Consider the following 57671-nt stretch of genomic DNA (forward strand, 5'->3'; position numbering starts at 1 on the left):
GGATTGGTTTGATAACGCCCGGTACGGTCTTCGTTTTAGCCTATTTAATTAGTTTTATCGCTGGTATCGGAAGTGGGCTGATGCTTGTATCTAATCAAGTCATTTTACAAATAGAATCCGACCAAGATCAAGTAGGAAGAGTATTTGGTATACAAAGCAGTTTAACAAACGCAGTTCTAATTATTTCTCCTGCTATGAGTGGCCCATTAGTGCATTTGTTTGGAGTAACTCAACTCTATGTTTATGGAGGGATTGGGCTTGTTATTATTGGATTAATTGGAGTTTCACTGCAGAAATATTTATGGGCTAAACATAAACACGAACCTATAAGAGCAAATAATTTTTGAAGGGGAGATTTTTATGACCAATGAGGAATGTTATCGATTAAGCCATCCGCAGCGAAGAATATGGTATACAGAAGTTATTCATTCTGATAAAGGAATATGTAATTTAAGATTTTTATTTAAACTTCATCGGAAAATGAATTATTCAAAATTAAACCAAGTTGTGAATCGCGTTATCAGTGAAAATGACGGTCTGTGCATTAGGTTAAAAGAAAATGGGCATCAGGAACCGAAACAATATTTTATTAAACATGAAGAACAAGAATTTGAGTTTTTTGATTTCAGTAATGTGGAGAATACAAATTTGCTTGAGGAATGGATTGAGCAGAAAACAAAAGACACGTTTACATTATTTAATTCAGATTTATACTATTTCGCTTTAATAAAATTAAACGATAATGAATGTGCAGTCTTTGGAAATGTTCATCATATTATTATGGATGGTTTATCAATTCAAATATTTACTGAGCAAATTGCAAAATATTATTATGAAATGCATAACGAGAATGAGGAAGGCGAAATTAAAAATTCATATGTTCAATTCCTGACCAATGAACAAACATACTTGAATAGTAGTCGCTTTCAAAAAGATCAAAAATTCTGGTTAGAGGAATTTAAAACACTGCCATCTGTGACTGGATTGAAGCCCTATAATACGTACCAAGTTAGCACTAAAGCATTACGTGAGACATTTATATTAACGGAGCATTTGAAGAGAAAGATAGAAAAATTTTCTGAAGATTACAAAATTAGTTTATACACTTTTTTTGTTGCTGCTTTCTCGTTGTCCATGTATCGGTGGACTTCATCGCTTGATATTGGTTTAGGAATGGCTTACGGCAATCGTATGACTAAAATGGAACGAAAATTGATTGGAATGATGGTGAGTACAGTTCCTTTAAGAATGGATATTGATCCAGAAGAAGAAGTACTTTCATTTATTAGCAGGGTGTCCAGAAAACAAAGCAAATTATTGAGGCACCAGAAATATCCATTTGATTTGTTGTTAAAGCAGATTAATAAAGAGAATAATAGTAATGTGAGACTTTTCGGAACTACGATTGATTATAGGGATCGCGATGAAAGTGGTGACTCACTATGGATTCCAAACCATGAAGAGGTACAAGATTTTGCAGTGCATATTGAAAATCTAATTGATATTGACTCTTTACATGTACATATTGATTATCGTGAGGAGCTATTTTCTAAGGAAGAGATAAAACGGTTTTTTAACGTGATGTTAGCGATAATGGAAAACACTTTTGAAAAACCAAAGCAGAAGGTAGCTGAAATAGAAATCATTTCTGAGGAAGATAAAAGAATAAGTTTAGTTGAGTTCAACAATCCTAAACTGAATGTCCCACCTCAAGTAACTATTCATGAAATATTCGAACAGCAAGCGATGATTTATCCAAATACTATTGCAGTTACGTATGAACAAGAAAAAATTACTTATAAGGAGCTTAATGAACGTGCAAACCAGTTAGCTCATTATTTGCAGAAAAAGGGAGTAGGACCTGATACTTTAGTTGGAATATGCGTTGAACGTTCCCTCGAAATGATTGTAGGTATTTTAGGGGTTTTGAAGGCTGGTGGGGCTTATGTTCCACTCGATCCAACATATCCAGAGCAGCGACTTCAATATATTTTAGAAGATGCTAGCATTCAGTTATTCGTGACGCAAGAAAGTTTAAAAGAATTGAAATGGTTACCAGAAAATGTTGAGTCGATTTGCCTGGATCGTGATCAAGATGAGATTGGGAAAGAAAGTAAGACTTTGCCGCTTTCTAATGTCGGTCCCAAAAATCTGGCATATGTAATCTATACTTCGGGATCAACGGGAAATCCAAAGGGCGTTATGATAGAGCATCACAATGTCATTCGGTTATTTAAATCAACGGATTGTTGGTATCAGTTTAATGGAAAAGATACTTGGACGCTTTTTCATTCGTATGCATTTGATTTCTCAGTATGGGAAATTTGGGGAGCATTATTATATGGTGGAAAATTAGTTGTTGTTCCGTACTGGATTAGTCGATCACCTAAGGATTTTTATCAATTATTAGTGGAGGAAGAAGTCACAGTTCTAAATCAGACACCTTCCGCATTTCGACAATTAATACGAGTGTGTGAACAAGAAGATAAGAATAAAAATTTGCAGCTACGTTACGTAATATTTGGCGGAGAAGCATTAGAACCTATTAGCTTGTTACCGTGGTTTCAAAGGTATGGTGAGAAAAACCCACAGTTAATTAATATGTATGGAATTACAGAAACTACAGTTCATGTTACATATTATCCAATTACTCTAGATGATGTGCAGCATGCTTCAAGAAGTAATATTGGAAAGCGGATTCCCGATTTAGAAGTGTATATACTAGACGCTTATCAACAACCTGTTCCTATAGGTGTTGATGGTGAACTTTATATTGGTGGAGCAGGATTGGCACGTGGATATTTAAATAGACCTGAATTAACAGCAGAGCGTTTTATATCTCATCCATTTAGTAGTGATCCGAAAGCAAGATTATACCGGACAGGAGACTTAGCGAGGTATTTGCCAGATGGGAATTTAGATTATCGTGGAAGAATTGATCATCAGGTTAAAATACGTGGTTTCAGAATTGAAATTGGGGAAATTGAGTCTACTTTACATACATATGTATATATAAAAGAGGCAGTTGTAATTGTAAGAGAAGATCAGCCGGGCGATAAAAGATTAGTAGCATATGTTGTAGGAGATGGAAATGTAGATGGGTGGAGAGAGTATCTTAAAGCGAAACTACCAAGTTATATGGTTCCTTCGGGATTTGTGGCGATGGAAGCTATTCCACTTACAGCTAACGGTAAAGTTGATCGTGAGGCCTTACCTATGCCGGAGGAAAAGCAGATTAATAGTGAATGTGTTGGCCCTCGGAATAGTAACGAACAGATACTGACTACCATTTGGAAGCGAGTATTAGGTGTTAAAAAGGTGGGAATCTATGATAATTTCTTTGAAATTGGTGGCGACTCGATTCTCAGTATTCAAATCATATCTCAAGCAAGTCAAGTGGGGTTAAAACTTACTCCAAAGCAAATGTTTGAATGCCCAACTATCGCTGAGCTGGCACAAGTGGCTATAGAAACGCAGGGAGTACAAGCGGAGCAGGGAATTGTGATAGGTGATGTGCCTCTTACTCCAATTCAGTGCTGGTTCTTCGAGCAAGAACATCCACATACAGAGCATTGGAATCAATCAATGCTTTTAAGAGTAAAAGAAAGATTGGATGTGAAATTACTAGAGGGAGCGATATTAAATTTACTCAAACATCATGATGCTTTACGTTTCCGGTACGAACAGTTACCAAACGGAACGTGGAGGCAGAGAAATGAAGAGACTGATGAGCTGTCAGTACTCCATGTTGTAAAACGGAATCAAGTTAATGAAAAAGAGTGGAATACAATAATACAAGAAGAAATGAACATTAATCAAGCTAGTTTCAATTTAGTTACTGGTCCGTTAATGAGAGTAGTGTACTTTGAAGATAACTTGACTGGAAATGATCGAATATTCTGGGTGATTCATCATTTAGTAGTAGATGGAGTGTCATGGAGGATTCTATTGGAAGATTTACAGGTGGTATATAACCAGATGAAACAAGGTCAAGAAGTTCGCTTACCTGCGAAAAGTACATCTTTTAAAGAGTGGTCTGAACGACTCCAGACGTACAGTGATTCGGGTATTTCAAAAGAAGTACAAAATTATTGGAATCAACAAGTAGAAAAAGAAACGATGAAAATTCCAATGGACTATCCAATACAAGAAACGACAGAGGAATCGATTGATCAAGTGACGAGGACTTTAGGAATAGAAGAAACACATGAATTGTTACACGAAGTTCCAGTAACTCATAAGACAAGGATTGATGAGGTACTATTAACGGCATTAGGACAAGCTATCGTCGATTGTACAAATCAGCAAACCGTTTCTATTCATCTAGAAGGACACGGAAGAGAAGAGGTAATTGAAGGTATTGATTTATCAAGGACAGTGGGCTGGTTCACGAGTATTTATCCCGTTCATCTCAATTTTCAAGGAACTCAAACACCTATTGAAGGATTAAAGTCTGTCAAAGAACAATTGCGTCGAATCCCAAATCGCGGAGTTGACTATGGTATTTTACGTTACTTGAATAAAGGATTACTTCCGTTTTATCAGCAAAAGCCTTCAATAAGTTTTAACTATTTGGGCCAATTTGATCAGGTTTTCTCAAGGGAATCTTTGTTTATGCAAGAGACAGGATTTACATTTTTAGATCATGCTCCAGATTCCAAACCATCTCATCTAATTGATGTTATCGGAATGGTGAAAGATGAAAAGTTACATTTTGTTTGGATGTATAGTAGAGAACAGTTTTCTAAATTAAAAATTCAATTGATAGCAGATGGTATGTTGAGGCATCTTCGTCAACTTATAAATAAACCAACAACAGAGTCTGCTTTTACGGTATCAGATTTTGCTGATGCAGAGGATCTTACGGAAGAAAGCTTGAGCAAAGTATTACTTAAATTAAAAAAGAAGAGGGTGTAAAAATGGGAGACGTTATTGATATATGTGGTTTATCACCTTTGCAAAAAGGAATACTGTTTCATACTTTATACGATCAAGATGATGAACATTCATTTTCCTATATTGTACAAGTAGGCTTCTTGCTCGGGGGGCAATTGGATATTGCTACTTTTGAAAAGGCCTGGGAATATGTTATTCATCGACATGAGGTTTTACGTTCAGTATTTGTGTGGGAGGAAGTAGAAAAACCACTACAAGCGGTTTACCAACGTCTTCCTTTTACTATTCATCAAGAGGATTGGAGCACCTATCCACATGATGAAAGGGCGAAGAAATTACAACAGTTTTTGAATGTAGATCGTAGAAAAGGATTTTTATTGGATGAAGCACCATTGATGAGAGTCACTGCGATTAAAGAGGCAAAAGAGGAAACGAGAATTATTTGGACACATCATCATATTTTGCTAGATGGATGGAGTGTGTCATTGGTCTTTAGTGAAGCGATGGAAGTTTATCTCAAGATGATAAAGGGAGAATTGTTGAATCTTCCTAAACCTCTTCCTTATAAAAAATATATTCAATGGATAAATAAACAAGATCAAAGTCAAGCAGAGGAATTTTGGAAAGAAGAATTAAAAGGGTTCTATGCACCTACTCCATTAGCAATGGAAAGAAAGGAACAAGGACAAGAGAAGGGTTATGGAGAATGTGCTTATCAAGTATCTGAGGAACTTACTGAGAGTTTACAAGAGTGGGTACGAAATAGTCGATTAACGTTGAATACGTTAGTACAAGGTGCATGGGCTTATTTGATGAGTAGGTATAGCGGTGACAGTGACGTCGTATTTGGCGTAACTAGCGCTGGGCGTCCTACTGATTTAATGGGAGCAGAGAATATGGTGGGGCTATTTATTAACACATTACCTACCAGAATTCGATTAACGGATAATACATCAGTAGTAGATTGGCTTCGTAAAATACAAATGAAAGAAATGGAACGAAGACAGTATGAGTATAATTCGTTGATAGATATTCAAGGCTGGAGTGAGGTTCCGCGAAATAGCTCCTTATTTCATACCTTGTATGTGTTTGAAAATTATCCAATTCAAGGTGAGAGAAATGATGATTTAAGATTACTAGATGTTACAAGCACGGAACAAACAAATTATCCTTTAACACTCATTGTAATGCCCGGTAAGAAAATTACTTTAAAGTTGATGTATGATCGAAGCTATTTTAATGAAGAAACAATAAATCTGATTCAGAATCACTTATTGCAAATATTAATTCAGATGACGAAGAGCCTAGATTCAAAACTATTTGAAATTACTCATTTAACAGAAGAAGAACAGATACAGTTACTAGAGGAATGGAATCATACTCAAGTTAATTATTCGGCTGAAGGCATGATTCATACGATGTTTGAGGAGCAAGTTAAAAAAACACCGGAAGCAATCGCGGCTAGTTACGAAAATGAACAAATTACCTATAAAGAGTTGGAGAAGCGTGCAAATCAGCTAGCTCATTATTTACAAAAGCATGGTGTAGGCCCAGAGTCTCTAGTTGGAGTATATATGGAACGTTCATTACAAATGATGATAGCGTTATTAGGTATTCTAAAATCAGGAGCAGCGTATGTTCCACTTGACCCTACTTATCCAGAGAGTCGGCTTCGATATATATTAGAGGATGCTGGAATCGAAGTACTAGTGACGGAAGAGAATTCTAAAAATTTGTTTTTATCTGAAAATATAGAAACGATTTGTATGAATAAAGATTACACTGCAATTGAAAAAGAAGAATCAACCCCATGTATAAGTGGTGTAACAGGAGAAAATTTAGCGTATGTTATGTATACTTCAGGATCTACAGGGAATCCAAAGGGAGTAATGATTGAGCATCATTCAGTAATTAATTATCTAGAATGGATGCAACATAAATATCCGCTTTCTGAAAAGGATGTGGTCTTGCAGAAAACGCCATTCTCATTTGATGTCTCTGTTTGGGAATTGTTTTGGGGCATTCACGTTGGTGCCAGTGTATCTTTCTTACCTCCAGGTGGAGAAAAAGATCCTTCTATTATAGCTGAAGTGATTAAACAACATCAGGTTACTATAGTTCAATTTGTACCTTCAATGTTATCTGTTTTCTTAGATCACTTCAATCGTATTGAATTGAACATGAATTGTTCGTCCGTACGCCATGTATTTTCTGGTGGAGAAGAACTAAGTTCAGGGTTAGTTAGACGATTTCAACAGAAATGGAATTATAGTGGACAAGTGAAATTAACCAACTTTTATGGACCAACTGAAGCCACTATTTATGTGAATGCATTTGATATTCAGCCTAATCAAGAATTTGTTTCTATTGGACAGCCAATACAGAACACGCAATTATATGTATTAGACCAAAATCAACGCTTGCAATCAATAGGAATTGAGGGTGAGTTATATATTGGTGGTGCTGGTTTAGCACGTGGATACTTAAATCGTCCGAATCTTACTGCTGAAAAATTCGTTTCGCATCCATTCCAATTGGGGGAACGACTATATCGAACAGGAGATTCAGTAAGATATCTAACTGATGGAAATATAGAATTTATAGGTAGAATGGACCATCAAGTCAAAATGCGTGGTTTTAGGATTGAATTAGGAGAAATTGAAGCCACTTTAGAAAAATATTCGTTTATTAAAGAGGCTGTCGTATTAGTTAGAGAAGATCGTCCAGGTGATCAACGATTGGTTGCATATGTAATAAGCGATGAAAATACCGAGGAGTGGAGAGAGTATTTACAAAAACAATTACCGAATCATATGATTCCAGCGCACTTTGTAGAGTTAGAACACTTCCCGCTTACTCCGAATGGGAAAATTGACCGAAAGGCCTTGCCAATACCTGATGAGCAAGCTATTGGAGATTTAAATGTTCTACCTCGGACGCCATCAGAAGAGCTTATTGCCTCGGTTTGGGGTCAAGTGTTAGGGATAGAAAATATTAGTATTCAGGATTCCTTCTTTGAACGTGGTGGGCACTCACTACTTGCTACTCAAATCGTCTCTCGGTTACAAGAACTGTTCCAAATTAAAATTCCATTACGTGAACTTTTCAAGCACGATACAGTGGAAGCATTGGCGAAACGAGTGGATCAGTTACGAAAAGAAGATAAAGAACGAGAGGTTGCTCCTCTTGTACCTATGAAACGAGAAGAAGTTATCCCACTTTCCTATGCGCAGAAACGTCTATGGTTTATTGATCAATTAATGCCAAATAGTGCGATGTACAATATTCATGCAGCGTGTCGCTTAACAGGTAAATGGTCAATTGAAGCATTGGAGGTCGGATGGAATCAATTGTTGGAGCGTCATGAATCATTAAGGACGACAATTCTAGAACAAGAGGATGAACCTTTTCAACAGGTTCAATCTCATGTGTTCAGACATATTCCTCAAACGAATCTAACAGATCTTTCTTTGGAAGATAGGGAAAGAGAAATGAAACGCCTTATTCAAAACGAGGCGGAGGAACCATTTCATTTGGGACAAGGTCCTCTGATTCGAACACGAATATTGAAAGTGGACAGGGAAGAATGGGTTCTCATTTGTACGATGCATCATATTATTTCAGATGGATGGTCAATGGGAATCTTACTTGAAGAATGGATGGCTTTTTATGAAGGAGCACTAACCGGAAAACCAGTGGAATTGAAGGAGTTATCTATCCAATATGCAGATTTTGTCATGTGGCAGAAGGAATGGCAAAAAGAGGAGAATTTGAATCAGCACCTTCAATATTGGAAGGAAGAATTATCTGGGGAACTACCGGTTTTACAATTACCGATGGATCGTCCTCGACCTGCAGTTCAAACCCATCGTGGTGCAAGTCAGTCCTTAATAGTGGCGAATTCCCTACAGGAAAAGCTCAAAGATTTAAGTCTGCAAGAAGGATGCACTTTATTTATGACATTGATGGCAGCGTATCAAAGCTTCCTTTCTCGTTATACAGGACAGGACGACATTATAGTTGGAAGCCCAATCGCTAATCGAAATGTGAAAGAGATTGAGGGATTAATAGGATTCTTTGCAAACACGTTGGTTTATCGAGCTGATTTCAGTGAAAATCCGACGTTCCAAGAACTTTTGTCGCAGGTAAGAAAAAAAGCGCTAAAAGCATACGAGTATCAGGACATCCCATTTGAGAAAGTGGTAGAATCCGTAAAACCTGAACGGAATACAAGTCATTCACCAATATTCCAAACTATGTTTACTTTACAGAATACGAAACAAGAGTTTCTTCAGCTATCTGAAAGACAAATGGAACTCATGGAAAGCCATGCTTCTGTTGCCAAATTTGATTTGAGTTTATTTGCTTCTGAGACGGAAGAAGGATTATCACTAACCTTTGAATATAATACTGATTTGTTTAATGATACAACCATTGAACGTATGGCAAGTCATTTTAAACATTGGTTAAATCAAATTGTCTCTCATCCAAAATGTGTACTATCAGAACTGAATATGTTATCGAAAGTAGAATATAAGCAACTACTAGAGGAATGGAATAAATCGCGTGTTATAGATATGGAAGAAAGTACGATTCATACAATGTTTGAAGAACAGGTGAAAAAAACACCAGAAGCAATGGCAGTAGTGTGCGAAGATGAAGAACTAACATATCGAGAGTTGGACGAACGCTCGAATCAGTTGGCACATTATTTACAAAAAAATGGTGTAACATGCGAATCATTAGTTGGGGTTTGCGTTACACGTTCATCCGAGATGATTGTCGGTCTTTTAGGAATTATGAAGGCGGGAGGAGCATATGTCCCAATTGATCCAGCGTATCCGGAAAGTCGACTGCAGTACATTTTAGAAGATGCTCAAATAAAGGTACTGGTGACGCAGGAAAAGTTACAACAAAAAATGGTTATACCTAAATTCGTCAACGTGATTTGTATTGATCGTAATCGAGCAGAAATAGAACAAGAAGTAACTACGGTATGTACGAGTGAAGTGACGGGCGATAACTTAGCCTATATTATCTATACTTCAGGTTCCACTGGAAATCCAAAGGGAGTAATGATTGAGCACAGGAATACAGTAACAATGATTCATTGGGCGCACCACACGTATTCCCGAAAGGAATTAGCGGGAGTGTTAGCTTCAACTTCGCTATCTTTTGATTTATCCGTTTTTGAAGTATTTGTTCCCTTAACGATGGGTGGTAAGGTGATTGTCACTGAAAATGCTCTACATCTAGAGAAGTTGTCTTCCAAAGGTGTGACTTTGGTTAATACTGTGCCATCGGCAGCAAAGGAACTGGTTCGAGCAAAAACAATACCTTCTTCGGTAAAGGTGATGAATTTGGCTGGAGAACCATTGCCATATTCGCTTGTTCAAGATTTATACGAGAGAAATACGATTGAAAAGGTGTACAACCTATATGGACCGTCCGAAGATACTACGTATTCCACGTATATGGAATTAGAAAAGGGTGTCATGCATAGGGTCCCACCGATTGGTAAACCAATATTCAATACAGAAGTATATGTACTAAGTGCTGAACAAAAAATGGTTCCAATTGGTGTAGTTGGTGAGTTGTACATTGGTGGATCAGGATTAGCACGTGGATATTTAAAGCGCCCTGACTTAACGAAAAATCGTTTTATACCGCATCCGTTTAAAGAAGGAGAGCGAATATACCGGACTGGAGATTTAGTAAGGTATTTGCCGGATGGAAATTTGGAGTATGTTGGGCGAATCGATCATCAGGTGAAAATTCGTGGGTTCCGGATTGAACTAGGAGAAATTGAAGCGATATTACAAAGGCATACACTAGTTAACGAAGCTATTGTGATGGTGCGGGAAGATTATCCTGGCGACCCACGTTTGATTGCCTATGTTGTAGGAGACGGAGATGCTCAAAAGTGGCGTGATTATCTCAAGGATCAACTACCAAATTATATGATCCCAGCCTATTTTGTTGGATTAAATGCATTTCCACTCACTCCTAATGGGAAAATTGATAGGAAGGCTTTACCAGCACCAGAGAAACAGGAGATAGCAAGTGGTTATATTGCTCCTCGTACGTCTACGGAAAAAACAATCGTTTCGATATGGCATGAAGTTTTAGGTATGGAAAACATCGGAATTCAGGATTCGTTTTTTGAAATTGGTGGCCATTCATTACTTGCTACGCAAGCTGTTTCTAATCTTAAAGAGACTTTTGGAATCGACATACCATTGCATGATTTATTTATGTTTCATACGGTGGAGCAATTGGCAGAACAGATTGATCAATTGCTCGATAACAAAAATCAAGAAATGCAGAAGGGTAGTAAGGAGAATGTAAGTCTTCAAGACTATATTCAAAAAGAAGCAGAAGTGAGTAATGATGAAGAATTACTGGAACTACTTAAGCAATTAGAAGAGCTATCAGAGGAAGAAGCACAAGGGATATTCGAGAGTAATTTGATTGAGGAAGGGGTAAAAAAATGAGAAGTGATTTACTTGCAAAGCTGAGTTCACTTTCTCCTGAGAAGAGAGCATGGCTTCAGAAGCAAATGCAAAAAAAGGAGAATAAAGAAGCACTCCCGTTGTCTTATGCACAACAACGTTTGTGGTTTATGGACAGATTTAATCCAAATAGTTCTTTATATAATATTCCAACGGTATGGCATCTAAAAGGAAATTGGATACCTGAAGCATTAGAAAAGGGATTCAATCGACTCATTGAACGCCATGAATCATTACGAACTGTTTTTAAAGAAGTAGGAGAACAACCTGTGCAACAAATTGTCGAATTCCTTCCTAGAGCATTACCTGTAAGAGATTACTCTCAACTTCCTCTAGAAGTAAAAGAAAAAGAGGTAGATAGTTTAATTGCGAGAGAAGCGCAAGAACCATTTAATTTAATGAATGGTCCTTTAGTTCGTAATCAGCTTGTTCAATTAGAGAAGGATGAATGGTTATTACTGTGTACGATGCATCATATTATTTCTGATGCTTGGTCCATTGATATATTCATGAATGAATTACTTGCTTTCTATGAAGAAGAAACGGGCGGAAATCCTGCTAAATTAAGTTCATTATCCATTCAATATGCAGACTTTGCGAAGTGGCAAAAGGAGTGGTTGCAAGGTGATGTGCTAAATCGTCAGCTTACGTATTGGCAAGAAGAATTATCTGGTGAGCTTCCTATTTTACAACTGCCAGTGGATCGACCTCGACCGGTTAAGCAGACTTACTCTGGGGCTACGCATCACGTAATTTTTCCTTATAAATTGCTTAGTCAATTGAAGGATATAAGTCGACAAGAAGGATCTACTTTATTTATGACTTTAATGGCCGCATACCAGAGCTTTCTTGCTCGTTATACGGGACAAAAAGATATTCTAGTTGGTAGTCCGATTGCAAATCGGAACCATAAGGGAGTAGAAGGATTAATTGGTTTCTTTGTTAATACGTTGGTTTACCGATCAGATTTGAGTGGCATCCCTACTTTTCGAGAGATTTTGAACCAAACAAAGAAAAAGGCGTTAAAAGCTTACGAATATCAAGATATACCATTTGAAAAAGTGGTAGAAGCTGTGCAACCTGAACGAAGCACGAGTCATTCCCCTATATTTCAGACCATGTTTACGCTACAAAATATAAAACAAGAACGACTAGATTTGCCTGATAGAAGTATTGAAATGGTAGAAAGTAATATGTCTATTGCTAAATTTGATTTGAGCTTAACTGCCTATGAAGTGGAAGAAGGTCTATTCGTCTCATTTGAATACAACACGGATTTATTTGATAGTAGTACCATTGCACGTATGGCAGGACATTTTGAGAACTGGCTAAATGAAATCACGTATCATCCAGATGAATCATATACAAAGCTGTCAATGTTATCGGATACTGAGCAAAAACAACTCCTAGAAGAATGGAATGATACGGACGTAGTTTATGGTCATGATTGTATGATTCATGAGCTATTTGAGCAGCAAGTTGCACGGACACCTAATGCAGTGGCGGTAGTTTATGAGGGTGGAAAGCTAACGTATCAAGAACTGAATGAAAAATCGAATCAATTGGCACATTTTCTACAAAAACGAGGTATCGGACCTGAATCATTAGTCGGTATATGTATTGAACGTTCTCCTGATATGATTATTGGTCTCTTTGGGATTTTGAAAGCAGGTGGGGCTTATGTCCCACTGGACCCAAGTTATCCCGAAAACCGCCTGAGATACATTTTGGAGAATTCACAAATTCAAGTGCTGTTAACAAAAGAGGCACTACAGGACTGGTTACCTAAAGATATTCGAGCAATTTGTTTAGACCGGGATCAAGTAATGATTTCTAAAGAGAGTAATTTAGCTCCGGTGAGTGGAGTAACAGCAAATAACTTAGCCTATATTATATACACTTCGGGTTCGACGGGAAATCCAAAGGGGGTAATGATTGAACATCATTCCGTTATCAACCGTCTACAGTGGATGCAGAAAAAATACCCATTGTCCGAGGAGGATACAATCCTACAAAAGACACCGTTTTCATTTGATGTTTCTGTCTGGGAATTATTTTGGTGGTCATTTGTAGGAGCACGTGTTTGTTTACTTCCACCAGGAGGAGAGAAAAATCCTGCGGTGATTGATGAGTATATTGAACGATATCGTGTGTCCACCATGCACTTTGTTCCGTCGATGTTATCTACTTTTTTAGATTATATGGAACTATATAATTCGAAAAGGGATGTATCGTCTTTAATTCAAGTTTTTACTAGTGGAGAAGCGTTAAACACTGAGCAGGTTCGCCGGTTTAAGGGGATCTTTTACAATGTTCAGCAAACAAAGTTAATTAACTTGTATGGTCCTACTGAAGCGACTGTGGATGTGACTTATTACGATTGTGATTTAGAAAAAGAGGCAATGCTTATTCCGATTGGTCGTCCGATTGATAATACAGAGTTGTATGTGTTAGATCAATATCAACAAGTGGTCCCGATTGGTGTGGCAGGGGAACTTTACCTTGGAGGAGTAGGATTGGCACGTGGCTACTTCAATCGACCGGATTTAACTACTGAACGTTTTATTCCGCATCCTTTTAAGGACGGGGAACGATTATATCGAACGGGTGACTTGGTGAGATATATGAATGATCGTAACTTAGAATATATTGGAAGAATAGATAACCAAGTTAAAATTAGAGGATTCCGAATTGAATTGGGAGAAATTGAAGCAGCTTTACATGATCACTCATCTGTAAAAGAGGCAGTCGTGTTGGTGAAGGAAGATCGACCAGGAGATAAGCAGTTAGTAGCTTATGTAGTGGGTGAAGGGGATACTGGAGAGTGGCGTGAATATCTCAAGAAGCAATTACCACATTATATGGTTCCGGCATACTTTTTCCAAATTGAAGGTATGCCACTCACTCCAAATGGTAAAGTGAATCGGAAAGCATTATTGGAATTAGAAGAACAGTTCATAAGTGAAGATATTACTTCATCACGAACACCAGTGGAGGAGCTCATTGTTTCCGTTTGGAGCCAAGTGTTAGGAATAAAAAATATTAGTGTGCAGGATTCCTTTTTTGAAATCGGTGGTCATTCACTACTAGCTACTCAAGTAGTGTCACGTTTACAGGAAATTTTTCAAATCGAATTACCAGTACGTGAACTATTTGAATATACAACGGTGGAGTCACTGGCAAAGCGATTAGAACAGCTACGTAAAGGAGATAAAAAACGAGAGATTCCGCCACTAATACAGATGGAGCGAGGAGAAGCTATTCCACTATCTTATGCCCAACAACGTTTATGGTTTATTGATCAATTTACACCTAATAGTGCCCTTTACAATATGCCAATGGTATGCCGTCTTACAGGGAATTGGCTACTTGAAGCATTGGAAACGGGATGGAATCAACTAATAGAACGTCATGAATCACTGCGGACGGTCTTTCAAGAAGTGAATGGTCAACCCGTACAGCAAATTAAACCGTATGCTTTTCAATCAATTCCGAAAACGGATTTAACTATGCTTTCTTCTGAAGACCGAGAAGAAGAGGTTAAACGTTTCATTCAACAAGAAACAGAAGTGCCATTTGATTTAACAGAGGGTCCATTAATCAGGACGAGTATTTTGCACGTGGGAGAGGAAGAATGGATACTCCTTTGTACTTTACATCATATCATTTCAGATGGATGGTCAATGGGAATCCTACTTGAAGAATGGATGGAATTTTATGAGAAAGCAACGGATGGAAAGGTGGCGGAACTTGAACCATTACCGGTTCAATATGCCGACTTTGCTCAGTGGCAAAAAGGATGGCTGAAGGAGGAAGTGCTTGATCAACAACTTCAATATTGGAGGGAAGAATTGTCTGGGGAGCTTCCTGTACTCCAACTTCCTATGGATCGCCCGCGTCCTGCAATACAAACTCATCACGGGTCGACATACACTCTAGTTTTGCCAAGCACGCTACATGATAAATTGAATGAACTTAGCCGAAAAGAAGGGGCTACACTCTTCATGACGCTGTTGGCTGCATATCAAAGTTTTCTATCTCGTTATACGGGACAAGAAGATATTTTGGTCGGAAGCCCAATTGCGAATCGGAATTATAGAGAAATTGAAGGACTAATTGGTTTCTTCGTTAACACGCTGGTTTATCGAACTAATTTGAGTGGTGGACCGACATTTCAAGATGTACTGTATCAGGTTCGTCAAAAGGCATTGAAGGCGTATGAATATCAAGATATCCCATTTGAAAAAATTGTAGAAGTTGTGCAACCGGAGCGAAGTACAAGTCATTCGCCAATCTTCCAGACTATGTTCATCTTGCAAAATATGAAACAAGAGTTTCCGGTGTTATCTAGTAGAAGTATTGAAATGATAGAAAGCCATAGTCCAATTGCAAAGTTTGATTTAAGTGTGATGGCAGTTGAGACAGAAGAGGGATTACTTTTTACTTTTGAATACAATAAGGATTTATTCAATGCTACTACTATTGAACGGATGGCAGGACACTTTGAGAAATGGCTATATGAAGTTTCTCATCGCCCACAAAATCCGTTGCATGACCTGAGCATGCTATCGGAACCCGAGCGTAATTTGTTATTAGAAACATGGAATGACACTGTAATGGAAATGTCCCATCAGGGTCTTATTTGCGACAGATTTGAGGAGCAAGTAGCAATGCGGCCTGATGCGATTGCGATAGTTGATCAAACAAAACAGTGGACTTATGGTGAACTGGATATACAAGCAAATCAGTTGGCAAATGTTTTACAGCGAAAGGGAGTAGCCCCAGAGTCAGTGGTGGGAGTTTATCTTCCGAGGTCAGCAGAGCTAATGGCAAGTTTACTAGGCATTTTAAAAGCTGGTGGAGCTTATGTTGTTTTAGACCCGTTGTATCCAAAATCAAGGTTAGAATACATGATTGAAGATGCAGGAATTCAATTTGTAGTAACGGCGGAAGGACAAGAAGGACATTTCGCACACGTCGAAATGGTGAGGTTAGAAGAATTAACGGTGGAAAGCGTAATTGCACCTACACGTCAAATAAATCCAGAGAACTTAGCCTATATTGTCTATACCTCTGGTTCTACAGGAAAACCGAAGGGTGTTATGGTTGAATATCGCTCATTAATGAATATGGTTTCTTGGCATCAAGAAGTTTATCGTATTTCAGCAGAGGATCGTGCGACTCAGATTGCAGGGGTTGCTTTTGATTCGGCTGTCCAGGAGATTTGGCCGTATCTAACTGCTGGTGCAGCACTCTACTTGTCAACAGAGGAACTGAGAATTAATCCAGAAGCACTAAGGGACTGGCTCATTGATTCACGAATAACAGCTAGTTTTGCACCTACGCCTATTCTGGAAAGACTCTTGAAATTATCTTGGCCAGATAAAACGGATCTTCGTTTTATCATTACTGGTGGGGATCAATTAACACAGTATCCATCTAACGATATTCCTTTTGCAGTAATTAATCAGTATGGTCCATCGGAAAATACCGTTGTTACCACAGATTGTTATGTACCTGTAGGAGTGACAACAGGTACGCCATCGATTGGTCGACCGATTGCGAATACAGAAGTTTATGTGTTAGATTCTCATCTTCAGCTAGTACCAATTGGTGTAATTGGAGATCTCTATATTGGAGGGAAGAGTCTTGCACGTGGATATGCTAATCGTCCGGATCTTACAAAGGAAAAATTTATTCCACATCCTTTCAAGTCAGGAGAACGTCTCTATTATACAGGAGACAAAGCAAGTTATCTTTCTGATGGTAATCTCCAGTTCCATGGACGTATAGATGACCAAGTGAAAATTCGTGGTTTCCGGATTGAATTGGGAGAAATAGAAGCTGTTTTGCAGGCGCATTCTTCTGTGAAAGAAGCTGTTGTATTGGTGCGAGAGGATAATCAAGGTGATAAGAGATTAGTAGCTTATGTAGTTGGTGAAGGAAGTGTCCATGAATGGCGAGAACATCTACAAACACATTTACCTAATTACATGGTTCCAACAAACTTTATTGAGATGGAATTTTTACCACTTACACCGAATGGAAAACTTGATTTGAAGGTATTGCCTATACTTAGTGAACAATCCGCTGAAAATACTGTATACCCAAGAACTCCGCTGGAAGAACTTATTGCTTCAGTGTGGAGTCAAGTGCTAGGAATAAGAGACATTGATGTTCAGGATTCTTTCTTTGAGCTCGGTGGTCACTCTCTACTTGCTACACAAGTGGTCTCACGCTTACAGGAGGTCTTTCAAATCAAATTGCCAGTACGTGAACTGTTCGAATATTCAACGGTCGAGGCATTATCGAAACGAATAGATCAGTTACGTAAGGGGAGCGAAAAACGAGAAATTCCACCATTGATGCCGATAGAACGAGGGGGAAATATTCCACTGTCTTATGCCCAACAGCGCTTATGGTTTATTGATCAATTTGCACCTAATAGTGCACTTTATAATATGCCAATGGCATGCCGTCTTACAGGGAATTGGTTACCTGAGGCATTGGAGTTGGGATGGAATCAGTTGATAGAGCGTCATGAATCTTTGCGGACTGTATTTTATGAAGAGGATGGCCATCCTATCCAGCAGATTCAACCGTACGTTTTCCGTCCGCTTCTGCAAATGGACTTAACTAAGCTTTCATTAGAGGAGCGAGAAAGAAAGTTGGAGCAATGGATTCAAACTGAAGTCGAATCTCCATTTGATTTAGAACAAGGGCCATTGTTCCGTGGGAAACTCATAAGAATTTCAGAAGAAGAATGGATTCTTCTGTGTAATATGCATCATATTATCTCAGATGGATGGTCGATGGAAATCTTACTTCAAGAATGGATGGCATTTTATGAGAATGCGATTGGTGAAAAACAAGCAGAGCTGGAACCACTACCAGTTCAATATGCCGATTTTGCTCAGTGGCAAAGAGAATGGTTGAGAGATGAATTACTATATCAACAACTTGCGTATTGGAAGGAAGAATTATCCGGTGAGTTACCAGTCTTAATGTTGCCAATGGATCGTCCGCGTCCGCCAGTGCAAACCCACCATGGATTAACTCATAATGTTTTGTTATCGCGCTCATTACTGGATAAATTAAACGAACTAAGTCGTCAAGAAGGGGCCACACTTTTCATGACCTTATTGGCAGCGTATCAAAGTTTCCTTGCTCGTTATACGGGACAAACGGATATTATTGTTGGTAGCCCAATTGCAAATCGAAATTATCGAGAAATTGAAGGACTGATTGGTTTCTTTGTCAATACATTGGTTTATCGAGCTGATTTAAGTAATGCACCGGCATTTCAAGAGTTGTTGTCTCAAGTGCGGATAAAAGCATTGAAGGCGTATGAGTATCAAGATGTTCCGTTTGAGAAAATTGTAGAGGTTATCCAACCTGAACGAAATACAAGCCATTCTCCGATTTTCCAAACCATGTTTACTTTGCAAAATACGGGACAGAAGCTACCAGAACTACATGGAAGAAATATAGAAGTAATGGAAAGTAATGCCCCTATCGCTAAGTTTGATTTAAGTTTAACTGCTGCAGAAGTGGAAGAGGGTTTATTACTTACTTTTGTTTATAGAACTGATTTATTTGACAGCTTAACTATTGAATCCATGGCTGAACATTTTGGGAACTGGTTGAATGTAATCGTGGAGAATCCTGATAAATCATTAGCTAAGTTGCCTATATTATCAGGATTACAGCAAAAACAGTTGGAAGAGTGGAATAATGATGCTGTAGCATATCTACAGGAAAGTACGATTCATCAGCTGTTTGAAGAGCAAGTAAATCGTACACCTGATGCGGTAGCAGTGGTAGATGAAAAACAGCAGTTAACGTATCGAGAGCTGAATGAAAAAGCTAATCAATTGGCCCACTATCTTCAGCAATGCGGAATTGGGAATGAATCATTGGTTGGACTTTGCTTTGAGCGTTCAGTTGAGATGGTTGTTAGTATTATGGGGATTTGGAAGGCTGGAGCAGCCTATGTTCCATTAGACCCATCATATCCAGAAAGTCGCCTACGATATATTTTGGAGGACACTGGAATTCAAGTATTAGTTACGAACGAGTCATTGGAAGACTGGATACCTAAAGAAATGAAGATAGTTTGTCTAGATAGGGATCAAGCAATGATTTCACAAGAAAGCATTCTTTCACCAAAATGTGAAGTAACAGGAGAAACCTTAGCGTATGTTATCTATACTTCAGGATCAACGGGGAATCCAAAGGGTGTCTTGATACAGCATCATTCTGTACTAAACTTGTCACATGGTTTACAAAAAGAGGTTTTCGAACATGAGATACCATCTAACATGCATGTCGGTTTAAATGCGTCAATTGCCTTTGATGCATCTATCCAGCAATTACAAATGCTGCTTTATGGTTCAAGTTTGTATATTATTCCAAATGAAGTACGAAGTGATCCGGAGCAGTTTGTAGCTTATATTAGGGAGAACAAGTTAGAAATCTTTGATATAACACCTTCATTGCTTCAATTACTTATAGATGTCGGATTGTTAGAAACGTGCGATGGCATTCATGTTCCAAGTAAGGTACTGGTTGGTGGTGAAGCAATTATGCCGTCATTATGGGAACAGCTAGTAGAGACTGATAAAATACAGTTTTATAATGTATATGGTCCTACAGAATGTACGGTTGATGCAACATGCTATCATATCAAAAAAGATAGTAAGAGAGTAACAATTGGGCGTCCATTGCCTAACGTCCAAACTTATGTATTAGATAGAAATAGGTTACCAGTTCCAGTTGGTGTGATGGGGGAACTTTATATCGGAGGAGCAGGTCTAGCAAGGGGGTACTTGAATCGTCCAGAGTTAACATCCGACCGATTTATTTCTCATCCATTCAAAGAAGGCGAGAGGTTATATAGAACAGGCGATCTTGTGAGATATCTTCCAGATGGTAATATAGACTACTTAGGAAGAATGGATAATCAAGTGAAGATTAGAGGATTTCGAATCGAACTTGGGGAGATTGAGTCGACTTTACAAGAGCATGACTTGGTAAAAGAGGTAGTTGTAATAGTTAGGGAAAATCAGTCGGGAGATAAGAGATTAGTAGCTTATGTAGTGGGCGAAGGTAGTTTAGAAGAATGGCGAGAGTATCTTAAAACAAAACTGCCAATCCATATGATACCTTCCTACTTTGTCGAAATGAAAGAATTACCGCTAACCATAAATGGAAAGGTTGATCGGAAATCGTTACCTATACCAGATTATCAAGGAACACAAGAAGGCTACGCGGCCCCAAGAAATGAACGTGAACATAAGCTTTCTATCATTTGGGAACGTGTGCTAGGTTCAAAACGTATTGGTATTTATGATAACTTTTTTGAAATTGGTGGAGATTCAATTCTTAGCATTCAGATTGTCTCTCGTGCAAAGCAAGCTGGTTTACAGTTGACACCAAAACAACTATTTGAACACCAAACGATTGCTGAGTTGGCGCAAGTAGTCAAAGAAGAACAAGGTGTACAAGCTGAACAAGGAATTATAACTGGAGAGACGATACTTACACCTATTCAGCAAAGGTTTTTTGCACAAAATCATCCTAATCCACATCATTGGAATCAATCCATGTTCTTTAGAACGAAAGAAAAATTGGACATAGGATCACTGGAAAAGGCAGCGCGTAGCCTTCTACTTCATCATGATGCCCTGCGTTTAAGATATGAACGTTTACCTAATGGGACTTGGGAACAGTGGAATGAAGGAATTAAAGAACAATTGATGCTGACTGTCATTTCATTAGACGAAGTGCCGGAAGCGGATTGGCATGAAGTTATTCAAAAAGAGATTAATGTTGCACAAGAAAGATTGAATTTACATGATGGTCCTTTAATGAGAATGGTGTATTTTGATGAAGATGAGAAGACTGGCCGATTATTTTGGACAATTCATCACTTAGCCGTGGATGGTGTTTCTTGGCGAATTTTATTGGAAGATTTGCAAACAGCGTATACGCAAGCAGTCCAAGGACAAAAAATTCAATTACCTATGAAGAGTACATCTTTTAAAGAATGGTCGGAGAAATTACAACATTATGCTGAAACTGGAATATCAAAAGAAGTGCTACATTACTGGGAGCAGCAGGCTGAACAAGACGTAGTTATACTGCCAGTAGATGGTACTATAAGTAATCCAGTAAGGGCAGTAACTGAGGAAATTACTGTGGTGTTAAACGAGAATGAGACCCGTATGTTATTGCAAGAGACTTTAAGCACTCACCGTGTCCAAATCAATGAAGTATTATTAGCAGCATTGGTACAAGCTACAGCAGCATGTACGGGGCAGCCGATATTAAGCGTAGATTTAGAGGGACATGGTCGAGAAGAGATTATTGAAGATGTTGATTTATCGAGAACCGTGGGATGGTTTACAAGTATTTACCCAGTTCATTTAAATATTACTAATGCTAATACGCCAATTGCAGCATTAAAAGCAGTTAAAGAACAAGTTCGCAAAATTCCTAATAAGGGTGTTGATTATGGGGTGTTGTGTTACATGAACGCAACAATGTGTGAGCAATTAAGCTTCCAATATACACCGTCTATTAGTTTTAACTATCTTGGACAATTTGACCAATTGTTTTCTAGCGATGCAATGTTTATTCCAGAGAACGAATTTAAGCGTTTAGATCATGCTGCCGGTTCCAAGCGATCGCATGTAATTGATGTAATTGGGGTTGTAACGGATGGAAAACTTCAATTCACTTGGGTATACAATGTTGGACAATTTGCCAAATCAACGATTCAAAGTATTGCACAGAATATGCTATATCAACTGAGTACATTGATCCAATTTTCAGATAGAGAATCTGCACTGACCATTTCGGATTTTGCAATGGCTAATCTTAGCCAAGAAGGTTTGACAAATGTACTAAACAAAATGCATCGCGGAAAGAACAATCAGATTACTGATTTATATCCACTATCACCTTTGCAAGAAGGTATGATTTTCCACACATTGCATGACCAAGGGGATGAACATGTTGCACCGTATATAGTGCAATTGAGTTTTATGATTCGAGGGAAAATGAATATTCCTACATTTGAGCAGGCGTGGAAATCTGTAATTCAGCGGCATGAAATTTTTCGTACAGCATTTGTATGGGACGAAATTGAAGAACCTGTACAAGTGGTGTATGAAAATATCCCATTTAAAGTGAACAAAGAAGACTGGCGTACAATGACGAGTGAAGAGATAGAGGAAAAAAGAAAAGTCTTTTTGGAATTAGATCGAAAACAAGCCTTCCAATTTGATGAAGCACCATTGATGCGGGTAACAGTCATTCAAGAAGGTGAGGAAGAATATCGGATTGTTTGGACCCATCACCATATTTTACTGGATGGATGGAGTTTACCATTAGTATTTAATGAATTACTTACAGTCTATCAAAAGAGAATGAATGGAGAAGCTGTGAAGTTACCTAAGTCCTCACCATATAAGAAATATATCCAATGGCTCAGAGAACAAGATAAGGAGCAGGCGGAACAATTCTGGAGAGAGAAGCTAAAAGGTTTTACTGCACCAACTTTACTGGGCTTAGAAAGTAAAGAGGAAGAAAAAGGTTACACAGAGAAGGTTACGTATTTATCAGAAGAGCAGACTCAAGCGTTACAAGGATGGGCGAAACGCAATAAACTTACTTTGAGTACAGTAATTCAAGGTGCATGGGCATATCTCATGAGCCGATATAGTGGAGAAAATGACATTGTTTTTGGTGTAACAAGCTCAGGGCGTTCTACGGAGATTATTGATGTTGAAAACATCGTAGGTCCTTTCATTACAACGTCACCGACGCGAATTCAATTGATGGATGATATAAAATTAATAGATTGGTTGCAGAAGATACAAGAGGAAGAGATAGAAAGAAGACAATATGAGTATGCTTCTTTGACAGAGATTCAGGCGTGGAGTGAAGTTCCTAGAGGAATACCGCTGTTCAATAGTTTATATGTGTTTGAAAATTATCCAGTGAAAGAGGAGTCTTCAGAAAATCTGGAAATTGGTGAATTGGAAGGGGTAGAACAAACCCACTACCCATTAGGGTTAGCTGTAGTTCCAGGAATCCAGTTATCGTTAAAGTTAATGTATGACCGTAGTAAGTTTAATAGAGTAACCATTGAACGAATGCTGGGTCATTTACACAAAGTGTTAATGCAAATGCTCAAAAACATTGATCAAAATCTATCGGAGCTAGTATATATTACGGAAGCTGAACAAAGAAAGCTATTGGAAGAATGGAATAATAATACTATATCCTATCCACGTGAGAATGCAATCCATCAACTATTCGAAGAGCAAGTAAATCGTACGCCTGACGCGTTGGCAGTGGTAGATGAAAAACAGCAACTAACATATCGAGAGCTGAATGAAAGAGCTAATCAATTAGCCCATCATTTACAGAAATGTGGAATTGGGACAGAGTCATTAGTTGGCCTTTGCTTTGATCGATCAGTTGAGATGGTTGTTGGTCTAATGGGAATTTGGAAGGCCGGAGCAGCCTATGTTCCATTGGATCCATCGAATCCGGAAAGCCGCCTACGATATATTTTAGAAGATACAGGAATTAAAGTGTTAGTTACAAATGAAGTATTACTAGGCTGGATACCTAAAGACATCAAGGTAGTTTGCCTAGATAGGGATCAAGCCATGATTTCTCGAGAAAGCAAACTTTCACCAACATGTGAGATGACAGGGGAAAACTTAGCGTATGTTATCTACACTTCTGGTTCGACAGGGAATCCAAAGGGGGCTTTAGTACAGCACCATTCTGTAATAAACCTATCATATGGTTTACAAAAAGAAGTTTTCTCACATGAGATACCTAGTAATATGCGCGTCGGTTTGAATGCATCAATTGCCTTTGATGTATCTATTCAGCAATTACAAATGCTGCTTTATGGTTCAAGTTTATATATTATTCCAAGTGAAGTTCGCACTAATCCAGAACAATTTGTGTCCTATATTAGGGAGAATAAATTGGAAATGTTTGATATGACACCTTCATTACTTCAGTTACTAATAGATGGAGGATTGCTAGAAATAAGTGCTGATGTTTATGTACCAAGCAAGATATTGGTCGGTGGTGAAGCAATCATGCCGTCATTATGGGAACAGCTAGTAGAGACTGAAAAAATTGATTTTTATAACGTATACGGTCCTACAGAATGTACGGTTGATGCAACGTGTTATCATATCAAAAAAGATAGTAAGAGAGTAACAATTGGCCGTCCGTTGCCGAACGTTCAAACTTATGTATTGGATAAAAATTTGTTACCTGTTCCAGTTGGTGTAACAGGTGAGCTATATATTGGTGGTGCAGGTATAGCGAGAGGATACTTGAATCGCCCAGAATTAACAGCAGAGAGATTCATCCGTCATCCATTTAATGAAGAAGAGCGTTTATATCGTACGGGAGATTTGGTTCGTTATTTACCTGATGGTAATTTAGATTACTTGAGAAGAATTGATAATCAAGTAAAAATTAGGGGCTTTCGTATTGAACTTGAAGAGATTGAAGCGAATCTAGAGAGGCATCCATTGGTAAAAGAAGCAGTAGTTTTGGTGACAGAGGATAAGCTAGGAGAGCAGAGATTGGTTGCTTATGTAGTTGGAGATGGTAGTATGCATGATTGGCGTGAATATCTCAAGACACAAGTACCGAATTATATGGTTCCCGCACACTTTATTAAGGTAGACGAGATTCCTCTTACAACGAATGGCAAAGTTGATCGAAAGGCATTGAACAATTTAACTATTCTAAGAGAAAATAACTTTTCTACACCAATCATTCCAAGGGATGAAATTGAATATCAGTTGATTAAAATCTGGCAGGATGTGTTACAGATAGAAGATGTCTATGTAAATGATGATTTCTTTAATAGAGGAGGACACTCTCTCCTTGTAATTAAATTAGTTTCAAAAATTAGGGAGAAGTTTGGAAAAGAGATTAAGGTGTCTACATTGATTAAGAATCCAACAGTGGAAGGAATCGCATGCCTTATTCGTGATAAGCATGATATGACGAAATCAGTAGCAGCGCTAGTTCCACTACAAGAATCAGAGAAAAGACCTTTCTTCTGCGTTCATCCGTTTATGGGGAATGTATTCTGTTACATTCAACTAGCAAGATTGCTTAAGAGCCGTTGTTCATTTTATGGTTTACAGAATCCTCTTATAGAAAAGAAAGAAATTGACGAGTTAACTTTGCCGGAAGTAATTCAACTTTACATGGAAGAAATAAAACGTGTTCAGCCAGAAGGTCCATATCGTATTGGAGGATGGTCTTTAGGCGGTGCGATTGCTTATGAAATCGCAACTGTATTAAAGAATCAAGGTGAGGAAGTTGAGTTGTTGGTACTCATGGATACTAAAGTACCTTCAAAGCAGGATCATAAAACAAGTGAGGATATGCTCTCATATATATATGAGCATTTCATTCCTAGAGATCTTACTGAGCAGGAAGGAGACCTTGTCCATAAACAAGATATGCTTGTGGAGCAATTAATTATGGAAGGAGTACTCACGCCTGATGCAGATCTTATCAATTTGAAGCAAGTTATCAATGCGCATAGGAAATGCCTGAACCTAATGGCAGAGCATGATTTAATACCATACTCTGGAGAAGTTCTCTACTTTAGTGCTGAGGAAGGAAAAGAGTTGTTTACAGATTGGGGACCTTTATTAAAAGGTAGAGTAAATAGGTATTCAGTCCCTGGATCACATGAAGAAATAGTGGATTCACCTGCAGTTGAAAAAATAGCTATGTATCTACTAAATGAATTTGAAGGAATAAAAGAGAAATCCATTTTATTAACGGAAAAGTAGAGAGTATAAAAGATGCAATGCAATGAACGAAAAGGGTAGACCAATACCTGCATATCAAGTGTAGGGAATAATGAATATATTAAGAGCATTACTTTTTAAGGGGATAATGTAAAAAGTAATTGGTAGAGACATAGAAATCTTTATGAGTTACCCATAGTATGATGTAAATACTATGAAATCTTTGTAATAGAAGCGAATGCCTGATGATATTACTGAGGAAAGGTGCATATTTTCATTGATATGTAAATATGCACCTATTCTATTGTATATGCAATAGAATAAAGTTAATTTGAATTTCCGTAACGTTCATATATGAAGTAATTCTTTAAAAAAGGAAGTGATTTATTATACAAATTCAAGCTGTGAAAATACCAAAGAATATTGAAAGTCATTTGCTTAAGCAACTTAGTAACTTAGTTTCAAATGAGAAGAAAGAACGAATGAAGCGTTTATTAAATTCATGCGACATTAATAGAACTCTAATAGGAGATTTACTAATCCGATCTCTAATCTGCCAAAAGTATAAAATTAATAATAAAGAAATTAGATTTATATATAATAAGTATGGAAAACCTTTTGTTGAAAAAATTTCTGACTTTCATTTTAATGTGTCTCATTCAGGAGAATGGGTGGTTTGTACTACTGCTAATTTTAACGTGGGTATTGATATAGAAAAAGTTTCAGAAATAGAGGCTTTTAAATTAGCAAAAGAATTTTTTTCAGCGGAAGAATTTTATGATATATCTAATATGAATTCTAATGAAAAAATTAATTATTTTTATGATTTATGGACATTAAAAGAAAGCTATATAAAAACGATTGGAAAAGGGCTTTATACCCCATTAAATTCATTCTCTATAAAAAAAGAATCACGAACTTCAATTTCATACAAGAATATACCTAAAAACTTTTACTTTAAACAATATAACATTGATCCAAATTATAAGTTATCTGCTTGTGCAACAAGAGATGAATTTCCGCAAGAGATAATAATTAAAGACATTTATACAATTTGCCAAACTATATACAAATTTGAAAGTAAGGAGAAAATCAATGCAGAAGACTAAACTTTTTTGCTTTCCACATGCTGGGGGATCTGCGTTTAACTACGCAAAATGGAAAAATTACTTTAATCCATATATTGAAGTAGTCCCGATAGAATTAGCTGGTAGAGGATATAGAATTGAAGAAAGCTTGTACCAAGGTATGGAAGAGGCCGTAAATGATGCCTACACTAGTATAGTTAAGCAAATAGACGCTTCACCGTACATTCTATTCGGGCATAGCATGGGGAGTTTGATTGCTTATGAAGTAGCTAGAAAAATACAGGGTTCTAATAACGAATTACCCGAATTTCTTGTTTTATCCGGTAGAAACCATCCAAATAGTAAAATAAAAAATATCCGATATAATCTTCCTAATGAACAATTTAAAAGAGAAGTTATTGCAATGGGAGGTACACCATCTGGGGTACTTCAATCAGAAGAATTAATGGAGATTTTTCTCCCTATTTTAAGAGCAGATTTTAAGATTGTCGAGACATATATTCATGAAAATAATATACAACCATGTGATATTGATTTTCTTATATTTAATGGGAAAAATGATGAATTTACTACATATGATCAAGTAATAAAATGGAAGCAATATACAAGTAAAACGTGTACTTTTCATTCTTTTGAAGGTAGTCATTTCTTTCTAAATGAAAATATTGAAGAAATAGCAAAGAGTATTATAGGAAAATTAAATTCTAAAAGATTATCAACTAGTTTTTAGGATTTTTCTAAGTATGCTCATGCCTAAGAAACAAAAATATGAAAGATGAAAAATACAGGCATTGCTGAAATATTGTTGAATATATGCATAGAAGCCTAAACGAACTGTTTAAAGGTAGAAACTCTAAGCAAAATGTACATGAATTAACTTTAGTTTAAGCTGGCTTTACCTATAATACCATCAAGATTCCTTATTATACTTAGTACAAAGTACACAACAGTTAGAGAGGCTGTATGTAAAGCAAATGAATATGTGAAGTGAAAAGGCCGACTCTTATAATTATGAGTGGGCCTTTTGGTTTTATGGATATCAAATTAGTGAGCAACATTTCAAAGGGTATCTTGTGATATAACTAAGTAGAATTTTTTAAACAAGGGGATGATGAGATGAATAAATTGAAGGGGAAAATTGCATTAGTAACAGGGGCTAGTAGAGGAATAGGCCGAAGTATTGCATTACATTTGGCACATGCTGGTGCGTTAGTCGTTGTTCACTATAGTAAAAGAAAAGAAGAAGCAGAAAGTGTAGTGGATAAAATTAAACAAGATGGCGGTTCCGCATTTGCGATTCGTGCAGACTTAAGTACTTTTAATGGCATTAATAACTTGTATTCAATGATGGATCAATCTCTTCAAAAATATATAGGTAATACTACATTTGATATCCTTGTAAACAACGCTGGAATTGAGCAGGTTTTAACATTAGAGGAATCTACAGAGGAGTCTTTTGATGAGGTTATGAATATTAATGTGAAAGCTCCATTTTTCATTATTCAGAAGGCTTTGCCACGTTTAAAAGATGGGGGAAGGATTATAAATATTTCGTCTTTTGTCACAAGGGTAGCCTCCCCAAGTGTTTTTGCCTACAGTATATCTAAGGGGGCAATAAATACACTCACTCATACTTTAGCTCAACAACTTGGTGTTCGTGGTATTACAGTAAATGCAATTCTCCCAGGCATAATTAACACAGAAATGAATGCTGAGACATTGGGCAACCAAGATGGACAAAAATATGCTGCAGGTTTATCGACCTTTAATAGGTGGGGGGAACCTAATGATATAGCTGATATTGTAGGTTTTCTTTCATCATCAGACAGTCGTTGGATAACTGGTGAGTTAATTGATGCAAGTGGTGGATCTTGCTTATAATATTAGAGGAAAAGCCAACTTAAATTAAGTTGACTTTGCAATTCTATTATTTGTTTGTTAAACCAGTGAACTATGTACCATTTTTTAGTTCTTAGAATAGTAACCTTGAGATGGGGCCAAATGTAGTAAGTCAATCAGGGGAGAGAACTAATTATGCTTTAGTATGATTTATGATAAGTATAAATGGTAAAAAGCAATGAATATGCACAATTTCATATGTAAATAGGTACTTTTTGTTAACTCTTTTAAAGGGAAGGAAATGTATGAAATTATTATGATAGAATCAATTTGTATTAAATCGAAAGGGGATGAGAGTATGCTAAAAAGAATGATTATAGGAGTTTCATCATTATTAGTGGGAGCAACAGTTGGCTTAGCGACTGATGTATCCGCAGCACCTGCACCACCATTAACATCATTAAATGTGGTAAAAGTTGAATCTCAATTAGGCGGGGTTGAATTTATTGGTCCTAATAATTTAAGTACAGCTAAAGATCACGGAGGGAGCTATTTATACATTTATACAAATGAAATGGGATATGGTAGAAATCCAATTGCTCAAATGAGTGGTCAAAAACTAAAAAAAGTAGATTCTAAGATGATTGATATAAATGGGGATAGAACAGTGGATGGATGGGAATATAAATGGGATGCTTCAGGACAGCAAAATGGGCAATTTAAATATCAAAATACATCTACAAATGCACCTTGGAATACATTATCTACGTCATTAAATATTAAATAAACTAACAGAAGAATTCGATGTTATTTTTTTATGTTTGTTATATATGTAACGTTTGGATACCTAAAGGAGTCTACGTTTTTAAGTAGGCTCTTTCTAACTAATGATAAGATATCAGCAAATAGATAAACTATTTTTTCTAATCGACAAATTAAAAGTTTACATAACATTTTTCTGGTAAACAATTCTAGGTTTAATAGTGTAATCAATAAAGTAAGGAAATCTTTCATAAAATCAATTAAGTTATTTAGTGGGTCTTTCATCATAAAAATCTAAAACTACATATTTATGAAATTTTATAAAATTTTCACTTTATATTTAGTCCTAAATCATACGATTTTAATACAAAATACTATAATTTGATTAGTAATAGCAGTGAAAAAAACATTAAATATATCTAGATTTTAAAGCTAATGTTACTTTATTACGTAATTTGTTTAAAGGGATATATAGGGTTATTATTCAATGTAACTAAAATAATTTAAAAGGAGATAGGAAGTTATGTTTAAAGTAAAAACAAGGGGAAAAATAAAAGAAATTGTTATGGTTTCAACGGCTTGTACCATGTTGTCAATGTATGGAGCACCAATTTCTAGTACAGAGGCAGCAACCCGATCTCATGCCCCATCAGTTTATGTAACACCACAGAATACTGCTGCTTCAGATATTATTAGCATAGACTGGTCACCAGTCCAAACAGCACCTTATACATATTGGGCTGTGCATAACTGGAATCAGGGAGGAGAAGGTGGTGGTTATGCGGGCTTCCAACAACAAAGTGGTTTTGATCAATTCGGTAAACGTACCCTTCACTTTGCGCTTTGGGATCCAATAGCATCAAACCAAGCAATAAAAGCTGAATATTTATCGCCGACTTCAGAAGCCAGTAGATTTGGTGGAGAAGGAACAGGTCTAAAGGTACAAACAACTTATAATTGGAAAGATAGTGAATGGTATCGAATGACTCTACGTTCTTGGCAAGAAGATGGCCATACAAAGTTTGGCCAGTGGATAAAAGATAATAAATTAAATCAATGGAAGTTAGTTGCTATTATGGATCATCCAGTTGCAAATGTGGCATTTAACTATGGTTTATCGATGTTTCAAGAGGACTGGGCTGGTAATGGACAAGATGTAAGAGAAGCACGTCTTAAAAATGGATACAGCAGAAAAGTTTCAGATAAACAATGGAATTCTTGGAATAATCAGCGTATCTCTGGGCAACATGATACGTCTTATCAATACGATGGAGGAGCAACTTCAGAATATCTATGGGTTAGGGCAGGAGGAAATACTCAATCAACTATTGGTACTGGAAAAACCTTTAATATAAATCAGCCTAGTCAACCAGAAATGGGAAATTTAGATTTTGATATTCAAAATACTCGCTTTGAAGATGGAAAATTAAATGTTTCATGGAAATTGAAAGAACAAAGTACTCCACAGTTTAAAGGGAAAATTGAAATCTATGACAATGAAAAGTTAATGGGACAACCTTTGAAAGTAATCGATAATATTAAGTCTTACAAAACTGAGGTAAGTCAAACTATGCAATTGCCTCAAACGGCTTTTGCTAAAATTACATTAACAGACATATTTGATCGAACTGTAGAGAAAAAAGTAGAAATTACAAATGGAAATTCTGATATTTTAGTAGGGAACCAATTTGCATGGTCCCTAAAAGGATATAGTGATCGAGAAATTGCAAAAGTAGATTATAATAAAACAGCAGAAGAGCTGAAAATCAAATTAGAAGCTGGTGTGCCGCATTCTTATTTCAATAGCACATATGCAAGTATTAAAGTCCAGAACTCATCTGGTAGCGTTATGTACAATAAGGAAATTATGGGAAATAGACAACAAAATGCTGAAACCCAAACAGTACCTGTAAAAGTAGGAGATTATTTAGAATTCACTCATATAGAAGGGGAAGCAGCAAAGGAAAAAACACGCGCAACATTAACGAATCTTGAAAATAACAAAAATGAGACTATTGGAAAGTCAGCAAGGTATGAGGTTACAAAAGAGGGATTAAAGAAAGTAGAAAAAATGCCAGAGACAACAATTCTAGATGGAAAACAATTTGCATGGTCCCTAAAAGGATATAGTGATCGAGAAATTGCAAAAGTAGATTATAATAAAACAGCAGAAGAGCTGAAAATCAAATTAGAAGCTGGTGTGCCGCATTCTTATTTCAATAGCACATATGCAAGTATTAAAGTCCAGAATTCATCTGGTAGCGTTTTGTACAATAAGGAAATTATGGGAAATAGACAACAAAATGCTGAAACCCAAACAGTACCTGTAAAAGAGGGAGATTATATAGAATTTACTCATATAGAAGGGGAAGTGGCGAAGGAAAAAACACGAGCGACTTTAACTAACCTTGAGAATGGAAAACAGGAATATATAGGAAAGAAAAGAACATATCGGGTTACATCTACAGGTTTAATCAGACAATAGACGTATTAAAAAGTTGGGGGAATCCCCAACTTTTTTTATCATTTTAGTCAAGAGGATTCCTTCTTCAAGGAATGCGAAGTGAGTAGGTGGAGATAAACTGGCTTCGAATAACGGATAGCAGGAAGCTTTATCAATAAGTATGCAAATATTTTAAAAACTAATTTTTATACAAAAAGTGTATACTTATGACAAAAAAGTTTCGTTAAACCAATAATTTTGTTTTGGGTAAATTTAAGGTGCATAATTATGTCAAATTTTCTTCATTTACATGACCATGAACGTGGTATAAAAATGAAGCATATCCAAAATTATTAAAGGAGCTGAAAAAATGATTAAAAAACTTATTATTGGTTCTATTTTTTTAGGAACAGCAATAGGAGTAAGTAAACCTACATTTGCTTCAACAAATGATTCTCCATCACAGTTTCAAGATAGGGGAAATGCCCAAGTTCAATCAATACCATCACCATGGCAGTATTTAGGGCAAACCTCTAGGGAACTTCAAATTAAAACTAAGGATCCAAAAGTGCTTGCTTTTGAATTAGCAAAAGAGGCTCCATTTTACGAAGATGAATTAGTGGATGTGTGTTCTGCAATCTTAAGAGAAAATGTAAATGTAGTATATTGGACAAGTAAGGAATGGGCTAGATTTGAAGTAGGAAATTACGAGTTTAAACATGAAATGAAAATTTATAGAGATAAAGAACGTCAGCAATTAATTACTTCACTAGAATCATAAAAAAAATAGAAGCTATCTTTAGTAAGATATGCATCCAATGTAGACAGGAAAAGAAAGCACATAAAACTGTTTCGATATTGGAAAGTAAACTAAAAAAACAAGTATAATTACTTGTTTTTTTTAGGTACAGTAATTATTTAGAAGGCTTAGCTTGTGCATGGTCACCTACATTAATTGGATAACCATAATCCGCTCTACAACATGATTGGGATACAAAAGCTAGAAAGATATCAATCCATTTATTTTTAAATTGAATTAATATTCCTCCGTCATGGTATGATTCGTTATATTTTGAAAAATCATTTCACAAGCAATATGTAATACTTTATGGGAACATTATTAAATTTGAACGATATTAACAGAACTTTGTTGATAATTAGCTAAAAAAGTATTGTACGATTAAATGCATTGTGTTACATTTGTGTTACAAAACTATTACTTAATGTTATTATTGTTTCGGTAATGTTTCTTGTTGTTTCTGTAATGTTACGAAATTTATAGATGTTTTATGTGTATAGGAGTGTGTGTAGTAAAGAGTCTGAGTTGAAAATAAGTGCACACTTTAAATTTCCTTTCTGTCTGAATGAAGAAGACTACCAACTAATTAAGGGGTTTAAAGTAAAAACTTTAAATAAAATGTGCTTCCTTTCCCACACACAATTTAGTACATATTTAAAGTACAGTCTAGTTGCTACACAGACTCTTGTACATATAAACATTAAGGTGAAATAGAGATAAGGATTTATTACATAAAAAGCATTACTTAGCTAAACGTAAAAATATTATCTGTGCATTTTGATAAAATGTTAAAATGCCTAGATGATATTTTTTAGAAGATTTCTTGGATATGTTTATGAATAACAATTTCTAATACTTAATGATTCTCTACTGCTAAAATATCCGATAATTTATGTAATCGGATTTATAAGGTGTATGTACATTCACTTATATAGGGAAAATGAGGTTTTTCATATGAAGTATAGTTATAAAGTTTTTATATTTATTTGGACAATTATTTTATTGTTTTTTCTACTTTATTATGGTTACAGTGAAGTTTCCGACACCGAGCAGGTGCCAGTCATAACAATCAAAAAATAGAAGTGAAAAATATTGAGAAAACCAAATGAGATAAAAATAGATACAGTAGAAAGACTACTACAGGAAGTAATTAATCGTACGAAGTTAGATGAAATATTGGAAATAAAAAACTTTAATGGAAAATATGTTGATTGCTGCTTGGGGAGAAAATTGTAGATATCACAATTGGTATAAAGATATTCATGAGTTATTCAGAGGTTACGATTTACACTGCCTTAGGAAAAAAAGGATAGGTTTCCGAGACACCCTTTATATTTAAGTAACGATTCAAGCTAATAGATTACATAAAATCAGAGCGGATTGTGCATCGTCTTATTCGAACTACAAGAAACCATAAACGAACAAGTAAAGCGGGACTTAGAGTAAACTGTAATGGTGAAACAGGAGGAGACGCATGGGTGTGGTGTTCAATTTGTCATGAAGAACATCCCGTTCTTTTCTGATATGTTTCAATATAATCAAGGAAACCCCTATCATTCCTTACCATTATGTCAGCACACATATATGGTATACGCTCATTTAACAGAGAATTATGTAGGGGAAGATTTATTTCTTCTGCAAAGTGCTGCAGCATTCCATGATACAGGTAAACCGTTTTGCCGTGTATTTAAAAAGCTCAAAGGGTACCATTCGTATTATGGTCACGAATATGTCAGTACTCACATCGCTTGCCACTTTTTAATGGAACTTGGTTTCGAATAGGAGTTTATTGAGAAAGTATTAATGATTACAGAGTTTCATATGAAGATGTTACATGGCGGGGAAGAGGCAGCACGTGAAATCTATCATTACTGCGGTGATGAGATGCTTACGAAATTATATTTTTTCCGAGATGCAGATGCATTTGCGAAGTAGAGAAGGGAAAAAATGCTTGTAAATATCCACGAACATTGCACGTTCCTTGGTCGATAGGGGTAACAAGTGATGACCGTGTTCTACAAAATATGGACGGATTTGAAACTCAAGAAGTAATCGTACTAGAAAAGTTAGATGGTGAAAATACATCCCTTTATAAAGATGCTATTCATGCAAGGTCGTTATCAAGTGGTCATCACCCATCGAGAACATGGGTAAAAACGTTACAAGGAAGTATGGGGTATAGAATTCCAGAAGGATGGCGTATATGTGGTGAAATGTATATGCTTGTCATAGCATTCACTACACAGCACTGACTTCCTATTTTTATGTCTTTTCAATATGGAATGAGAAAAATGAATGTTTATCGTGGGATGCAACAGTTGCATGGTGTAAAAAGTTAGGCCTTGCACACGTTCCAGTGTTATATCGTGGCCCCTATAATGAAAAGGTAATTCGTTCGTGCTACAACGGTACTTCACTCTTTGGAGGGATTCAGGAAGGGTATGTACTTAGATTAACGGATGCGTTTCACTATAATGATTTTTCAAAATCCGTAGGGAAATTTGTTCGAAAAGACCATGTGCAATCCAATCAGCACTGGATGACACATGCGGTTATCCCCAATAAATTAGCAAAATAAAAACACGCAATTCCAAATGGAACTGCGTGTTTTTTCGTTTTCTAACATCATTTGACGTTCATGTATGGTTACTCTTATCAGAGAATATACTCCCTAACACGGAAAACTATTAATTTATTAGTTTTTATTCGTAACTTTTAAAGTATCTAATACGACTTTAGTCGCGTCAGCAATAAGCTTATCATCATATTCTGCATCTTCTTTATCATGATTAGAAAGGATGGCAAGAACAATTGGCTTTTTATTTGGTGGCCAAATAATCGCAATATCATTCCTTGTTCCATAAGATCCTGCGCCTGTTTTATCAGCTACTTCCCATCCTTTTGGTACGCCCGCACGAATCAACTTATCACCAGTCGTATTTCTCTTCATCCAATCTACTAATAATTCACGTTTCTCTGTTGGAAGTGCAGATCCTAATGTAAATGATTGAAGTGTCTTAGCGATCGCTTCTGGTGTACTGGTATCGCGCGTTTCTCCAGGATGTACTTCATTTAATTCAGGTTCAAATCGTTCAGATTTAGTAACCGTATCTCCCGTTTCTCTCAAGATTTTTTCAAATGCGGATGGACCACCTAATTTTTTAAGAATTAAATTATGTGCCGTACTGTCACTATATCGAACAGAAGCATCTGCAAGTTCTTTTAACGTCATTCCTGTATCCACATGCTTTTCTGTAATTGGATTATAATTAGAAAGGTCTTCACGCGTATACGTAATCCTTTCATCAAGAGCTTCTATTGAGTTCTGACGTAAAAGAGCTCCCGCTGCTAATGATTTAGATGTAGAGGCAAATGCAAAACGATCATTTGGATGATAAGCAACAGTTTGATTTGTACCTGTATCCAGAGCATAAATACCAAGCTTAGCATTATATTCTTTTTCAAGCTTAGCAAAAGAATCATGACCTGTATTTTCTTGTTTAATTTGCTTTATTTGTTTTGTTTGCTTAGGTGGTTCAGATGGAGTATTACTATTAGAACACCCTATTAGTGTTACACATGAAAGTAATACGACAGGTACAATCTTTTTGTAGGTAAAGAACTTGTTTAAAACGTACATGAATTTTCAACCTCTTTCAACAATATATGGATTTTGTTTTGGTATTTTAAATACCGATGTTAATTAAAGTGGGTGTTGGATACCAATACTTCTGAAGTTGAATTTTAACAGGATAAGCAGAACCAAAGCGTTTATATGAATGAACGGTTACTGTTTAGGGTGTTTCTTTTTTGCTTACACTTGTAATAGTTTACCTGTGAAAGTATTAAACTCGTAACATTTAAATGAAGTATTTCAATACACACTTTTTTTACATCACTTTACTTTTGGGAATAATAAGTCCTTTCATATTTTTAGGAATACACATAATAGACACTCTAAGTAATAAATTTGTTCCATTTTAACTTGGTGAACGGTAAAGAAAATACAATGAATTGTAAATGAAACCTGTACGGGAGTATAGTACAGTGCATATGAAAAACCCCTCAATGCTATCTCTGAAAAAATCATAATTCTCGGCTTTATAAACTGTATTTTCAAAAACATTGCGAGCTTGTAAGAAAAATGAAAGGTAATTCAATATGAGATAAACAACCTTACTACTACAATGAAAAACAGAATTATTCTTAAAAATCATGAGATACGATATCAAGTTATTTGCGTGTTTAATATATTTGACCAAATATTCCAGTTTCAATAGGAAAAGTCGAATCAGACCATTAACGAATGGTATATTATTCGTATTTTGGAAAAGTCAAAATGTAGACAAGCATCTTCTATCAAATCTCATTCTTAGTGTGTACATTTGGAGGGGATTTCTCATATGAAATTAGTAAAAGTAACAGATGTTAGTTAGGAGAAAGATGATAATGTTAACAAATTCTATGGGAAGGTGAAGAAAGAAGGTAGCGTAGGTCTATTCCTACGTGTATATCATTTAGATAAAAAAGGTGTAACAGCTTGGGAGGAAGTGCAGGAAGACGAGCTTCCTAAGAAAGTAAAAGAAAAACTAGGTGTGAAATAATCATTTATTTGTGATGGTGGATTCTCCTACGTCGAGGGTTTGCCGTTTTTTATTATATGTTATGTTGTAATTTTTTATATGAAGTATATTGAAAAGATAGGGTAGATCTTCTGGAATGATATTTCCATAATTAATAATTTGTACGTTAACCTTTCCATTATTACTAATTCCTTTTATATCAACAAATTTCCCCACATATCCCTTTGTACCAATATCTTTTAAAGTACGTATAAAAAATGCCCTTTATCTTATCTTTATCTTATCTTTACCTTATCTTTAAATTTTTATATTAAACTTGAAACCTTAAAGTATTGATGTTTGAGTCTAAAAAGGGCGGGAGATAGATGTTCATTACATAGTTTGTAAATAACCAATTACCTTTGAAAAATTGAATTTTTTATACGAGGAGGAATATATGAAGGATACAAGTAAAAAACAAATTATAAAAGTGTTCCTTATTAGTATTTTAGGCTTAGGAATAATACTTGGAATGCTTTATTTTAATCATAAAACCAATATTCAACAAAATAAAGCACTAGCCACCGAAAAACGTGTATTGCAATATGAGTCTACCTTAAAAAAAGAATTAGAAAAATATAATTTAGGAGAGAAAACTGCAGTTTTATTAGGAATTATGTACCAAGAGAGTAGAGGTGAGGGAAACGACCCTATGCAGTCATCCGAATCACTTGGATTAAAACCAAATGAAATTCAAGAGACAAGCTTGAGCATTAAACAAGGGGTAAAACACTTTGCTAAAATGTACAAATATGGAACGGACAAGGATGTTAGCATGGATACAATTATTCAAAGCTATAATATGGGGCCAGGGTATATTGATTTTATTGCTAGTCAAGAAGTTAAACAACACTCGGAGGATTCAGCCAAAACGTTTTCTAAGATGAAGGTTGATCAAAATCCAGCGATGTATACTTGTGGTGGAAATAAAAATAATTTTAGGTATCCATATTGTTATGGTGATTTCACATATGCCACAAAGGTAAATGAAAAAACAAAACTTATTGAAGAACTTCTTCGAAATGTACATATCTCTTCTAAATAAGTTGCAGAATGAAATATAATGATACCATCAGTTATTAACAATAATATCTAAGAAAAAAACTACTTTCTTTCTTAATTCACACAATTTTCAAAAATAAATTCCGTGGATGTCAATATTTGTTATATAGTATATTTGTCAAAGCATTACCCCTAAAGTTTCTAAAGTCAAGCTGTAAGATAGTTTGTTTGTTTGGCCCGTATTTTCACCTTAAAACAAAAAAACTTGTAGAGATTCCTGCAAGTTCTTTTTGTTTTAAGGGTTAAAAGTGGATTTTAAATATAGTTGCAATTTTTTGAGGGGGAAAAGTAAATGTTTATAAAAACAGAAAGATTATTAATACGAAAATTTGAGTTCAAAGATTGGCAAGCTGTTCATGAGTATACATCAGATATCAATGTTATGAAATACATACCTGAAGGGGTTTTTACTGAAGAAAATACAAGGAACTTTGTGAATGAAAACATTGGTGAAAACGCTAAGAACTTTCCTGTAGTATTAATTAATAAAGATATTCTGATTGGTCATATAGTTTTTCATAAATATTTTGGTGAGCATACATATGAGATTGGTTGGGTGTTCAATCCAAAATACTTCAATAAAGGATATGCTTCTGAAGCAGCACAAGCTACATTGAAATATGGCTTTAAGGAAATGAAATTACATAGGATTATAGCTACATGTCAGCCACAAAATATGCCATCATATCGAGTGATGGAGAAGATTGGAATGAGAAGAGAAGGCTATTTTAGGAAGTGTATACCACATGGGAATGAATGGTGGGATGAATATTATTACGCTATTTTAGAAGAAGAGTAGTTTTTTAGAACGCACTATTTAAAACGGCAGATTAAAAACAAGTAGGTTATATTTCTTCTGCATATGTTATGAAAATAGTATAATTTAAGAACCCACAATGAAGATAATTACTGATAAAGATATGGTAGTGATGAGATCAGTTGTAGGTTTTGGTGAAAAAAAGTTATCAAACTTGGACATACTAATACTATTCCTCTACAAAGGCTTATAAACGGTATGAAAACAAAACAGTTGTTCAAGTGTAAGAATTTTGAGCCTAACTTTATTTTGTAAATAGTGAGATGATACATGCGGTACAACTTGAATCTTCGTAAAGAAGTATTTCTACATGTATATTACACTGAAAAAAAGTGCAATAGCTTGGGAAGATGTGAAGATAGACGAGTTTCCAACAAAAGTAAATGAAAAAATAAATATGAAATGATTAGTTACTTGGTGCGGATTATGTTGGTCAAGATAACAAAATGTATTCAGTTATTCCTGTTGGATGGGGTGAAAAAAATAATCTTTGGGCTGAAGAGAAAAACGTAGGCGTGCAATCTAATGAGAATAATCCAAATAATTACAAGCCTCAAATAAACGAAGGCAAGAATATTGAAACGAATGATAAGCCCGCATCTAGTACAGCAGGTATAAAGGCAGATAATAAGCCCGAAGAAGCTACTACCAATTGTAAACCTAATAATAAAGAAGTTGAACAATATCATAATAAGGAACAGCAACATAAGGAAGTAGAAGGATTTAAGCCGAGCGATGCAGACATGGAGCGTATTAAACGACAAGAAGACCGGTGGAATACACCATCAGGTGGTGTTGGTGCTACATGGCAAGAAGAAATGAAAAAACAGAAATAAAATAACATACCTATTATACGGATTAAGTGAATTTAAAGTGGAAAATTTATAGTCTTTATTATATTTCATTATATTCATTCTATAAAATTCAAAAAGATTTCCCAGCACCCTGTCTATTAAAAAACATTAATATTGTTTTTGATATTGTCTTATAAGAAGGAATTCATTTAAGATATTAATTGAAAATATTGATTGGGAGGATGTTAGAAATGGAATTAAATAATGTGGATGGAATTAGTATAGAAAAAAGTACAAGTATTAACATGGAAGAAATGGAGTTATTGTTACTAGCTGATCCCTCAACAGAAGTAGTTAATGGATATCTTAAAAAGGGAGATTGTTTTGTTTTAAAAAAAGGTGCTGTTACTGTAGGTATTATGATTTTAATTCCTACCCGAACAGAAACGATTGAGATTATAAATATAGCAGTTTCCGAAAAAGAGCAAGGAAAAGGATATGGGAAATATTTACTTGGGTTTGCTATAGACTATGCTAAAAAAGAAGAATATAAAACTATAGAAATAGGCACAGGAAATTCTAGTTTAATGCAACTAGGCCTTTATCAAAAATGTGGTTTTAGAATAACCAGTGTGGATAAGGACTTTTTCTTACGAAATTATAATGAAGAAATATATGAAAATGGTATTCAATGTATGGATATGATTAGGTTAACGCAAAATTTATAAAAATTATTTGTACATAAAAATCGCAACCCCCATTAAATGTAGAGGGTTGCAATTTTTTTGATGTAAAGCGTCATTATGATTTTTGGGTAGCATTAAGGAGTTTATGTATTTGAGAATTATTACAAAATCAACAAGTGTTAATAAATTCATCTGTTATGTCAACAATTTGAATATATTTCAAATTGTTTTTTATAATTCAGATAGATTTTTTTCCATTAATTTTAATGAAAAGTAAAAAATATGAAACTCATCCATTTTAGTTATGGTTAAATGTTCATTTAAATCACTAAAAAATGGGATTTATTGGATAATTATAAGCATAATTTTTTCTTTATTCAAGGATGAAAATCGTACTAAATGTAGATATAACAACTATTATATTGTTTTAATGATATAAAAATATTTGGTTTTTTAAAAAAGAATTTTCTGAATTATAAATATTATTATATATTGAGAAAGTAAAAAAATAGAAAAATATCAATTGAATCCCAAAAAATAACGTGTGAATATTATAGATATAAATTACATCTTGATATTTCGCATGAATTTCTACAAATTTAGATGTTTATTAAATTAGGAGGATTGATAGTGCCAAAAATGTAGTTTGTTGCTAATTCAGTATTTTATATGCATCCATGGGATTTTAGAACGCACAGTTATTATTTGCTAGTAAGCATTTTAATATCAAATCTTTTGGGGAAGTGATAAGTAATGGTCACAGTATTAAATAATGAAACTAAAAGTTTATTAGTTGAAAAAATTGCAAATAAAAATGCGTGTATTGGATATGTAGGCCTAGGTTATGTTGGACTACCATCGGCTCTTAAATGTTTAGAAGTAGGTTATGCGGTAAGAGGTTTTGATAAAAACTCAGTAAAAATAAGAAAACTAGAACGTGGAATAAGCTATATCAGTGATATTCAAGATACTGAAATCCAAGATGCTTTACATACAAATAGATTTTTTGTTAGTACAGAAATGGATTATATAAACGAATGTGATGTTGTAGTTATATGTGTTCCTACACCATTAGAAAGAACTAGTAAACAACCAGATTTAACATATATTCATTCAGCAGTTGATGAAATAGTTAAATACATTAAAAAAGGTACATTAATTATCTTAGAAAGTACTACTTATCCAGGTACTACAAGAGAAGAAGTTTTATACAAATTAGAACAGAAAACTAATTTTAAAATTGGTGTAGATATATTTGTAGCATACTCTCCAGAGCGAATCGATCCTGCAAATCAATCGTTTTCAATTCAAGATATTATAAAAATCGTAGGTGGAGTTACATCTAATTGTACCGATTGTGCAGCAGCTTTCTATAGTAACTTAATTAAGGATATTCATAAGGTAAGCAGTCCAGAAGTAGCAGAGACAGCTAAGTTATTAGAAAATACGTATCGTTTTATAAATATCGCTTTTATTAATGAAATGACACAAATTTGTAATGAGTTAAACATAAATATTTGGGAAGTAATTGATGCCTCAGGAACTAAGCCATTTGGATTTCAAAAATTCTATCCTGGCCCTGGCGTAGGAGGACACTGTATTCCGATTGATCCTATTTATTTTAAGTGGATTGCAAATAATAAGGATTTAGCAACAAAAATGATTGATGTGGCAAGAGAAATTAATGAAAACATGCCTAAGTACGTTCTTAATAGAGCACTACAGTTACTAGATGATAAAGATGGTAAGGATATTCTTATGGTTGGTGTTGCATATAAAAAGAATGTTAATGATGCTAGGGAATCGCCAGCTTTGGATATTATGAATGATTTAATGATAGAAGACTATAACGTGGATTATTACGATCCGTTTATAGAGGAACTCATTGTGGGCGATAACACATTGAAAAAATCTATAGATTTAAACCTAAGTCAATTAGACAAATACACTTTAATTATTGTTCATACGGATCATGATTGCATTAATTTTAAATTGCTTAACGAGGTAAATTGTTTAATTTTAGACACAAGAAACATATTTAAAGATGAATCAGTATATAAAAAAAATATTATAAGTTTGTAGGTGATTACATGGTAGAGTTTATTCCTTTTTATCGACCGGAAATCAATGATGAAGATATAGATAGGGTAGTTTCTGCCCTTAAATCTGGATGGCTTTCAAAGGGGCCAAAAGTGATAGAGTTTGAAGAGAATTTAAAAGAATATCTGAATACTGAACATGTAGTAAGTTGTAATTCAGGGACTGCCGCATTACATTTAGCATTACTGTCTCTGGGAGTTGGATTAGAAGACGAAGTAATAGTTCCAAGTTTTACTTTTTGTTCAAGTGTAAACGTTATTATGCATGTAGGTGCAAAACCTGTATTTGTAGATATAGATGAAGAGAATTTATGTCTTGATCTTCAAGATGTTAAAAGAAAAATCACTAAAAAAACGAAAGCAATTATTGCAGTTCACTTTGCTGGATATCCGGCTAAATTAAAAGAACTTCAAAAACTATGTAAAGAATACGGACTGTTTTTGATAGAGGATGCAGCGCATGCATTAGGAACAAAATATGATAATACTTTAATTGGTACACATGGAGATGTTATTTGTTTCAGTTTTTATGCCACAAAAAATATAACAACAGGTGAAGGTGGAGCGTTAGTCACTAAAAATGAATCGATTGCTGAAAAAGCTAGATTATATGGTTGGCATGGTATCACCAAAAATGCATGGAATCGTTATGGTGAAGAAGGAAGCTGGCGTTATGATGTTCTATTACCTGGGTTTAAATATAACATGATGGATCTACAAGCTAGTTTGGGTATTAGTCAGTTAAAAAGAGCTGATGAAATGATTGAAAAACGCAAGAGAATAGCTGAAAGGTACCAAGAGGAATTAAAAGAGGTTCAAGAGTATATAACGTTACCTAATTATACTAACAATCCAAGTGTAAAACACGCATGGCATTTATTTGTTATAAAAATTAATTCTAATTCTCCTGTTAGTAGAGATCAGGTAATTCAAGAAATGAAAAAGAGAAACATTGGGCTAAGTGTTCACTTTATTCCTGTTCACATGCATCCGTATTATGAAGAGAGATTTAACGTATATTTACCTAAAACGGAAGAGATATTTAATCAAATTATTTCATTACCACTGTATAGTGCTCTTACAGACAATGAGGTTGAACATATTATAACGTCTTTAAAAAGTCTATATCAATTAAAAATAGGGAGGTAAATATTTATGAAAATTGGGGTTATTGGTGGCAGCGGATTTATTGGTAAGCATGTTACAAAGGAGTTACTAGCAAGGGGGTATGAAGTAGTTATATTTGATAAATTTAAACCAAGTATTGATGTTCCTTTTAAAGAAATTGATATTTTAGATATTGCAACATTAAGAGAAAATCTTATTGATGTCGATGGGGTAATCCATTTAGCTGCATTAGTGGGTGTTGATAATTGCCGTTTAAATGAAGAAGATGTAGTGAGGGTGAACTTTGAAGGCACGAAAAATATTGTACAGGTTTGTAACGAAAATGGCATAGAAAAATTATTGTTTTCTTCCAGTTCGGAGGTATATGGGGATGGAGTGAGTGTTCCGTTTAAAGAAAATGATATTAAAATTCCAAAATCAGCTTATGGAAAAGCTAAATTAATGTCCGAAGATTATTTGAAAGAATACGCTAGTAATAGTTTGAAAATTAGAGTGGTTCGTTATTTTAATGTATACGGTTCACAACAAAATGATAACTTTGTAATTTCTAAGTTTTTAAAACAAGCTCATAGTGGTGAAGATATTACTATTTATGGAGATGGACAGCAAATTAGATGTTTTAGTTATATAAGTGATATTGTTAACGGAACTATACTAGCCTTTGAATATGAAGGAGAAAACTTTGCAGATTTTAATATTGGCAATAACAAACCTATATCTATGGAAGAACTAGCAATAAAAATTAATGAATTAATGGGCAATAAAAGTAAAATTAAATTTCTTGATTTAGGTGAAGAGGGAGTCCGAAATTCTAGCATTGAAATCTTTAGAAGAATCCCTTCAATAGAGAAAGCTAAATTATTTTTAAACTATCAACCAATTATTTCATTAGATAAAGGACTAGAGATAATAATAGGGGAGAAGTATGGAAACACAGTATCTATATCCTAAGAATCCAAAGAAAATTAAGTATCCCATATATTCTTCTCCTTGGAGTATATCTGATCATGTATTTTTTTTGAAAAGTGTATATAGACCTAATGATTCTAAACTTAAAAAAAGTCTTCAAGCTCTTTATCCGGATGCAGAAATTGTATTAACTAATAGCGGTACATCTGCATTAGTAGTTGGTTTAAAGTACTTAAAAGTGGCAAAGGGAGATGAAGTAATTCTATCAAACTTTAATTGTCCTAATGTAATAGAAGCAATATTAACGGTGGGAGCAAAACCTGTATTAATTGATTTAAACACTAATCATTCAATTTCTCTTAATAAAATAAAAAAACATTGGAATGCTAATACAAAGGCAATTATTCTTACGCACTTGTATGGATGTCATGACGATTTAGACATTATTGACTGGGCTAGAGAAAATAATATTTATATCATCGATGATGCTGCACAAGCAATGTTTTCTTATCAAAATGGAAAGCCAGTTGGTAGTTTAGGCGACATTGGTATTTTAAGTTTTGGGGGAACTAAACCGATCCCAAGTATTGGGGGAGGAGCGTTACTTCTTAATCGTACAATAAGTGAATTATGTGACATGGGTGAAGAAAAGAAGGAAGAAGTAATTTTAGATTATAAGAATCATTTAAAAACACAATTGGCTATAAAAATAAAAAAGAGTAGAGTACTGAGTTTATTTACTAATTATTGGAGGAAATTAGAGATTCTGCCCTCCTATAATAATAGTAAATTAGATTCTTTACCGGAGAAAACGGAAGTTATAAACCCAAAAAGAATGTCTATAGTACGTTCATTGTTAATTGATAAACACCTACAGAAAACAAAGAAGATTTTAGAAATAAATATATGCAACGCTAGTCTGTGTTATACAATGCTGCAGGAAATTGAAGAAAAGTATGGCGTTAAGATTATATTTTCAGCTCAGAATGTTTATTTAAACTATTTTACCATTATATTCAAAGAATCATCTGATAGATATGAGTGTTCTGTACATTTAGCGGAAAAAGGTATACAAACTTGTTGGAATTACTTACCCCTGAGTGAGATCCCTATTTTTTCGAAGTACGCAACTGAGTCAGAAAATATAGATTATTTATGGCCAAGGGTATTATCAATACCTTTTAAATATCCTTTAGTGAATAAGGACCTTAAGTATATATGTAGTCAAATTCTGAAATATTTAGAGAATAAGAATTAAAAGGTGATTATATGGAAATCGAAATATGTACTGACGCCCAATATTGGGATGCCTGTATGGAAGAATACAATGGTTCTGTATTTCATAGTTACGAATGGGGAAAGTTAATGGAATTATTACCTGGTGTTCAATTTTTCCCAGTACTAATAGAAACACGAGATACAGTAGTTTTAACTCCTATGTATGTACAGGATGGTAGGCTTTTGGGAAGTTTAATTGGTTATGGAGGTCCAATAATAATTGGCCAAGATAAAATAGATTTTTCAGTTTATGAATCCATAATAAATAAGAAGTTTGAAAATAAAATTCAAAAGCTTTTATTACCTATAACGATAAATCCTTTTCAAAGTTATAGTAAAGAAAAGTGGGATTATAAAGAAACTTATATGTTAGATCTACCAAATAGGTTTGAGGATTTATGGACATCGTGTTCTGGAAAAGCTAGGACAAGTGTTAGGTATGCACGTAAACAGAATGTTGAAGTTCGTCCTATAACTGTAGCGGAATTAGATGAGTTTTACCAATTATATCAAGAACATAATACAAGTATAGGAGCGAGTTATTCATTTAGTAGAGAGTTTTTTTATCATTTAGTTCTTAATTTGCAAGAAAAAATCCTTTTCTTAGGGGCATTCTTAGAAGAAGAATTAATTAGTTCCAGCATTTTTATAATGGATAAAAAGGTTTTATATTATTGGATTAACATTAACAATACCGAAGGGAAAAATTCACAATCTTCATATTTACTACTAAATGATGCGTTTGAATTAGCAATTCATAATAAATTAAAGTATGCGGATTTAGGATATTCACATAATAAAGGGATTGCTAGACCTAAGATATACTGGGGGGCAGCTTTGAAAAAATGTTTTTGTTTAAAAGAAAGGATTTAAACTATGATTATTAGTGGCCACCAACCAAGTTATTTACCTTGGTATGGTTTTTTTGAAAAAATTCATAAATCAGATGTGTTTGTATTTCATGATATAGCACAATTTGAAAAAAAAGGTTTTTTAAATAGGAATCGTATTAAAACTTCACAAGGAGCGTCTTGGTTAACTGTTCCAATACAAATGAAGAATTATAAAGAAATTCCATTTAATAAGTTAAAGATAGACAATACTCAAGATTGGGAACGGAAGCATTGGAAAGCAATAAGAATTAATTATTCTAATGCACCTTACTTTAATGTATATAAGGATTATTTAGAAAATTTTTATTCAGAAGATTGGATTAATTTAAATGATATGAACATGAATTTTATTCATTTTATTATCCGTGAATTAAACATTGATACGGAACTATATTATGTATCAGATTTAGAGGGGATTACAGGTAAGAAAAGTGATTTTGTATTAGAGTTGTGTCAGAAATTTAATGCCAGTACTTATTATTCTGGAAGTTTAGGGCAAGATTATTTAGACGAAAATGATTTTGAGAATGAAAATATAGAAATTATCTACCAAAGAATAAGGGATTATTCCTACAAGCAATTATTTGGGGAATTTATACCACATTTATCTATTTTAGATATTTTACTAAATTGTGGACCAAAGGAAACAGAAAAATTAATTAAAGGAGTCTAAAATTTTATGAATGTACTTGTATTTGCCGCTCATCCGGATGATGAAATAATTGGTGTTGGTGGAACAATAGCGAAACATGTGAAACAAGGTGATGATGTACATGTTGTAATACTTGCAGAGGGAAAATCTTCTAGAGCTAAAGAATATAAAGAGCTAGATTTAGAGGTTAAGAACTTATCTTATAAAGAAACAGAGGGGGCATGTACTACACTTGGTGTAAAAAGTTTTGCAAGACTAGATTTCCCTGATAATCGTCTTGATACATTACCCTTACTTGATGTAGTGAAAGAGATTGAAAATCACATTAAAAAAATAAATCCTACAATTATTTATACTCAATATGGTGGAGATATAAATATTGATCATACTGTTGTTTACAGAGCAGTAATGACAGCGACACGCCCTCTGCCAGATACTAATATCAAATGGGTATTTGCATATGAAACTTTATCTTCTACAGAGTGGAATTATAATGAAAAAGATAAGTTTCTTCCTAATTATTTTGTGAATATTGAAGATCATTTGGAGGAGAAATTAAGTGCGATGAGACATTATGAATCTGAGTTAAGGGAATTTCCTCATCCACGCTCTATAGAAGCAATGAGACATAACGCATTTGTATGGGGTGCCAAATCTGGATACCAAGCGGCTGAGGCATTTATGTTAGTAAGGGGGACATGGTAGGTGAAGAGAATATGTTAATACCACAGGTCCCGTTCTTTGGTTTAGATAGTAAACAGATTGACTTAAAATGGGTTGAAAAAGGCTATGGATTAGAAGCAAATATTTTTGATGGGACATCTTTATTTGATAACTCATATACAAAAAGGTTTTCTGAGGTCCTGTCTTTTGTTCAAACCCTTAATCCATCCTTGTTAACGCTGCATTTTCCTACTGATAATGCAGACTATCTCAATGATGAATTTATTAAAAAGCAACTATATGAATTTATTAACCTTGCTATAAAGTATAATGCATCAGGTATAACAGTGCATGCTAATCAATTCATGAATGTCGCGGAATTTCAAAACTATAATCTTCTAGATAATAGAAAAAGGATTATAGAGTTCTTTAATATGCTAGATGAGGAAATAAAAGGGACTGATATATGGATTGGCGTTGAAAACCTACCCATTATTGGAAACTTGGGCGATGATTTTGATCCTATATTTATATATCCCGAAGATTTTACTGATTTGGTTAATCTGGAGTTATCTAACGTTGGAATAACATGGGATATATGTCATTGGTCTATAACCTATCTTACACGTTTAGGTATTTCTAAATTATTAAGGCAAGAAGAAATTGAATATAAGGATTTTCATAAGTATTTAAGCTTAATGGATTATATTAAACATTTTCATTTTAGTTCTTTTAAGCATTTAACGATTCCTTATAGTGAGATACGTTGCTATGAGGGAGAGAATCCGGCTAATGGATCTATTGATGAAAGTTTATTACATGAAACTTTATTAAAAGTGAAGAACAATACTTTGGATAAAAACATAGGAATTGTATTTGAGGTTCAGGAAACTGATTATACGAATAGAAAGAGGTCATGGGAGACTCTTAATTGGTTTCATAAAAATATTACTGGTATGCAAACAAAAATGAATTATTTGGAGATATAAAAGGCACTATCGGTTTATTTATTTTTACATGTAACTTGAGTTAGAGATTATTTTAATGAACCTTTTCTTCTAAGTAAGTGTGTTAGGAGGGAAGGTTTTACTATTAATCTTTTTTAATCATAGGGAGGACAAATGAAAAAACTAACTCTTATAAAGAAGCTTATTGTAACTTTTGGGATTTTGTTGCTTTTCCTTTTTAGTAATTTATCTGAGGATGTAATACTAGTACATGCTATGACTAAGAACGACCAAAGTTCTCTCATGTCAGATAAGGTTCGTGCTAGTCGAGCTATTGAACATACACGTTTTCTGTCTGAGAAAATTGGTCCACGTCCAAGTGGGACTAAGGAAGAACATAAAGCAGCTACATACATTGGAGATACATTAAAAAAATTAGGGTATGAAGTTGAGTATCAGGCCTTTCCTGTACCAGATCAATATATTGGGAGTATCTCTTTTAGTGTGTATGGAGAAAAAGAATGGCAAGTTGGAGCAGCATCTAATGCATCTATACCTAAAGATCCTGTCGTAGGGCCGGTAGTTTCTATAGGAAAAGAGAACGATATTAAAAATTCACCTGAGCCAATTCATGGGAAAATAGTATTACTGGAACAAGCTGATACGTATGAGAAATATAATGAACAAGTTGAGTATGCAGTAGAAAAGGGAGCAAAAGCTGTATTGTTATATAGTACGATTGGGGATAGAGGCAACTATGGAGAAGCCTTTAACCCAGTTCTAAAAAAGAAACAATCAATACCTGTATTTGGGCTTGCTTATAATCAGGGAATTAGAATGAAAGATAAAATAGTGCATAATAAAAATATAGTTAGTTTAAAGGCAAAACATGAAATGAATTTGAGTTCATTAAATGTTATTGCGAAAAAAAAGCCCAAATACAAGACAGATAATGAGGATGTAGCAATAATGAGTGCTCATTATGATAGTGTTATCGGAGCACCTGGAGCAAATGACAATGCTTCTGGCGTAGGACTTTTATTAGAGTTAGCATACAATTTTAAAGATATAGAGATTAATAAAGAAATTCAATTCATAGCGTTTGGAGCAGAAGAAAATGAATCCTTAGGTGCTTACCATTATGTTAATCAGTTATCTACAACAGATAAGAAACATATTCTAGGGGTTTTTAATGCAGATATGATAGCGACAAGTTACCAACAGGCTAAGGACTTATATGCAATGACACTAGATGGCTCTCAAAATGAAGTAACAAATACTGCAGTAGCTACTAGTAAAGCATTAGGGAAATCGGTTGTATTAACTGGAAAGTTTGATTCTAGTGATCATGTACCATTTTACGAAGCTGGAATTTCCTCAGCACTATTTATTTGGATGGATGTAGAGAGTTGGAATCCCCTAATTTATCATGTTGAAAAGGTATTCCATACACCTCAAGATACCGTTTTAGAAAATATTTCTCCTCAACGTATGCAGGAGGCACTAGAAATTATAGGGACAAGTTTATATTACTTTATCAAAAGATAGGTTTTTTCGGGGGGGGGAGGGGGTCAGCATAGCCGACTAAATTTAGATTTTAATAATAATATAGTAAAACTTTTGTTGGGATAAAAATATACTTTGAGCATAGGCGAGGTAACTATATGAGGAGTACATGGAAAGAATTAAAGGGGATGGATTTTAATGTCTGGATCCGCTTTATCGGAGAAGCCTTAAATGGTATTGCAATGATGATGTTAATGCCATTTTTTGCATTATATTTAAAGGATAAAGTGGATTCTCTACTTGAGGTAGGTATAGTTATAGCTTTATCCCCAATTGCGGCGAGTTTTGGTTCATTAATTGGAGGGCATATAGCGGATACTTATGGACGGAAACCAACTATGGTACTCTCTATGGCCAGTAATGGGCTACTAATGCTTGTTTTTTTGTTTATTGATAGTTTTATAGGGTATGCCATTTTATCTATTGGTTTAGGGCTATGTAATTCTTTCTTTGAACCAGCGGCATCTGCAATGGTTACCGATGTAACAGAACCTGAAAAAAGAACTGAGGCATATGGATTACTTAGAATGGCTCATAATATAGGAGCTGCGATAGGCCCTATAATTGGTGCAGCAGTTGTGGTTGTATCAAAAGATGTCATATTTTTGATTACTTCTGGAACCATGCTGTTTTATACAATATTAATGTTATTGTTTCTAAAGGAAACAAAGCCTAAAAATATAATGATACATGAGGAAACACATAAACAGTCAATAAGATTTACGTTAAGAGTTGTTATAAGAGATAGAATATTTCTATTCTATATAGTGACGGGAATCATTATATTTATGGGATTCTCACAATCGGAAGGTATGTTACCACTTCATTTTAGTAATGAGAATACAATGATTTTTGGAAATAGTAATCCATTTCCATATTTAATGACTTTAAATGGCTTATTGGTTGTATGTTTCCAATTTCCTATTTCAAAGTGGTTAACTCACAAACCAATTGGTAAATCAATGCTATATGGTGCTATTCTTTTTGGCGTTGGCCTTTTAGCAATAGGATGGTTACCAAAGTGGTTTCAAGTAATAGACGCAAATGATTTAATTATTCTAGGCTCATTATTAATAGCTTATACAGTTTATACAGTAGGGGAAATGATTATGTCACCTGTCCAAATGACATTCGTCGCTAATATAGCTCCAGAACATTTGAGGGGGACTTATATGGGGGCGGCTAATCTGCAATGGATTACAGGTAATGTATTTGGACCTCTTCTAGGCGGTGTATTACTGGATCAGCTTTTAGGACATATGTTATTTACAATCTTAGGTGTGGGTTGTATTATTTCTGGATTTGTTTACTTACTATTAGATAGACTTATTGAGAATAGAAGTAAACAAATACCTATAAAACAAACATCTTAATTTTAATATTGTTAATGAGTTGAAAATTAAATTTTATGTTTTAAGGATTAAATAAAGTGCACGTTTATTAAGAGTAAACGTGCACTTTATTTATTAGTGTTTAAACTTAATTTATATATAGTGAGTTTTTTAGGTGACGACTTAAGTGTATAAAAGTAATTTGCTACTTTATTTAATTAATTTCAACTAGACTTCTTGTCTTATCAATATGATTAAGTAACATACGATACTCTTCTTCGTACATAGTTACACGTTGTAGAAGGGAATGATTTTCTGTCTCTAAAGTTTTTATTTGACTTTGTAAGTTTGTAAATTCATATGTTTTTTTATAATTTTGTAGAAAGAGAATAATATCATCTAATGTCATAGATAAAGAGTATGTTTCTTTTTTTGTTGAGAGGGAGAAATATTGTTTCCCACTTCTCGATTTTGTTTTGCTCGTTGTATTTCCTCTTGGTATTGTTTTCTCACGTATGAATTCCAGCGAAATCCACAAGCTGCAGGTGTCCGATTTAGTAGCTTTGCTACTTCCTTGAATGCAGTTAACTGTGTTCCACCGTTACGAATATTCTGGAGTACTGTGGATGCGAGAAGTAAATCGTTATCGTTCGTCCAGGAATCTTGTCTTGAGAGTACCACGTTTTAACCTCCTTTATATGTTTTATAACATTAATCAAATTAAACGTTCTCTTTTCCTTTTGTAAATTTGATATCAATCTCTCATTTTAATCTACTTAGAATAAATCCGTTAATACGTAGATTGCTGATGATGCGTTAGGTGGATTTACTTATATCACCCACCAATTTATTAGTGAAAAATTAATTTCGTTGTACATAATATTATAGGATCTTCTGACAAGAGACAATTACGCTGATATAGCCACTAATAGGAAATAAGAGTACTTTATCTGTTTGTATTTTGGGTTCTGGATAACGATTGTAATATGAGTTTTTAATAGACATTTAGTAGATATTTGTTAATTTAACATCTCTAAATGGAGGCATGTAACTTGAATATAATAGATTAAAAGAGGATATATACTATTGGGGTTAAAAAGAAAACGAAATAGAGAGGATATTTTAGGTTAGGAAAATTTGAATGGAATTGTCATTAAAGATAGGACCTTTCAAAAAGGGAGGATAATTGACAACTGTAGGTACTATGATTAGGAATTTAATTCTAATCATTTTATGTTGAGAAATAAAAAATTATTTTGTAAAAGGCGAGATGGGGTTTTCTTACTGTAACCATTTCTTATTTATCACTAGACAGCTTGATTAATAAGAGAAAAAAGTTGGTGAGATAAAGGGCATCATTCTAATTAGAATGATGCCCTTCTTAATTTTAAATATAATTTAATGAAATACTTTTTCAATTGTGGGCATAACAGCTATTGGTGGTAGGGATTTAGTCCATGCAGCTGCATATACATTTAATTTCTCACCTAATGTGTAGTTTTCACTATCTGAAACAGGAACTCTTAAAATCTTATTTTGAGAAACTAGATTCCACCAATCATGTTGATAAGCAAGAGCTTCATCTTTTGTAGACGTAGCTGCAACTACTAAATAATTGTTCTCTACTGAAATGACATATCCAGTAAAAGGTTCTTGTTCTTGGTTCTGAATAGAATGAACAGGAATATTGTTGGCGGAAATCTTGTTAAAATCTGCAAAGGCCGGTGTTAATCCGAATGTAAATCCACATCCTAGTGTTAAAGCTGTTACCGTTGTTACGAATGTTTGTTTTTTGTTAAACATGATATATCCCCCTTATATTTTATCCTTACACTATCCACTTTCAATTTACATACATATAAAGCCTTTTAATATTAAGATATTTAACAATTCTGTAACAATTATTCCATAAATGTTAATATTATCTATTAATGGAATTGGGTTTATGTTATAATTCACTAGGTGAACTATTATTGTTCATTTCATCTCTTGATGAATGTATGCCCTTCCTTAAGTGTAAAGATGTTCGATTTTATTGGTGAAGAGAGGATATATCCCTCTTCTTTTTTTATTAATATGGGACTTTAGGGAATGAACAGAAAAAGAACCCTATGGGGTTCTTTTTCTAGGCATATTAACAGTAAGGAGAGTAATGAAATGCTAATTTCAAATCTTTATCAGGAGAAAAATTTGAAAAAGCTTATCATGTTATTATTTTTACATATATGTAATATAAAGTGAATTGATAATATTTAGACTTACTATTACTAATATTTAATTAAGATAGTTAGTACTACATTAATAGTGTTAACTATCTTGATTGGTATGGAATGTGATAGAAAGCATAAGTTTGTCGCAAACTTATGCTTTCAGAATTTGAAGAATATTCTTAATGTGGATTTTAAAGAAAATACAAAATTTTTACTAGATGTGAGAAAAAAGAATCGAAAATATCCTTTAAAATAAGATATATTTGGTTCAAAAAATTAGAGGGCACCAATTCATTAAAGCAGTAAAAACGTTTTAATGAATTAGTGTCCTTTTTGTTTTAAAAAGAGAATATATTTTCTCAACAGGACAAATGGTAATCAGCTATAAGTATTAATTATAAGAATAAAAGGAAAATAGAAATTAATAATAAAGGAGAATGCGAAATGATAACATTAATATCTGAAAAAATCTAGCTGAAATCCACGAAGACGATGTAGATGTATTAAAAGTAATGGCACATCCTGTTCGATTACAAATTGTAAATGAATTAATGCACCATAAAATGTGTAATGTTACACAGTTAACGGAAATATTAAGAATCCCCCAATCTACTGTTTCACAACATCTATCAAAATTAAGGGGAACCGTACTCCGTTCAGAAAGAAGAGGGTTAGAGATGCATTATTATATAGATAATGCTAAGGCACGTCAGATTGTTGAAATTTTAGGTTTGTAGATTAATAATACATAAAAGGTTTTCTGTTACAAGGCAGGAAACCTTTTTTATATGTATAACTAATTGTGTGATAATATCATACTGTAGAAACTACCTAACAATAATTTAAATTTAACAGCTTGTTTTATCTTGCCATACACAATTTAACACGATATATAGGTATAAACTTACAAAGAAGGGTTTTAATTAGAAATTAGATATAACAATGGATAATGGTAAGTGTATTAAAGAAATTATAGAATTAATGAAATAAAAAATAATCAATAGTTGTTGTAAATGCATATATTTATAAGAATGTGGCAGGAATGAAATGAACTTTACAGTTACTTTAACTTGGATGAAAAGAGATTTAATAATTGTTTAATAGAGTTCATTACCTAGTAAATACGGAGTTCCTGGGCTTGAAGGGGAGGATATAAAAAAGATAATGTGAATAATCCGAAACAAATATGTTTCGGATTAGAGGTTCGAGATTTTATCCATTTTCATTCAACGGTTTGTAAAAGGTAATAAGTTGAATTTTCTGGATTTTAATAAAGGAAATGTATTAGGTTAATCAATAGATACTCCACCAGAGACAATCAGTTTTGTTGGTGCTGGCGTATCTCCACCATTAAACGAAGAGTGTTGTAATACATTTAAACTAATTATGCTACATGCTAATGCACTTACTACTACCATACTTAATACAATTTTCTTAATCTTTTTCATTATTTTAACGCTCCTTTTCTCAAATGTTTCTTATCAGCATTATTACTAATATAGAAATATTTGCTTGCCTTAACATGATTATCTGCCTCATAAAATTGGATTGCTAAAATCCCTGCATATTCTTTTACACAATCCCACATTTCCTCTTTTTCAAAATAAGAAATAGCATCAGTAACTACTTTTTCTAGTTTAATTCTAGGTAGTTCTGTGATTAGTTCATTTAAAACTGCGAAACGATGCTTATATTCCTCATTTCCTGATTCATTTGTATACTTCATTCCTTGCTCGATATATGATTTTGCTGTTTCAATGCCTTCTAAATTATAATATGCTCTTGCTAAGACAAATAATGCTTTAAAATGATTCGGTAGGGTATTTATAATTTCAGAACTCTGTCTGATCGCCAATGGAAATAAATCTTGAATATTATATAACCAGCCCAAATTATGACGTACTCTTAATAATAATTGTTCTTCATTATACTTTTTAAAAACATCAATAACCGTATTGAGACATTCTTCAGCTCTTTCAAACTCTCTTAGATCTATACAAGCTAAACCGTATACATTGTCGCATAAGGCAACATTAATTTCATAGCCTACATGATTCTGGTATACTTTTTTTGCCTTTACTACATGTTGAATTGCTTCAAATGGTTGATAAGATTGATAACAGTAAGTTGAAAATCTATACTCAAACTCGGCTTTTTCTACTGCGTCAGGTATATCAATTAAAAGTTCTTCCGCCTTTTCATAGTGTGTTTTCGCTTCAGTATAATTTGCTAAAATTGTAGAATGAATTGCCTTAAAGAAATGATAATAGTAAGCTAAAAATAAAAAATCATCTTTGATAGTAGAGAGTTTTTCTATTTGATTAAAAGAATCTTTTGTAATACTCATTGCATCTACCAAGACCATATATCTAAAATTCAGTAGGGAATAATAGAATGATACATAGTGGTCTGCTTCTAGTCCTTTTAAACTTTCTTTTACTTTTAGGTATGTTTGTTTTGCTTCTTTTACATGATATAAACGAATTTCTTCATACCATTCGTGTAATAATCCCATCAATTGCTCATTACTCTTCTCTTGAACAGTCATAATATCCCCCTTTTCTATGTAAAGGCTTATTCTGATAATAACAGGAATTAGATACATTAAATTTAACAATGAGTTTTTTTCATTAATATACAGAATATTCGGAATATAGTGGTTACCCACCCTCTGTAATGCGACAAAATATAGCTAAGATAGTACAAATTTCGCTAAGTGATTTTTTGATGCTTAAATGTTTGCTATTGAATATATCGTATAAGAGGTGTCTTAGTACTATGGTAGAAAAGGAGGTAGCTTACATTGCTATTTTTTTGAGAAAATATTGGACTTATTAAGTTTCAAGGAATTCAATA

At 34.4% G+C, this 57671-nt stretch carries 29 protein-coding genes and 6 pseudogenes (1 of these 35 only partly in view); 29 read left to right on the top strand and 6 right to left on the bottom strand.

Features of this window, described 5'->3' with window-relative positions; genetic code table 11:
- The 10 genes from CN409_RS07355 to CN409_RS07410 form a co-directional block, all read left to right on the top strand.
- A protein-coding gene (locus tag CN409_RS07355) for an MFS transporter (protein ID WP_097981655.1) crosses the window boundary here: on the top strand, window positions 1-347 show its final stretch. The gene continues 907 nt to the left of window position 1, outside the view; only the last 347 of its 1254 coding nucleotides appear in the window; the start codon falls outside the window, past its left edge; the stop codon is at window positions 345-347.
- Window positions 348-360: 13 nt separating this feature from the next.
- Window positions 361-4917, top strand: a complete 4557-nt coding sequence (locus tag CN409_RS07360; RefSeq protein ID WP_097981653.1) for a non-ribosomal peptide synthetase — start codon at window positions 361-363, stop codon at window positions 4915-4917.
- Window positions 4918-4919: 2 nt separating this feature from the next.
- The gene (locus CN409_RS07365; protein WP_098217785.1) at window positions 4920-11390 is read left to right on the top strand and encodes a non-ribosomal peptide synthetase; all 6471 of its coding nucleotides are present in this window, start codon (window positions 4920-4922) and stop codon (window positions 11388-11390) included.
- Window positions 11387-26269 (top strand): non-ribosomal peptide synthetase, encoded by a 14883-nt coding sequence (locus tag CN409_RS07375; protein ID WP_141527691.1) that lies wholly within the window; start codon window positions 11387-11389, stop codon window positions 26267-26269. The genes CN409_RS07365 and CN409_RS07375 overlap by 4 nt, the downstream gene beginning before the upstream one ends.
- Window positions 26270-26631: 362 nt before the next feature.
- Entirely contained in the window at window positions 26632-27336 is a 705-nt protein-coding gene (locus tag CN409_RS07380) for a 4'-phosphopantetheinyl transferase family protein (RefSeq protein WP_086397867.1), read from the top strand.
- Window positions 27323-28045: a thioesterase II family protein gene (locus CN409_RS07385; protein WP_001172926.1), complete on the top strand. Its 723-nt coding sequence runs from the start codon at window positions 27323-27325 to the stop codon at window positions 28043-28045. Before CN409_RS07380 ends, CN409_RS07385 begins: the two co-directional genes overlap by 14 nt.
- A 386-nt stretch (window positions 28046-28431) precedes the next feature.
- Window positions 28432-29196 carry an SDR family oxidoreductase gene (locus CN409_RS07390; protein ID WP_016077705.1) on the top strand — a complete coding sequence of 255 codons (765 nt, stop codon included), beginning with the start codon at window positions 28432-28434 and terminating at the stop codon, window positions 29194-29196.
- Between the two features lie 259 nt (window positions 29197-29455).
- Window positions 29456-29941 carry a DUF4879 domain-containing protein gene (locus CN409_RS07395; protein ID WP_000272949.1) on the top strand — a complete coding sequence of 162 codons (486 nt, stop codon included), beginning with the start codon at window positions 29456-29458 and terminating at the stop codon, window positions 29939-29941.
- Between the two features lie 498 nt (window positions 29942-30439).
- The gene (locus tag CN409_RS07405; RefSeq protein ID WP_097981648.1) at window positions 30440-32401 is read left to right on the top strand and encodes a DUF3472 domain-containing protein; all 1962 of its coding nucleotides are present in this window, start codon (window positions 30440-30442) and stop codon (window positions 32399-32401) included.
- Window positions 32402-32729: 328 nt separating this feature from the next.
- Entirely contained in the window at window positions 32730-33140 is a 411-nt protein-coding gene (locus tag CN409_RS07410; RefSeq protein ID WP_000592185.1) for a hypothetical protein, read from the top strand.
- A gap of 133 nt (window positions 33141-33273) precedes the next feature.
- Here CN409_RS07410 and CN409_RS31350 read toward each other — a convergent pair.
- A pseudogene (locus CN409_RS31350) lies at window positions 33274-33429 on the bottom strand (DUF2278 family protein); the annotation flags it as partial.
- A gap of 1181 nt (window positions 33430-34610) precedes the next feature.
- Between CN409_RS31350 and CN409_RS07415 the strand changes: the two are divergent.
- From CN409_RS07415 to CN409_RS07425, 3 genes and pseudogenes are all read left to right on the top strand, one after another.
- Window positions 34611-34940, top strand: coding sequence for an HD domain-containing protein (locus CN409_RS07415; protein ID WP_000240601.1), 330 nt, complete (start codon window positions 34611-34613; stop codon window positions 34938-34940).
- 21 nt (window positions 34941-34961) lie between these two features.
- Window positions 34962-35093 carry a hypothetical protein gene (locus CN409_RS07420; RefSeq protein WP_000627209.1) on the top strand — a complete coding sequence of 44 codons (132 nt, stop codon included), beginning with the start codon at window positions 34962-34964 and terminating at the stop codon, window positions 35091-35093.
- An 89-nt stretch (window positions 35094-35182) separates the two neighbouring features.
- Window positions 35183-35736: pseudogene (locus CN409_RS07425) on the top strand (RNA ligase family protein).
- 117 nt (window positions 35737-35853) lie between these two features.
- Here CN409_RS07425 and blaIII read toward each other — a convergent pair.
- Window positions 35854-36798, bottom strand: coding sequence for a class A beta-lactamase BlaIII (gene blaIII, locus CN409_RS07430; RefSeq protein WP_086396335.1), 945 nt, complete (start codon window positions 36796-36798; stop codon window positions 35854-35856).
- An 859-nt stretch (window positions 36799-37657) separates the two neighbouring features.
- Between blaIII and CN409_RS32530 the strand changes: the two are divergent.
- The 15 genes and pseudogenes from CN409_RS32530 to CN409_RS07505 all read left to right on the top strand — a co-directional run.
- A pseudogene (locus tag CN409_RS32530) lies at window positions 37658-37762 on the top strand (YxeA family protein); the annotation flags it as partial.
- A 415-nt stretch (window positions 37763-38177) separates the two neighbouring features.
- The gene (locus tag CN409_RS07440) at window positions 38178-38825 is read left to right on the top strand and encodes a lysozyme family protein (protein WP_000655722.1); all 648 of its coding nucleotides are present in this window, start codon (window positions 38178-38180) and stop codon (window positions 38823-38825) included.
- A 309-nt stretch (window positions 38826-39134) separates the two neighbouring features.
- Window positions 39135-39641, top strand: a complete 507-nt coding sequence (locus tag CN409_RS07445) for a GNAT family N-acetyltransferase (RefSeq protein ID WP_017763165.1) — start codon at window positions 39135-39137, stop codon at window positions 39639-39641.
- Window positions 39642-40069: 428 nt separating this feature from the next.
- Window positions 40070-40495: pseudogene (locus CN409_RS07450) on the top strand (hypothetical protein); the annotation flags it as partial.
- A gap of 209 nt (window positions 40496-40704) precedes the next feature.
- Window positions 40705-41181, top strand: a complete 477-nt coding sequence (locus tag CN409_RS07455; protein WP_000422453.1) for a GNAT family N-acetyltransferase — start codon at window positions 40705-40707, stop codon at window positions 41179-41181.
- A gap of 711 nt (window positions 41182-41892) precedes the next feature.
- Window positions 41893-43221 carry a nucleotide sugar dehydrogenase gene (locus CN409_RS07460; RefSeq protein ID WP_000259078.1) on the top strand — a complete coding sequence of 443 codons (1329 nt, stop codon included), beginning with the start codon at window positions 41893-41895 and terminating at the stop codon, window positions 43219-43221.
- An 8-nt stretch (window positions 43222-43229) separates the two neighbouring features.
- Window positions 43230-44387 (top strand): DegT/DnrJ/EryC1/StrS family aminotransferase, encoded by a 1158-nt coding sequence (locus CN409_RS07465; protein ID WP_000229112.1) that lies wholly within the window; start codon window positions 43230-43232, stop codon window positions 44385-44387.
- A 6-nt stretch (window positions 44388-44393) separates the two neighbouring features.
- Window positions 44394-45317, top strand: coding sequence for an NAD-dependent epimerase/dehydratase family protein (locus CN409_RS07470; RefSeq protein WP_000690425.1), 924 nt, complete (start codon window positions 44394-44396; stop codon window positions 45315-45317).
- Window positions 45292-46533, top strand: coding sequence for an aminotransferase class V-fold PLP-dependent enzyme (locus CN409_RS07475; protein ID WP_000449977.1), 1242 nt, complete (start codon window positions 45292-45294; stop codon window positions 46531-46533). Before CN409_RS07470 ends, CN409_RS07475 begins: the two co-directional genes overlap by 26 nt.
- Before the next feature lie 11 nt (window positions 46534-46544).
- The gene (locus CN409_RS07480; RefSeq protein ID WP_000401946.1) at window positions 46545-47426 is read left to right on the top strand and encodes a GNAT family N-acetyltransferase; all 882 of its coding nucleotides are present in this window, start codon (window positions 46545-46547) and stop codon (window positions 47424-47426) included.
- A gap of 3 nt (window positions 47427-47429) precedes the next feature.
- Entirely contained in the window at window positions 47430-48119 is a 690-nt protein-coding gene (locus tag CN409_RS07485) for a WbqC family protein (protein ID WP_000587149.1), read from the top strand.
- Window positions 48120-48125: 6 nt separating this feature from the next.
- Window positions 48126-48803: a PIG-L deacetylase family protein gene (locus CN409_RS07490; RefSeq protein WP_001101895.1), complete on the top strand. Its 678-nt coding sequence runs from the start codon at window positions 48126-48128 to the stop codon at window positions 48801-48803.
- An 11-nt stretch (window positions 48804-48814) separates the two neighbouring features.
- Complete coding sequence (locus CN409_RS07495; RefSeq protein ID WP_003281342.1) at window positions 48815-49750, top strand: apurinic/apyrimidinic endonuclease family protein; 936 nt, start codon at window positions 48815-48817, stop codon at window positions 49748-49750.
- A gap of 132 nt (window positions 49751-49882) precedes the next feature.
- A complete protein-coding gene (locus CN409_RS07500; protein ID WP_000737099.1) occupies window positions 49883-51256 on the top strand; it encodes a M28 family metallopeptidase in 1374 nt (457 codons plus the stop codon).
- Between the two features lie 116 nt (window positions 51257-51372).
- Window positions 51373-52647 carry an MDR family MFS transporter gene (locus tag CN409_RS07505; protein ID WP_097981900.1) on the top strand — a complete coding sequence of 425 codons (1275 nt, stop codon included), beginning with the start codon at window positions 51373-51375 and terminating at the stop codon, window positions 52645-52647.
- Window positions 52648-52819: 172 nt separating this feature from the next.
- Here the strand turns inward: CN409_RS07505 and CN409_RS07510 are convergent.
- Together CN409_RS07510 and CN409_RS07515 are read right to left on the bottom strand one after the other, a co-directional pair.
- Window positions 52820-53286, bottom strand: a pseudogene (locus CN409_RS07510) (RsfA family transcriptional regulator).
- Between the two features lie 717 nt (window positions 53287-54003).
- Window positions 54004-54408 (bottom strand): DUF3221 domain-containing protein, encoded by a 405-nt coding sequence (locus CN409_RS07515; protein WP_000482311.1) that lies wholly within the window; start codon window positions 54406-54408, stop codon window positions 54004-54006.
- Between the two features lie 851 nt (window positions 54409-55259).
- Here CN409_RS07515 and CN409_RS07520 point away from each other — a divergent pair.
- Window positions 55260-55552, top strand: a pseudogene (locus CN409_RS07520) (ArsR/SmtB family transcription factor).
- A gap of 552 nt (window positions 55553-56104) precedes the next feature.
- On the opposite strand, the gene CN409_RS07525 reads toward CN409_RS07520, so the two are convergent.
- Both CN409_RS07525 and CN409_RS07530 read right to left on the bottom strand, forming a co-directional pair.
- Complete coding sequence (locus CN409_RS07525) at window positions 56105-56263, bottom strand: Phr family secreted Rap phosphatase inhibitor (RefSeq protein ID WP_000721352.1); 159 nt, start codon at window positions 56261-56263, stop codon at window positions 56105-56107.
- Entirely contained in the window at window positions 56263-57363 is a 1101-nt protein-coding gene (locus tag CN409_RS07530; RefSeq protein WP_000217976.1) for a response regulator aspartate phosphatase, read from the bottom strand. Before CN409_RS07530 ends, CN409_RS07525 begins: the two co-directional genes overlap by 1 nt.
- Between the last annotated feature and the right edge of the window lie 308 nt (window positions 57364-57671).

Origin of the sequence: Bacillus sp. AFS012607 (assembly GCF_002558005.1) — a bacterium.
GTDB lineage: Bacteria > Bacillota > Bacilli > Bacillales > Bacillaceae_G > Bacillus_A > Bacillus_A thuringiensis_S.

Excerpts from the sequence above, each read along its gene's own strand:
- CN409_RS07480 (WP_000401946.1), top strand. The coding sequence starts at position 46,545 with ATGGAAATCGAAATATGTACTGACGCCCAATATTGGGATGCCTGTATG.
- CN409_RS07530 (WP_000217976.1), bottom strand. The coding sequence starts at position 57,363 with ATGACTGTTCAAGAGAAGAGTAATGAGCAATTGATGGGATTATTACAC.
- CN409_RS07505 (WP_097981900.1), top strand. The coding sequence starts at position 51,373 with ATGAGGAGTACATGGAAAGAATTAAAGGGGATGGATTTTAATGTCTGG.
- CN409_RS07360 (WP_097981653.1), top strand. The coding sequence starts at position 361 with ATGACCAATGAGGAATGTTATCGATTAAGCCATCCGCAGCGAAGAATA.
- CN409_RS07410 (WP_000592185.1), top strand. The coding sequence starts at position 32,730 with ATGATTAAAAAACTTATTATTGGTTCTATTTTTTTAGGAACAGCAATA.
- CN409_RS07375 (WP_141527691.1), top strand. The coding sequence starts at position 11,387 with ATGAGAAGTGATTTACTTGCAAAGCTGAGTTCACTTTCTCCTGAGAAG.
- CN409_RS07490 (WP_001101895.1), top strand. The coding sequence starts at position 48,126 with ATGAATGTACTTGTATTTGCCGCTCATCCGGATGATGAAATAATTGGT.
- CN409_RS07485 (WP_000587149.1), top strand. The coding sequence starts at position 47,430 with ATGATTATTAGTGGCCACCAACCAAGTTATTTACCTTGGTATGGTTTT.
- CN409_RS07475 (WP_000449977.1), top strand. The coding sequence starts at position 45,292 with ATGGAAACACAGTATCTATATCCTAAGAATCCAAAGAAAATTAAGTAT.
- CN409_RS07445 (WP_017763165.1), top strand. The coding sequence starts at position 39,135 with ATGTTTATAAAAACAGAAAGATTATTAATACGAAAATTTGAGTTCAAA.
- CN409_RS07495 (WP_003281342.1), top strand. The coding sequence starts at position 48,815 with ATGTTAATACCACAGGTCCCGTTCTTTGGTTTAGATAGTAAACAGATT.
- CN409_RS07420 (WP_000627209.1), top strand. The coding sequence starts at position 34,962 with ATGATTACAGAGTTTCATATGAAGATGTTACATGGCGGGGAAGAGGCA.
- CN409_RS07465 (WP_000229112.1), top strand. The coding sequence starts at position 43,230 with ATGGTAGAGTTTATTCCTTTTTATCGACCGGAAATCAATGATGAAGAT.
- CN409_RS07515 (WP_000482311.1), bottom strand. The coding sequence starts at position 54,408 with ATGTTTAACAAAAAACAAACATTCGTAACAACGGTAACAGCTTTAACA.
- CN409_RS07455 (WP_000422453.1), top strand. The coding sequence starts at position 40,705 with ATGGAATTAAATAATGTGGATGGAATTAGTATAGAAAAAAGTACAAGT.
- CN409_RS07460 (WP_000259078.1), top strand. The coding sequence starts at position 41,893 with ATGGTCACAGTATTAAATAATGAAACTAAAAGTTTATTAGTTGAAAAA.
- CN409_RS07390 (WP_016077705.1), top strand. The coding sequence starts at position 28,432 with ATGAATAAATTGAAGGGGAAAATTGCATTAGTAACAGGGGCTAGTAGA.
- CN409_RS07500 (WP_000737099.1), top strand. The coding sequence starts at position 49,883 with ATGAAAAAACTAACTCTTATAAAGAAGCTTATTGTAACTTTTGGGATT.
- CN409_RS07385 (WP_001172926.1), top strand. The coding sequence starts at position 27,323 with ATGCAGAAGACTAAACTTTTTTGCTTTCCACATGCTGGGGGATCTGCG.
- CN409_RS07440 (WP_000655722.1), top strand. The coding sequence starts at position 38,178 with ATGAAGGATACAAGTAAAAAACAAATTATAAAAGTGTTCCTTATTAGT.
- blaIII (WP_086396335.1), bottom strand. The coding sequence starts at position 36,798 with ATGTACGTTTTAAACAAGTTCTTTACCTACAAAAAGATTGTACCTGTC.
- CN409_RS07405 (WP_097981648.1), top strand. The coding sequence starts at position 30,440 with ATGTTTAAAGTAAAAACAAGGGGAAAAATAAAAGAAATTGTTATGGTT.
- CN409_RS07470 (WP_000690425.1), top strand. The coding sequence starts at position 44,394 with ATGAAAATTGGGGTTATTGGTGGCAGCGGATTTATTGGTAAGCATGTT.
- CN409_RS07365 (WP_098217785.1), top strand. The coding sequence starts at position 4,920 with ATGGGAGACGTTATTGATATATGTGGTTTATCACCTTTGCAAAAAGGA.
- CN409_RS07415 (WP_000240601.1), top strand. The coding sequence starts at position 34,611 with ATGGTGAAACAGGAGGAGACGCATGGGTGTGGTGTTCAATTTGTCATG.
- CN409_RS07395 (WP_000272949.1), top strand. The coding sequence starts at position 29,456 with ATGTATGAAATTATTATGATAGAATCAATTTGTATTAAATCGAAAGGG.
- CN409_RS07525 (WP_000721352.1), bottom strand. The coding sequence starts at position 56,263 with ATGAAAAAGATTAAGAAAATTGTATTAAGTATGGTAGTAGTAAGTGCA.